The following is a 57,671-nucleotide window of genomic DNA, read 5'->3' on the forward strand; positions in this document are numbered from 1 at the left end:
GTCTTTCGACATAGATGATTTTCTTAATGGAAAAGAATGGCAATAGGAGTGAAGTGAACAATCCTGTGATTAAAAACCAGCGGTTGCTGTTGAAGAAAGTTTCTTTGCGTACCAGAAAATGGTAAGCCAAATAAAACAGGGCAATTAAGCCGCTTGATTTTAAAAGATAGATGAACAATGTTTCCATATTACTGTTTTTTCTCGATGATGGCTAAAATCTCTCTTAATTCCTCAGCCGAAATCTTCTCTTCTTCGGCAAAAAAGGAAACCAAATTTTTATACGAGCTGTTGAAATAGTTATCAATGGCCGTATTCATAAAGCGTTTTCTGTAATCTTCCATTTTAACGATAGGAAAGTACTGGTGCGTGTTTCCAAAAGCATTGTGTCCCACAAAACCCTTTTCCTCCAGGTTTCTGATGATGGTGGAAAGCGTATTATAGTGTGGTTGTTCTTCCGTGATCTCTGCTAAAACTTCTTTTACGAAAGCTTTTTTAAGCTTCCATAAAATTTGCATAATCTCTTCTTCCTTGTTGGTTAACTTTTGCATGATTATATCGTTTAAAAAGGTTTATTTAAATTGACTAAACAAACGTATAACTATTTTTCTAGTTACGCAACTATTTTTATAGTTATTTAACTATTTTTTAAGATTTGAAATTAAAAGGAGGAAGCCCAGTGGGCTTCAGGTAGATAAATTTTAGTTGGTAAGCTATAGAATAAACGATATAAAAAAGCCTTAAACCATACTAATAGATTTGTTTTCTTTTTGAATCAGGCGGTAAACCCAAATCCCTGAAAATGCGCCCATCAAACCAAGGATTCCCATAAACAGCCAATTCATTTGATAGCCAAATTGGAAACCATACTCAAGACTATAATAGGCGATGATTCCCATACCGATTTTAGCACTGAGAATATGGGCCAAACTGTAGCTCATTGTATAAATGGCCATATAACGACCTTCATGTCCTTTAGGTGCTCGACTCAAAGCCACCGAATTGGAGAACGGGAACGCAAACATTTCAGCAAAGGTCATAAACAGCATCATGATAACCAGGATGCCTGCCCAGGTATTGACCAGCATCAGGAACAAACTAACCGCCATTAGCAAACAGCCAAAAGAAACAACTTTCACTTTGCTGATTTTCTTTCGCTCCACATAACTCACAATCGCCATCTCGCATAAAAATACCAAGACACCATTCATGGTGAGCAGCAAACCGGTCTGTAATTCAGTCAAATGGAACTGTTCCCTGTGGTATAACGGAATCGTAGTGAACACCTGAAAGAATAAAACGCCTGAAACCAAACAGGTAAAAAGGAATATCCAAAAAGGCTTGTCTTTAAAAACCGAATGGGTTAACACCTCACCAGGATGTTCTTTATCCCTGAAAGCAGACTTTTTCTTTTCCTTTACTTTGATCCAAAAAATCAGAATGGCAACGATGCAGGTAATTCCGTCTGCCCAGAATAAGCCTCGGTAACCAATATTCATGATAATCAAACCACCCATGGCCGGACCTGCAGCAAAGCCAAGGTTTATGGCCAATCGGACTAAAGTCAGCGCGCGTGTTCTATTTTCGGGTTTGGCATAAGCACCAATAGACACAAACATTGCTGGCCGATACATATCAGCAACCGTCATAATCAGAAACATACTGACGCAAAGACCAACAAAACTAGTAACAAACTGAATCACAAAAAACATCAAACCGCTGGTCAGTAGGCTGAAAATCATGATTCTGTAGAACCCGATTTTATCCGACAATTTGCCGCCCAGCCAGGAACCGAGCATCGAACCAACTCCAAAGCAAACCATAATGGTTCCAATTTCATCGTAGTGAAAACCCAAATCTTCCTTTAAATATTTGGACAGGAAAGGCAATACCATGGTACCGGCACGATTGATAAAGGTGATGATGGTTAGTATCCAAATCTCTCTGGAAAAGCCTTTAAAGTTATTGATGTAGCGTTGGAAAGCAGTTTTGAGCATGGTTGATGATTACTTCGTCTGTTCGAGCTTACACTCTCGAGTGATTTTGTAAAGTTACGAAGTTACGGAGTCACTGAGAAGCTAAGTTTCTAAGTTTTCAAACATTTTTTACCCTATTTTTGTTGAAAACAAGCCCGATGAAAAAATTACTTTGCTTTTTGTTATTCCTAAATGGTTTTACGCTTTTGGCACAAGTATCTTCCAAAGAGTACCAGGAAAAGCTGAATAAGGAGTATGGCAATAAAGAAGAAAGCCCACTGACCGATGAAGATTTTAAAAACTTCAAAAGCCTTGATTTTTATCCTATTGATGAAAAATTCATTGTAGAAGCCAAGTTTACGCGAACGCCTGATGAGAAAGTCTTTAAGATGAAAACTACCGGTACGCGTTTGCCTGAATACGTGAAATATGGCGAATTGGCTTTTACGCTCGATGGGAAATCATTTCAATTGAATCTGTATCAGAACATCGAATTGATTAAGAAAGAAGGTTATGCCGATTATCTTTTCCTGCCGTTTTCTGATTTGACCTGTGGAAAGGAAAGCTATATTGGCGGGCGTTATATTGATATGAGAATCCCAAAAGGAGAAACCATAACCATCGACTTTAACAAAGCTTACAATCCTTATTGCGCTTATAACCACAAATATTCCTGTCCGATTGTGCCACTCGATAATGATTTGGACATCGAAATCTTAGCCGGAGTAAAGAAGTTTCACGACTAATGCCTTTTTACAACTTACATACACACCAATTTACCAATGATGCCAATACCGTTGAATTGGTCAACCAATATCCATGGGAATTCATCGATGGCATTCCTCAATATTCCATTGGCATTCATCCCTGGTATATCAATGAAGATAGATTATTTTCGGATTTGCAAATCATAGAAGAGAAACTGCAATTACCCGAATGCCTGGCGTTAGGTGAATGTGGTTTGGACAAACGCATCGAAATCCCAATGAATCTGCAGATTGAAGTCTTTGAAAAGCAAATTTTCTTAGCCGAAAAGTACCAAAAGCCATTGGTATTGCACTTGGTCGCGGCGTATCAGGAATTGGTGGAAATCAAAAACCGATTGAATATTTCGGTGCCGATCATACTCCACGGATTCTCAAAAAATGAGCAAATCGCCAAACAAATGCTTGATAATGGTTTCTATCTGTCTTTTGGCAAATATTTATTGCGCAATCCCGAATTGAAGCAAACTTTCCTTTCCGTGCCCGATGACCGATTTTTTCTGGAAACCGATACCATTGAAGAAACTTTAGCTGAAGTTTACACCGTGGTAGCTCAATACAAAAACATTTCGATAGAAGCGCTGCAAACACAGGTAGAAGAGAATTGGAAGAAGGTTTTTAAAAAATAAAAAGACCGCAAACCTGAGCCTGCAGTCTTTCTCAAGATCGAAATTTACTTTTCTAATTGAATTGTTTTGCAATAAAACGCGTGAGGTTTTCTTCACTCATTCTGTTGGAAGTGCTTTCGGTGGAAATCGCATTTTTATACTGTGGCGTGTCTGCCAGGAATTTCATGAACTGCTCCTGAACCTGTCCGGTTCCCGTGATGTGAATTTCATCAATATTGGGCATCGTATGGACAATTTCCTTAAAGTACTTTTGCGTTAGGCTTATCTCCTGATTGTTGGTGGTTTTTTCACTCGAATGACGCTCAGGGCCAATGTTCTTTACGTGACCAATGATTATAAAATCTCCGTTTTCAAGATCTTCTTTCCCTACGATGGTTGCGGTGTGGGAATCCATCCAAACACCAAACTGCTTTTTGTTTTTCTCTGACATAATTTACTTTTTCTTAAAGGTAAGCCCTTTATAAAGTAAAGATTTTATTTTGGGTTAAGATTGTGATATCTTCAGCTTTTGCATTTGAAAATAAATGACCCTTATTCAAGCGTTGTAATGTGTATGTTGTTGCTGTAATAAACGTTGGATCCCACTATAGCATACACTCGTGCATAGTAATGGGTATTACTTGTTAATCCGGTTAAAGTGGTCGTAAACTGCCCGGTTGGGCTGGCGTTGAGTATTTTCTCATCCTCAATTGTAGGATTGGCAGTTGTACGGTAGCAAATGCCGCTTTGGGCAACCGTAGTGTTTGCAGCAGCGGTAATTTCACCAATTATCGTGGTACTGGTGCTTGTTGTGTTAGTCGCTAATACAGAATTGATTTGAGGTGCATTGGGATTAGTTGGTTCATCATTGGAAGAACAAGAATAAAAAGTGGCTACTGCAAAAAGTGCCAGCATGCTTTTTTTAATTTTTTGAGAAATAATCATAGCTGTGATTTTTTGGTTTAACAAGTGCAAATATAATAGATTGTTACATTTTTTACTTATTGAAAACAGTAGTTTGCATTTGCTTCAAAGACAAAATGTTTTTAACAGTTAAACCTTAACAAATCCATTTGTGATTTTTACTTATTTTTGCGCTTTCAAAATTCGTATTTCAAATGGCACAGTGGCAGGAAAGAGCAGAACTTTTATTCAAAACTGAAGGGTTAAACAATTTAAAAAATGCCAACGTATTGGTCGTTGGACTTGGTGGTGTAGGTTCGTTTGCCGCAGAGTTTCTGGCTCGTGCAGGCGTGGGCAACATGACCATTGTCGATGGTGATGTTGTCGATATTACCAATGTAAACCGTCAATTACCGGCGTTGCATTCTACCGTTGGGATGCCCAAAGTGCACATAGTAGGCGACAGGCTGATGGATATCAACCCGGAGCTCAACTTAACCCGTTTGGAGGAATTCCTTTCTCCGGAACGTGCCTTTGAATTGGTTACACCCGACTTTGATTATGTGTTGGATTGCATTGACAGTGTAACACCCAAACTGAACTTATTGATTGCTTCCAAACGTAAAAAAGTAAAAGTCATCAGCAGTATGGGCGCCGGCGGAAAGTACGAAGCCAGCAAAGTAAAAGTGCGCGACATCAGCCGTACAGAATATTGCCCATTGGCCAAAAACATGCGCAGGCGTTTGAAAGAACATAAAATATCAAAAGGAATCAAGGCAGTTTTCTCAACTGAAATGCCAGATGAAACCAGCGTAAAGCTAACCGATGGGAAAAACTATAAAAAGTCGTTTTACGGAACCAACAGTTGGATGCCTTGCCTTTTCGGATTACACGCCGCTGAAACGGTAGTGAAATACCTGCTTAAAAAAGAAAAACACTAAGATGTCAACTGCCGAAAGACCTCTGATAAAGCTACAGCTAACCATTACCGATAAGATTCTGGAAGTTGTTGGTTTATTAGTACTGCTGGGCTTTTGGTTTTTTATGTTATCCCATTATACTCAATTGCCGGATATTATTCCAACGCACTTTGGCGGTGGAGGAAAACCCGATGGTTACGGCAGTAAATGGACCATTATTATGTTGCCGATTGTAGGTACTTTGCTTTACACGGGGTTGACCATAGTTTCGAGATTTCCACATAAATTCAATTATACCGCTACCATTACCCAAGCCAATGCCGAAAAGCAATACAGCATCATGGTTCGCATGATCCGCGTAATGAAAACAATGGTGCTTTTGACATTTTTCGTACTGGATTATCAAACCACACAAATTGCTTTGGGTTTGCCTGATATATTTGGCAACTGGTTTTTGTTTTTGCTTTTTGCCATGATATTTGTCCCATTATTCTATTTTCTTATTCAATCCTCAAAAAACTCATAAATTGATACAAACTGTAATCTTCGATATGGATGGTGTAATTGTAGATACCGAACCGGTACACCATTTTGCCTACAACGAGCAATTCAAACAACTGGGCATTGATATTTCTCCCGAAATGTATGCGTCCTTTACAGGGAATTCTACCAAGAACATCTTTGAACGACTGAAGGCCGAATTTAATTTGGAACAGGAAGTAGAAGCTTTGGTACAAACCAAGCGCAATCTGTTCAATGATGCTTTTGATAAAAAAGAAGATTTATTTTTATTGGATGGCGTAGAAGATTTAATCAAGGAATTGCACAGCAAAGGCATGCAGTTGGTTTTGGCTTCGTCTTCGGCTAAAGTGACCATCAACAGGATTTTCAATCGTTTTAATCTGCACCAATACTTTTCACATATCGTTTCGGGAGAAGACTTTCCGAAGTCCAAACCACATCCGGCTATTTTTGAACATGCCGCTTTTTTAGCACAAACTCCGGTAAACAATTGCATCGTTATTGAAGACAGTACCAATGGTGTTTTAGCAGCTAAAGCTGCCGGTATTTACTGTGTAGGCTATGACAGCTTTCATTCAAAGATGCAGGATTATTCTAAAGCAGATAAAGTGATTACCGATTTTAACCAACTGAACTATGACATCATCAGGAACATAAAAAATCAGTAGCTTTAGGAAATAAAAAAGCCGGTTTAAATGCCGGCTTTTTTTATTATTTTTTGATTTCTACATCAACGTCTTTACTGTCAACGTCAACTCCATCATTACTTATTTTTACTGAAGTACCGTCTTTTTCTTCAACAGTATCTTTTACTACTACTGTATCAGTAGTGACTGTATTTGTTTCAATAGTTTCAGTAGTTTTCTCTACTTTTTTTTCACAGGAAGACAAGGCAAAAAATAACGTCAATCCTACAATCAAACTGAGCTTTTTACTCATGGTTTTAAAATTGTTTTTCGGGTATTCGTGACCCGAGCCTAAAAGGCGAACGGATGAAATAATCTTCGATTTCATAATATATGGTTTTAAAGTTTAAGTAAAGGTAAACCACTGCTTCAATTCGTATGTTACATTATTCCAATGCTTTCTTATAGATTTTCAGGCAATTATCACGTGCTGTTGCATGATCCACAATTGGCTCGGGATAGTCAGAAGTATTCAATTCAGGGATCCATTTTTTGATGTAAGCTAAATCTTTGTCAAATTTCTTAATCTGCTCAGTTGGATTAAAGATCCTGAAATAGGGCGCAGCATCCACACCGCTTCCGGCAGCCCATTGCCAGTTGCCCACATTGCTGGCTTGTTCGTAATCCAAGAGTTTTGAGGCAAAATAAGTTTCGCCCCAGCGCCAGTCAATTAATAAATGTTTGCATAAAAAACTCGCCACTATCATGCGCACCCGATTGTGCATATGACCGGTTGTGTTTAGTTCGCGCATTCCAGCATCTACAAAAGGATATCCAGTTTGGCCATCACACCATTTTTGGAACAACGTTTCATCATTACGCCATTGGATTTCGTCATATTTGGGCCTGAAGCTTTTATGGATGGTATGAGGGAAATGCCAAAGAATCTGCATAAAGAACTCACGCCAAATGAGTTCCTTGAGAAAAGTTTCGTTTTTACTTTCCGCTGCTTTGATTACCATCTGCCGAATGGAAACCACTCCAAAACGCAGATAGATTCCAAGATGCGACGTTTTATCGATAGCCGGAAAGTTGCGTGTGGCTTCATAATTATCGATTAAATCATTAGAGATGTCATAAGGTGGTACTTTGATTTCTGAAGGTTTGAATCCGATGGCAGACAAAGTCAGAAAAGGATAGGAGTGAACCGTTATTTTTTCTAAGTAATCTTCTGAATTGTAATTGACTAACTTAAGTTTGTTAAAGTGTTCTTTCCACTTATTTGAATACGGAGTATAAACCACATAAGGTGTTCCATCCTCTTTGACCACTTCACTTTTTTCAAAAATGACCTGGTCTTTGCTCGTCTTGAATTCAATATCGTATTCGCTGAACAAATGGTACAATTCCAAATCGCGTTTGCGGGCATAAGGTTCGTAATCGTGATTGGTGTAAACGGTTGTGATTTGGTTCTCGGTTAGTATTTTATTGAAGACTTCAAAAGGATCACCATAGAAAACCGCCAATGATTTGCCAACGCTTTTCAGTTGATTTTGAATCTTGCTCAGTTGCTGATGGATAAAAGTAACACGGGCATCATCTTTGGGCAATTGTGAAAGAATGTTTTCGTCAAAAATAAAAATAGGCAAGACTTCATCACCACTTTTCAGCGCATGAAAAAATCCAACATTGTCTTCTAATCGCAAATCGCGTCTAAACCAAAAAATATTCATATCGTAAATTTAGGCATTAACCAATAAAGTTGACATTCCGCCGTCAACATGAAATACCTGTCCGGAAACCCAACTGCTATTATCTCCCAATAGAAACACGGCCATTTGTGCCATGTCATTGGGTGTGCCGACACGTTTTAAAGGGTGCCGCTGTGCTGACTTTTCTTTTTTCTCCTCATTGCTCAAAAACTTTTCTGCTAATGGCGTATCGGTTAGTGATGGTGCAATTACATTCACTCTTATTTTTGGAGCATATTCAGCGGCTAATGCTTTGGCAAAACCTTCAATCGCGCCTTTGGAAGCAGCCACACTGGTGTGAAAAGGCATTCCCATACTGGCGGCAACCGAACTAAATAATACAATACTAGATTGTTCAGCAGCAGTCAGATTGGGTAAAACTGTTTGAATGACTTTGATCAAACTGATAAAATTGATTTGCAAATCGCTTTCAAAAGCTTCGGGCTTTAAGCCACGAAACGGTCGCAGGTTAATACTGCCGGGGCAATACACCAAACCATGAATCACTTCAGGTAATTTTGAAGTGTCTAATATGTCTGTAGTAGCATCAAATAGGATGGAAGTAACATTCATTCCAGATAACCCTTCATTGGTTCTTGATGCAACATAAATGTTGTTTTCGGATTGCAATGTTTTGGCTAAGGCTAAACCAATACCGTAGGAACCGCCAATTAATAGTATGTTTTTCATTTATTCTGCTTTATATTCCCCAAAAATTTCGATAAGTTTCATTTTTCGGAAGTAGAAGATTTCCTTAAGTTTTGGTTTGACCAAAAAAGGATGCACCAATTGTCCTAGGATTCCCATTGGGACTTTATAATCAACTATATCTTCCATTTCCACACCACCGGGAATTTCTTTTAGAAAATGCTTGTGGTGCCAAAGCGCATAAGGTCCGAACCGTTGTTCGTCAACAAAATATTTCTTGTCCTGAACATGGGTTATTTCGGTCACCCATTTTATTGGAATGCCCAAAACCGGTGTGACGATGTATTGAATGATTTGCCCCGCAAACATTGGTTTATCATCACCTGAAAGCGTTTTAAATCCCATATAATCCGGAGTAATGGTCTTGAGATTTTTTGGATTTGATAAAAATTCCCAAGCTTCTTCCAATGACACAGGAAGATTTTGTTTGGTGTGTAAGGTGTAAATCTTCATTCTATTTTCTTGTAAAGATACGAATTGTTTAATATATATTAAAAAATGTTAAACAGTTTGATTTTTCATTTAAGTTTATATTAACATTTGAAAGCCGAACAATTTGTAATTTTGGACAAACTAAAACAAACATTATGAGAAAAATTATTTTTGCTTTGGCAGTATTGATTGCCAATTTTACGATTGAAGCTCAAGTAAAAACACCGGCACCAAGTCCGAAATCAACTTTGAATCAAGTCGTTGGTTTGACTGATGTGACCATAGAATACTCAAGACCAAGTGCCAAAGGCAGAGCAGTTTTTGGTGATTTAGTTCCTTTTGGGAAATTATGGAGAACCGGTGCCAACCAAAATTCCATGATTAGTTTCAGCGAAGATGTTGTGATTAAAGGCGCTACTTTGAAAAAAGGTAAATATGCTATTTTTACTACGCCAAAAGCAGACATGTGGGAAGTAATTTTTTATTCAGATACAGAGAATTGGGGTACTCCGGAAAACTGGGATGAGAATAAAGTCGCCTACAAAACCAACGTAGATCCGATTCTTTTAAACAACCATGTTGAAACTTTTACCTTAGGTATCAACAATGTAACCAATGACAGTGCGACGCTAGATATTTCATGGGAAAAAACAATGGTTTCTGTAAAGTTTGAAGTACCAACTCAAAAAGCGGCTATGGCAAGCATCAATAAAGTATTGGCCGGTCCAACCGCCGGAGATTATTTTGCTTCGGCTCAATATTTCTATCAATCAGAAGGTGATATGAACAAAGCTCTGGAATATGCAAATAAAGCTATTGCTTTAGCCAAAGAAGAAGTTCCTTTCTGGCATTTGAGATTGAAGTCTTTAATCCAGGCAAAATTGGGCGATAAAACAGGAGCGGTAGCTACTGCAAAATTATCATTAGCCGGTGCTGAAAAAGCTAAAAATGGCGATTACATTAAAATGAACAACGACAGCATCAAGGAATGGAGTAAAAAATAATTTACTACAACAATATACAAAGCCACGAATTCAACAGAGTTCGTGGTTTTTTTATGCCATCACTTTTTGTTTGCCTTTCATCCCCAATTGCCATAGAATAGACAATACAACGGTTAATGAAGCACCTATGAAATTCAACCACAAGTAGCCCAGTTTTTCCTGTCCGGTCGGGTAGATGTGAATGAAATTATAATAAATCAAGATGATGGTCGTCTGGCTGATGACTGCACTGTAGAAAATTGCATTGGCTCTGACGAACTTGACATAGAATCCAACGAGGAAAACCCCCAGAACCGTTCCGTAGAAAATAGAACCAACAATGTTTACCAACTGAATCAGGTTTTCAAAAAGCGTTCCTACACAGGCAAAAAGTATGGCAATTACACCCCAAAGCAGGGTAAAAGCTTTGGTCGCATTTACAAAATGTCTTTCCGATTTGTTGCCGGTAACATTTCGCTTGTAGATATCAATCGCTGTGGTTGAAGCTAATGCGGTCAATCCCGAAGCGGAAGATGACATCGCAGCCGATAGGATTACGGCCAGCAATAATCCGATTAAACCGGAAGGCAGATAGTTCAGGATAAAATAAATAAACACATAATCCTTATCATTGGTTTCTGCCTTGCTGTCTACTTTGGCGATGATTTCTTTTGCCTGATCGTGTAAATCTTTTTCTTTTCCTGAAAGCGATATCAATTTTTGACGGAGAATTGGATTGTCATAATTCTGATTCAAATGGTCAATATACAACAGGTTAAACTCTTTTTTTTCTTCGGACAATTGCGTTAGCTGTTTCTCCAAAGAATTGTATTGTTCGGCATAAACTGACTTTTCAACAGCTACTTTATTGATTGGATTAAAATGCAGCGGCACCGGATTGAATTGGAAAAAGACAAAAACCATTACACCGGTCAATAGGATAAAGAACTGCATTGGCACTTTTAAAAAGCCGTTCATGATTAATCCCATTTGGCTTTCCCGGTCTGATTTTCCGGATAAATAGCGCCCAACCTGCGACTGATCGGTTCCAAAGTAAGATAACATCAGAAAGAAACCACCAGTAATGCCACTCCAAAAGGTATAACGATTTTCGGGATCAACCGAAAAATCAAGAATATTCATTTTGTCATTGGCACCCGCAATATGCATCGCATTGGAGAATGTCATATCATTGGGCAACAAATGAAGAATCAGGAAGAACGTGATAAACATACCGCTCATGATGATAAACATCTGCTGTTTTTGCGTCACGTTAACCGCTTTGGTTCCACCGACAAAAGTGTAGATGATAACCAATATTCCGATGATAACGTTGAGCAATGTCAGGTTCCAACCTAAGATGGAAGATAATATAATCGCCGGAGCATAAATCGTCAAACCGGTTCCTAATCCACGCTGGATTAAGAATAAAACGGCGGTAAACGAACGTGTTTTTAAATCAAATCGCTGCTCTAAATATTCATAAGCGGTAAAGACTTTGAGTCGGTGATAAATGGGAATAAAAGTCATGGAAATCACGACCATGGCTATCGGTAAACCAAAATAGAACTGTACAAATCCCATTCCGTCATGATAGGCCTGACCCGGAGTTGAAAGGAAAGTAATCGCGCTGGCTTGCGTCGCCATGACAGAAAGACCAACAGTCCACCAAGGCGTTTCTTTGTTGCCTAAAATGTATTCTTCCACATTGGCGCTTCCTTTGGTTTTATACACCCCGTAGAAAACAATAAATAGCAGCGTTACCGATAATACAATCCAGTCGAGTTGTTGCATGTTAGAAGAATAATTGCATTAGTATGAAAAAGACAATGATATAAATAGCATTGACGATCAATACCCAAGTATAACTATTTTTCCACGTTGATTTTTTTTCTGATTCCATATTATTTTCCAATTGCTAGTAGGTTTGCTAATAATCTAAAGGCACCGGGAACTCCTTCGGGCAATTCCCTGAAAAAACTCAATCCGGTATAGATGTAATTTCCTTTGCCGTATTTTGCGACAAGCAGCGCTCCGTTTTTGGGTTTTTCTCCTTTGTCATTGGCCGAAAGGACAGGAGTGAAGTTGGTATCCCATTCTCCGGGATAATACAAACCTTGCTCTTGTTTCCAGCCTTTGAAATCGTCGATAGTGATTTTATTGGGGTAATTCAGGACTTGATGATTTGGTGCTAAAAAACGAACTTCGGCATCTTCTTCAGTTACTCTGTCACGCGATATTTTCAAGCTGTATGGCGCCATTTCTTTGGTTACCAAATCATCGGTGGTGTTGTATTGCACGATCATGGTTTTGCCGTTTTTGACAAAATCCAATAAGATGTTTTGTTTGAAAGCCAAAGCATTGACCACATTGTAAGCTCTGATTCCGGTCATGACTACATCGAATTCTTCCAGTTTTTCAGTGGTGATTTCTTCGGGTTTGAGGATTTGCACTTCGTAACCCATTTGGGCCAAACTCTTTGGCACTTCATCACCGGCGCCCATGATATAAGCGATTTTTTCGTTTTTGGTTTTGATTTTCAGACGAATTCCTTTGGCTTCAGCCGTCTTCAATACCATTTGTTTGTAGATGTGGGAATAGTTGATATCGACTTTTTCTTTGTCGAAGGTTTGTCCGTTTACCGTAACCACGCTTTTGATATCAATTTCACTGGCTTCTTCCGATGGAGAAACAGTGAAAACGGCCAAAACATCTTGTCCTTTTTTATCAATCGCAAACGGAATTTCAGCAGGAGAAACTCCCCAGTACTGAGGCACTTCCAATTTTACAGTCCCATTGATATTGTCTCTTCCTGCTTTGACTTTTATCGTAACCGTTTTGCTTCGGTCATTGTTGAAAATATACACCTTCTCGGCAATAGAAGAAGTCGCTACCGGAACAATGTCTAAAGGTTGGTACACTTCACCTTTAACATCATCATTGTATTTGTAAATTACATTGCGTTCAAAAGGAATCTCAACATTATTGATTACAATCCAAAAGCCCACTTTCACCTGGCGCAATACATCGGGAACACCGATGTTTTCTTGCTTGTCTACACGGTACATTCCAATGGTTCCTTTTTGGTTCAACCAATAAGCATTGGTATAATCAAGGCTATTTGGAAGTTGGAAAGTATTACTTTCCGTAAAAGGAATATTTCTTTTTAGTTCAACATTGACTGTTTTATCTGAAACATAAGCCGGTACAGCTCCGATTCCGGTCAGCCTCATAGCAACATCACTTCGGTTTATCGCTTCAATTTTAACTTTTAAAGGACTTCCGGGTGTAGCTTCCTGGGTTTCGGCAACGGCTTCCAAGTATAAACCGGCACAGGCGGAGATAATTTCCTTGATTTCCTCTGATTTGATTGTTTTCCAATGTTTGTCTTCTAAATTTTCGATTAACTTATAAGCTTCAACCAATTGAGGAATGCTTGCCGAAGGGTTTTTGAAATCGAAATTTTTCTCCACAGCATATAAAATATCACCAATAGCTTTTCCGCCTTCAACGCGATTCCAGCTAGTGTCAATTCCTTCGAACAGATTGGTCTTATCTTTTGGCATATCACCTTTTAAGAATTCCAAATATTCATCTTCTTCACCTCGGGTTCCGGTTGATCCAAAACCTTGTGATTGATGGCGGCTTCTGCTTAATGCAGCAATTTCCTGATTGGATTTACCAATCGATTGGTAATAGGTGCCGATTTTAAGATTGACTAAGTTGGTTTTATCTGCGGCATCAAATTTTTCTTTACTGCCATAAAACCACCAGGAAGTATTGAAGAATAATCGTCTTGGTTCCCAAATACTTACATATTCCAATTGTTCCGGATAAACCAGAGCATTACTGGCTTTGTCAAAAGCTTCAAAACTCAGCATCGCAGAAGAAGTATGATGGCCATGCGTCGTTCCGGGAGAACGATGGTCAAAACGGTTGATGACTACATCGGGTTGGAATTTTCGAATGGCCCAAACCACATCGCTCAAAACTTGGTCTTTGTCCCATATTTTTAAGGTTTCGTCAGGGTTTTTGGAAAAACCAAAATCATTGGCACGGGAAAAGAATTGTTTACCTCCGTCAATTTTTCGGGCTTCGATTAATTCCTGTGTTCGGATAACACCCAGCAATTCCCTTAATTCAGGTCCGATAAGATTCTGACCGCCATCACCACGGGTTAAGGATAAATAACCAGTTCTTGCTTTTTTATCATTAGACAACCAGGAAATCAAACGGGTATTTTCGTCATCGGGATGTGCAGCTATATAAAGCACCGAACCCAAAAAGTTTAGTTTCTGAATTTGGTTGTATATCTCAACAGCATTAGGTTTTACGGGCTGTTGCGCCCATAAGGCCTGCGATATAAAAAAAAGGAAAATAAAAGGTAATGAATAAAGCTTCTGCATTGTGATGACTTTAATGGCAATAGCTTCAAATATAAACATTAAATAAAAAGCAGCGTTTTATTTAATTTGTTTTTAACAAATGCAAAAATGTCGGCTCTATTCTGTTGAAGCTGTTGTGTTTGTGAATCTCCCTTTTGAATTGTATGGGTACATTTTTCGGTGCGCCTTTAAAAACTGATAGGGCATTTCATCATCAAAATCGGTAATTGTTACCCGGGCTTTATTGTAAAGTGAATAACCTCCGTATCCTTTTGGTAGTTCCGGTGCAGTCATCCATTCTCCTTTTTCTTTGAAATAATAAACCATTTTAAGGTTGTCAAAATAGGCTTCAATATTCGGGAAATAGTAATAACGGATATAGCAATTGGTTTTCTTATCAATAGGTAGCTTCTCCATTTTGGCCTTAGTTTGCTTCTCCAGTTCGCTTACGCTCAAGTCTTGTGAGTAAGCACAATTAAAAGCCAAAACAACAACAAATGTGAGCAATACTTTTAGTGTTTTCATGTTTTGTAGATTTGGGGTTAACAAAAAATCATTCAACTATTTGACAATCTGTAACAAATGTATGATTATTTATCCTTTAAAAGCAAATTTTAACGCTGAAATGCATAAATAGGATTTAAAATTAAGAATAATACTATTTTAATGTGCTGATAATTAAGTGATTAAATAAAAAAGGGTAAAGAAATTAATCCTTACCCTTTATAATATTATAGAAGTATTCTTCTATTTATTGCCTTTTCCTTTTCCCTTGCCATTTCCGCCTCCATGACCATTGCCATGCCCTTTTCCGGGATGGCCTGCAGCTTTGTAATTGCCATTTCCTTTGCTTTTCCAGTTACCGTTTCCTTTGTATTTTACTTTGTGGGTTTTGTAATAGGCATAAGGTCTGTCGCCTCTATAATCTCTTAAGTAAATGGTTTGTCCGCGACGTAAATCATAACCTCTGTAATAAGAAGGAAGTGCAGCGGAACGATGCCAACTACCATTTCTTAGATAAATATATCTTCTGGCCGGAACATCATAATACACTTCGATATCCGGAAGATAATAATACCTAACTTCAACCGGAGCTGCCGGTGCCCAAACCGGTGGCGTACCTACATTTACATTTACTGAGACTTGTCCTTGACTGCTTATTGTAACCATCAACATGGTTGCCAATAAAAATAATAACTTACTTGTTTTCATAACTTTCAATTTTGGTTCTTAAATTTTTGTTCTTTTTATTACTTACACTGAAGTATAAGTTTAGATTTTGGCATAAAGGGTAAATATTAATTACACATATATTACTTGGTAAGTAACATCCCAAAATTAGTGCCATAAAGTACAAAGCTTGTTATATGATTTTTGTTAAAATTTACAGAATTTCTTGTTAATCCGTGAATTCTTTATCCTCAAACTTAGGTTTTACGATGGAAATTCCCTTTTGAAGCAAGAGATTGTTGGGATAAACAATTCTTTCCCCATCTTTATTAATTAAGTCTGTATGAAAGGCGTTGATGTCGATTATTTCACCTTCAACCTGGAAATCTTTGTCGTGTACTTTAATGACATCCCCAATTTTAAAAGGAAATGAGAAGAATAAAATGATACCCGAAGTAATGTTACTCAGAATTGACCATTGGGCAAACATCGCCACACCAACCACAGTTGCAATGGAAGAAAGCGTTATCAAGATATCTTTCTTTTGTACACCCCAAATGACAATCAGGGAAATAACGGCCAAAATACTAATCAGTAAATGAATGTATTTGATTACCAGATTGGTTCTCTTTTCAAGTCCGGTGTGTGATCTTGAATATCTCTTTACTGCTTTGGTAACAATGATTCTAAGAAAAAATACCACAAGGACTACCAGTCCGGTAGCAATCGCTTCTTTAACATAGGTATCAAAAAAAGTCATGTTCTTATAAATTAGTTAGATAAGCATACACTTTATCGGTTGGCATGCCAACCACATTAGTATAGGAGCCATCAATTCTGGCAATGGCAACCAATCCAATCCATTCCTGAATGCCATAAGCACCAGCTTTGTCAAATGGTTTATAATTATCCAGATAATAACGGATATCATCATCCGAAATTTTGTTGAAAGCCACTTTAGTTGCTTCAAAAATGGTTTCGGTCTTAGCAGTGGTTTTAAAACAAACGGAAGTAATCACTTCATGCGTTTTGCCCGACATTGATTTCAGCATCTGAAAGGCATCATTATAATCTTTGGGTTTTCCTAAGGCTTTATTCTCAAACCAAACTATGGTATCGCTGGTGATTAAAATTTCATTTTCAGCAATTTCACCTTCAAAAGCATTGGCTTTCAAAATGGCTAAAAAATTGGTGATTTCAACACCCTGAAGGTCTTCAGGATAAATCTCTGCAATATCTTTAAGCCTGATTTCAAAGTCTAAATCCAGGTCTTTCAAAAACTGTTGTCTTCGTGGAGAACCCGAAGCCAGAATTATTTTGTAGTTTTTATTAAGGGAATTAAGCATTATTTTTAACATTCAGATTGATGACTAAAATAGACAATATTCCGAAGAAAATCACCCACTTTAACACGGTGCTTAACATATGGAAATCCTTTTTGCTTTTGGCGTTCCAAATTTTAACCAAAAAGAAAATCATTGGGCCTACGACAAATATAAGTCCGTAAATCACCGCATAATAAAGCTGATTGTTCATCAAATAAGTATTGATGTACAAAAGCAAAATTAAGGTAGCCATAATAGCTAATCCAAAGACAACCTTAGCCGTTCGGCTCACACCGAGAACGATTGGTAAAGTATTCATTCCTTGATTGTAATCACCATTAACATCTTCCATATCTTTAACAATTTCCCTGATAAAATTAATGATAAAAGCAAATAGGGCATAGTCCAAAAGCAAGGAGAAATAAACACCCATTTCTTTTCGGTTGCTTTCAAAAGTAAGTGGCGATAAATCGTAAAGGCCTATGATTAAAATACTGATTCCTAAAAGAAAGGCAACTATAAGATTTCCAACCAGCAACATTCTCTTAAATGTTGTGGCGTATAAATACAACAAAGTCACAATGATGATGAAAATCCCGGCAAATGTTGGCTTCTGAATGGTGTTTGATAAATAAAAACCAATTCCAACTCCGGTTACATTCAGCGCAAAATAAATATTATAGCCCATGGCTTCAGAGATGCGTTTGCCAATCACAACATTATTGGGTTTGTTATCGTTGTCAGTTTCCTGATCCATAATATCGTTGATGATATAACCGGCTGCGGCAATCATTACGGTAGCTAAAACCAGCAATACATATTGAAAATCACTCAGAAACAAATAAATAGCTTCATGTTTTAAGAAACCATATCTAAAGACCAACTGCATAAAAGCGAGTAATAATAAATTTTGGTAGCGTATTAATTTTAAAAAGTTCATTTCTTTAGTTGATTCGGTTATTTGTTAATTTTTTCCGCTGCGCTCCATACAATTCGGCTACGCCTCGGGTTGGTTATCTGTAAAATCAATCGTGTTTTCCGTTGTAGTACATATGCCATTTTCCTTGTACTTTCATCACTTGTTCAATTACTTCACGAACGGCACCACGGCCACCGTTTTTATGGGAGATGTATTTGGAAATGGCTTTGATTTCGGCCACTGCATCTTGCGGACAGGTAGGCAAACCCGACAATTGCATTACATGAAAATCGGGAATATCATCACCCATATACAAAACTTGTTCGGGTTTGATATTGTACAATTCAATATATTCTTTAAAAGTGGCCACTTTATCCGGCGAAGCCAAATGAATATCGGTAATGCCTAAATTTCTTAGTCTGATTCGAACACCTTCATTGCTGCCACCCGAAATAATACAGACATGATAACCGCTTTCTACTGCTGCTTTCATCGCAAAACCATCCCTGATATTCATAATACGAAGCATTTCGCCTGTTGGTGTTACGTGAACCGAACTATCAGTCAAAACGCCGTCTACATCAAAAATAAATGTAGTAATATCATTCATGACTTCTTTATAACTTTTTCCCATTATCAATAATAGATTTTGTTAGCAATTTATAGATTTCTTTTTGGTTATCATCGGTTAAAAATGCCAGATGTGCATTGATGGTTTGTGTGTCTTTTCTTTGTGCCGGACCGGTTTGCGCCTCGTTGGGTGAAAGTGTCAAAATTTTATTGGCAGTTTCCTGAATCAGCGGTTTTAAGATGTCGAAAGACAACTGGTTTTCGGTACAAATTTGGTTCCCTATTTGGTACAAATGATTGACAAAATTAGACACAAAAACGGCTGCAATGTGCAACGCCTTTCTCTGTTCCGAATTGACCGGGTAAATTACTTCAGAGATTGATTCTGCAACGGTTTCAAGCGTTTTGTAATCGTCTACATTTTGAGCTTCCAGGCAAATCGGAATGATTTTAAAATCGATTGCTTTCGATTTAGAGAATGTTTGCAACGGATAAAAAACACCTTTGCGATTGGTATCACTTAAAGCCGCCATGTTGACACTTCCCGAAGTATGGGCAACCAATTGATTCTTTAGAGGAATTTGATTCGAAACATTTTCAATAGCATCATCGGAAACCGCTATGATGATTAAATCTGCCGGTTGGAGTAGGTCGTAATCCGAAATGATTTTATTGGCATCGAGTAGGTGAGCAACACTACTTTTTTGACGGGTCAGCACTTGAATTAACTCAATTTCAGGAGCTTCTGTAAAAGCTGCAATCAAGTGATGTGCCACATTTCCGGAACCAATTATACTGACTGATATCATTCCGTAAAAGTAGTAAAAAATGAGGGAAACAAGCAAATGTTATCCTAATGCAAAATAGCAGAACTATTTGTTTATTTTTTCTTCTAAAACTTTTAGCCGCTCTTCCAGGGATTGGATTTTGGCTTCCTGTGACTCTATGATTTTTTGTTGTTCCTGAATGGCTTTGGTCATTGGTGCAATGAAATCATTGTAACGAAGGCTATAAAAGCCTTCATCGTCTTTGGTTAAAATTCCGGAATTAGCTATGCCGAAAGAAGTCAAAGTCTCTTCTATTTCCTGAGCAATAAAGCCGTATTCTAATCTTTTGAACTCATCATTCTTGCGAAAATAAGAAACCGGTTTTAGTTTTTTTATAAAATCCAATCCCAAATCAGAAGGTAAGATGTTGTCTTTCCATCGGCTGTCTGAAGTGATTGAAAGCCCAACCTGACAACCCAAATAGCCAATAAAAATATTACCTAAACGAATTTGGTTATTTCCCGTGGCACTTGGCACTTGAGCCGTGTCTCCTAGGCCAAGGTTATTACTGCCTGTCGTTACATTGGTTAAAGCGCCTTTACCGACAGCGGTATTGTAACTTCCGGTGGTATTATTTAAAGCATAATAACCCACGGCAGTATTTTCCCATCCCGAAACATTGCTGTACAGGCTATTGTATCCAACAGCTATATTGTTAAACCCGTTTTGATTTGAATACATCGCATTGTAGCCAAATGCTGAATTATAAGTCCCCGTTGTATTTGAAATGTTGGCATTTATTCCGAAAGCTATATTGGTAGGGCTTATTCTGCCGGCTGTAGTGTTTGATCTTTTAAAAACAACGTCAGCATTATCGGCAGTGCCAATAAAATGCGTTCCGGGTATAGTTCCTGAATTCCCTGTTAGACTCCACCATGTAGTAGGAGGAGAAGCAGGGTTTTGCCATTGCGGGCCATAAGTAGACATGGTCAGAACTTGTCCGCTTAGTCCTCCACTTATTGGTAAAATATTTCCATTTTCATCTCCTATCAAAGCATAGGAAAATGAAGGTCCTGCGGCCAATACACTAGAACGAATGGTTCCCACTACATGCAAACGTTCTTGAGGATCGTATGTTCCTATTCCAACTTTTACTGTACTACTGGCGGTATTAACTCCCGCGATACTACCCAATATCAGTGTGTTGTTGTTTTGAGCAAACGAAAAAGCTCCAATTGCCGAAGCATTATTGATATTATCCGAAACTGAAGCATAATACCCGAATGCAGTATTGTAATTGCCAGAGAAATTTCCTGGCAAAGTTTGATACCCTACAGCTGTGTTGTAACTGCCGTTGACAATACTTGAAGCAGCATTATGACCATTAGCTGTATTCCCATAACCATCATAACAATCTCGAAGAGCATTGATACCTATTGCCGAATTATAATGACCTAAAGAATTACTAAATAATGACTGATATCCAATAGCCGTGTTATTGGATCCGAATGTGTTACTAAATAATGACTCTTTTCCAACGGCAGTGTTTTGGCTACCTTCGGTATTCGATGATAAGGAATTGAAGCCTATTCCTGTATTGTTATCTCCATAAGAATTACTTTGTAATGCAGCAGCACCAAGAGCAGTATTGTACTCTCCATTATAACTGTATTGCAACGTATTATAGCCAATTGCAGTATTGCCCCAACCATAGTTTTCAGCAAAAGAATTTAATCCAAAGGAAGTATTGTTATATCCTATTTGTCCTGAAAAGATATTGTTCCGTTTAAAAATGACATTGTTGTTGTCTGTGGTGCCAATAAAATTGGTGGTTGGATTTGTACCTGCATTGCCCGATAAACTCCAACCTGAACCACCCAATGTTTTCCATGTTGTGGAGCCATTGTCCCAATAATAAAATCCCGGAGAAAACAATCCTGAAGTTGTTGTTAAATACAGCATCATTCCGTTTTGTGCAGCCGTTGGATTACTGATTGGTAAGGCATTTACTCTTGGAATAATCATACCGTCTGTAATGTCAGGAGCATTTGCATTTGAGGGTGAAATTTGAAGTTTGGCGCTTGGCGTAGTTTCACCTATACCAATTTTACCCAAAGCAATGTTGCTCATATCTTTACCGTAAATAACATTAGCTATTGACAATTGGTCACTGCCTGTATTCAAAGGAACCTGCGCAGCTGAACCAATGGCAATATTGTTATAGCCAGTTGTTAGATTGCTCATTGCATCGCCTCCAATCGCTGTATTGCTGTTGCCAACCGTTAAGCTGCTCAATGAATAGGCACCTAATCCGGTATTGCCTGAACCGGTGGTTAAATTTAGGGTATAGCGACCAACAGCCACATTATTTAAACCGACAGTGTTGCTACTAAGCGTTTGACTTCCGAGTGCTGTATTGCCATTGCCTGTGCTATTGAAATAACCGGCATTGAAACCAATGATGGTATTATGACTGCCGATGGTATTCATGTTTAAAGATTGGGCGCCGACGGCTGTATTTCTGTTTCCTGTTGTATTTTCCCGAAGAGAAGCCATACCTAATCCACTATTGAATTCTCCGGTAGAGTTAAATAACGACTGATAACCAACACCGGTGTTGAAAGAGCCCGACAAGTTGTTTTTAAGACTTTCTTTCCCAACGGAAGTATTATATGAGCCACTTAGATTATTGAATAACGACTCTGACCCCAAAGCTGTATTGTCGATTCCATTCACATTCGATCCTAAAGAACTTAGACCAATTCCGGTATTATTAGCGCCTACTGTATTTTGATTTAAAGCTCCAAATCCTGCACCGGTATTGGACGAACCTGATGTGTTTGCGGTTAGAACATTACTACCAAGGGCTGTTATGTAATTTCCGGAAGTAATTGCCGATAAAGAATTATTTCCAAAAACGGCGTTTTGTAAACCCGTGCCGCTATTGTTAAAACTGTTATATCCGAAAACGGTGTTGTAAAGGGCAATTTTACCCGAAAGTATATTATTTCTCTTGATAGTGAAATCAATGTTATCGGTTGTTCCTATAAAATTAGTGTTCGCGTTGGTGCCTGAATTTCCTAATAAACCCCACGCCGAAGGTACCGCTGGGTTTTGCCAAGTGGCTTTGCCACTGGCATCAGAAGTAAGGACTTTTCCATTACCCTGATTGCCGTCAACCATACGGATATTGCCTACCACATGCAATTTGTCGAGTGGGGTTGTAGTTCCTATTCCAACATTCACAGAGGAAGTGGCACCATTAACTCCGGAAATACTGCCTAATACCATACTGTCATCAGCGTTTACTGAAGCATAGGCTCCGATAGCAGTAGCATTAGTATACCCTTGACCGCCTGTATTGGAGAAGGCCCCAACGGTTGTATTGTAAGTACCGTAATAATTTGTATACAGGGAACGATACCCTAAAGCGGTATTATAGTCTCCATCGTTATTAAATAAAGATTCGTTTCCAATACCTACATTGCCATCGCCTAAATTATTGTTTTTAATAGCATTGAAGCCCAAAGCAGTGTTGTAATTACCAAAATAGTTAGTGGAAAGAGAATAATTCCCTACTGCATTATTTTCGTTTCCGTAGAAATTAGAATTCAAAGCAAATTTACCAACACCAACGTTGGAATTCCCTGAATAGTTTTGAATTAATGCATGATATCCCAAAGCCGTATTGCTTGTGCCTGAATTGTTGCTATACAAAGCTCCGACACCAAAAGCGCTATTTTCAATTCCCGTGCCGGAAGATTGCAAAGAATTTTGTCCAAATGAGGTATTGGTTTCTCCAATTATACCGGAAGTAGAAAAGTTTCTTTTAAAAATCACATCCACATTATCTCGTGTGCCAATAAAATTATTTAAAGGATTGGTACCGGTATTTCCTGAAAGACTCCAGCCTTTGTCACCACCAACCCTTTTCCAGGAAGTACTTGAGGACTCCCAATAATAGAAACCGGGTTCATAGCTGCCATAATTTGTAGCCAAATAAACCAACATTCCATCTTGTGCAGCAGACGGGTTAAGCGAAGAAAAGACATTTACTCGTGGAATGAGTAACCCATCATTAGTTGACGGGGAATAGGGACTGTAGCAATTTATATCTAATGTGGCATTAGGTGTTTCGGTATTGATACCCACTTGGGAATAGACTATGTTGAGGCAAACAAGATATAGAATAAGAAAGTAAAGTTTTTTCATAACTACCGTCGTAAAGTAATGTGTACCCAACGAAGTTATGATATTCCATCAATCGCTTCAATCAACCTTTCGGTTGATTTTTAATATGGAATTTTGAATATGATAGTGGTGCCTTTCTCGGTTAAAATGGTCAATTGGGCCTTTATTTTTTCCATTCGCTTCGCGATATTTTTCAACCCGTTCCCGCTAATTCTTTTTTCAGAATGGCTCATGCCTATACCGTCGTCTTTGATACAGACGTTAATGGTACTGTTTTTTTCAATTTGGATGAGAACGTTTTGCGCAGCAGCGTGCTTAACAATATTGTGCAAACATTCTTTGATTGACAGGAATATATGCCTTCTGTTTTCTCCCAAAACTTTAAAGTTCATATCTTCTTCAGGGAAACTAAAAGCCACATTCAAATTATTATTTTGACAATACTCTTGGGCGTAAATTTTGATATAAGAAAGTAGCTCTTCCCAAGTGTTGTTTTCCTCTTTCATCGCCCAAATGATCTCGCTCATGCTTTCAACCAATTGGGTAGAGGTGCTTTTGATTGAGTTTATAAAATCATTATTGGTTTCTTTCTGCAAAGCCATCTGACTCAAATAGGTAATTTTGGTTAAGCCACTGCCTAAATCATCATGCATATCCGCTGCGATGCGGTTTCGCTCTTCGTCAACTGCCTTTTGTTTTTCGAGTTTCTTTTTAAAATTGTACCAAAACAACAACCAAACTAAAAAAGCAAATGCCGCCAACATCAGCACCATAAACCACCAGGTTTCATAAAAATAATTGGCAATGCTGAACGTATAAGGTTGTGGTAAATAAATCCATTGCTGGCTGCCCTTGGTTCTCACGCGAGCATTAAATGTATAAGTACCGGCTTTGAGTTTTTGAAAGGAGACCGTTCTATTGTTGGCCAAATCAATCCATTGTTTGCTCAACCCTTGTAATTGATAACTGTATTCCAAATTTTTACCAGTTTCGATATCTACTGCTACCAATCGGAATTCCATGCTGTTTTGGTTGGGCTTGAATTCAAAATGATGCTGGCTAATATCCACAGCGGATTGGTTTACTTTCAGGAATTCTAAATAAATTTTAGTAGATACTTTTTTGTTCTGTAAAACCTCATCTGGATTAAAGTAATACAGCTTACTCATAGCCCCAATCCACATGGTATTGCGTTGCAAATCCATTTTAAGGGCTATGTAATTCGACGAAACATCCGTAAATCCATCCCAAATGTCCATAGGGTAGAAGGTGTTGGTTTTGGTATCCAAACAACCCACGCCTTTATTGGAAAGCAGCCAAAGTCGTTCGCGTTTGTCAAACTCAATTTCAGTGATGTAATTGCTAGTTAAACCATTGTCCAAATTATAGCTGATTACTTCTTGACTTCTGGGGTTGAATTTAATCAATCCGCCACCTTCAAAAGCAATCCACATCCAATTCTTCTTATCTATTTTTATACCTGTGATGCCACCAAAAAAATGATCTTTAGTTGCTTTAAAATCATTGAAATTGAATTCTTTAAAACGTTGTGTTGCGTAATTAAACTGTAAAAGTTTTGAGGAGCGATTCATTCCAAACCATAAGTTGTGATCGGCATCTTCACAAACATTTGAATAATAAGAAGAAGAAAACATCGGTTCTCCGTTTTGGTCTTTGTAATACGTAACTATCTTTCCGGTCTTGGCATCTCTTTTGGCTAAACCACCACCGGCATTGCCACTAAACCAAAAATCTCCATTAGAGTGTTTGAATACCATGGTAATAATATCCGAAGAAGGAAAAACTGTTTTTAATTGGAACGGATAATAAAATTGATTTTTTACAGTGTTGAATGCTTCAATTTTGGTTTCGGTATGAGCGCCCGAAAGATAAATAGTGTTGTTGTAGGTATATATGCCCCAAATTGCCGTCGTATTTTTAAGACTTTCAATTTGCTTGGAATCTTGATTGAATCGGTACAACTTTCCCAAATAACTACCGGCATAAATATAGTCATTGGTTGTAGTCAAGGTATTTATCGGTGATTCTTCACTTGTTGGAATCGCAATACTTTTTATTTTTTGATTCAGTTTGCTTTTGTAAACACTCAATCCTTGATTGGTACCAATCCACAAGTTGTTGTTCTTGTCAAGTAAAAAGGAAGATATGATATTACTTTTTACGGACAAATCGTTTTCGTCGCGGTGCAAAATAGCCGATACTTTGTCCGATTTGAGAAGGTTTATGCCTCTATGTGTGCCAATCCAAATATTGTTTTCCTTGTCTTTGAGATAGGTGATAAAATTTGAGGACGTTAGTTCGTTGGGTTTTACTTGAAGATGTTGAAGCAATTGTCCTTTGTAGTCAAAAATATAAAGCCCGGAAAAGTAATCACCGATATAGATTTTTTGAGCTCCTATATCAATGAATTTTAATTCAAATTGCCCAAAATTTCCTTTCATGTATTGGCGCACGTTCAGAGGGAACGGAGTAAGCTTTTTAGAAGCCAAATCATATTGATAGTAATCAAAACAATTCCCAACCAAATACTTGTTTTCAGCCATTTTTCGAATAAAAAGAAAGCTATACACCCTTCCTTTGGGCTTGATGACATCAATAGTCCTAAACTGAGAATCCACAATGATAAGGCTGTCCAAAGCATTTAACGCAAATTTTCCTGGTGAGAGCTGATTGATTTCAACTATGGTTTGATTTTTAAACTTTGGAACGAGTTGTAACGATTGTTTGGTGGTGTTTAAAACAGCCATCTTAGTGTTGTCCAACAACAGTATTTTATCGTTACTTAAATTATGTAAACTTGAATAACTTCCGGCGTTACCACTATTGGAAGTAAAGTAAAAATTGTGAAATTCTGCTCCGTCAAACCTACTCAAACCTTCTTTGGTGCCTAACCAAATAAAACCTTTGCTGTCTTCGATGATTGAATTGATATTGTTATCACACAAACCATCTTGGATGTCGTAGTTTTTAAAAATGTAATCGCCAGCCTGACTTTGTACCGATAGGGTACAGCCAAACAGTAACGCTATGAGGAAACATTTTTGCAGCATTTTAACGACCATACATTTTGTTGATGGCTTCGGTTTTGTTTTGCACTTGCAGCTTTTGGTAAATATGATTCAAATGTCTTTTGACAGTACTAAAGGAAATATTGAGTTTATCGGCAATTTCTTTGTATAAAAATCCTTTGCTCAACAATTCCAACACTTCTTTTTCTCGTGCAGAGATTAAAGTGTCAACCGAGTTTTTACTGCTGTTAAAAGTACTCAGTACCTTACGGGCAATTTTTGGCGACATCGGGCTGCCGCCTTCGTGTAACTCCAATAAGGATTCGATGATTTTTTCGGGCGTTGTATTCTTTAGTATATAACCATTAGCGCCCGCTTTCAGCGCTTCAAAAACCTGATCGTTATCTTCGTAAATCGTAAACATAATGAATTGCATTTCCGGGCATTTGGCTTTTACCTGATGGATACAGTCGATACCGCTCTGTTGTGGTAAGTTAATGTCGGTAATGACCACGTCGGGTTGCAATTTGGGCAACTTACGAATGGCATCTTCTGCATTATCAAAACATCGCACCAGGGAGAAACGGGCGTCATTGTCAATCACGGCTTTCAAACCGTGCTGTATTTCGGGTATGTCTTCTATGATACAAACAGCAATCATAATTTATTTTAAAATGTTTCTAAGCAAAATAAGTCAACATATTTATCTTCCGCAATGGTACTTTAGGTTGATTTGTGTTTAAAATACTTATAAAAATAGTAATTCTTTTGATGGCTTGAAAAAAAACCCGATTTTGAGCAATTAATCAATTGTTAAACCCTAATTACAATCAACATTTTTGCCTACTTTTGTACGACTTTTTTAAAAATTAATTCCAACTCATGGAAAAAAAAATATACTCGATTTTATTCTCTACACGTTTAATGGCTGTTTTGTTTCTGGGTTTTGCTATAGCCATGGCAACCGGAACATTCATTGAAAGCAAATACAACACGGATACCGCAAGAATTTTAGTTTACAACGCCTGGTGGTTTGAAGGGATTATGTTGTTTTTTATGATTAATTTCTTAGGAAATATCAAGCGTTACCAATTGTACAAAAAAGAAAAATGGGCGACACTTTTGCTGCATTTGTCTTTTATCTTCATTATCGTAGGAGCATTTATCACACGCTATATCAGCTATGAAGGCATGATGCCTATTCGGGAAGGTGCCAGTTCCAATCAAATTTATTCAGACAAATGTTATCTGACCGTTTATGTGGATGGCATTTACCAGGGCAAAATGATGCGCCGGACATTTGAAAAGCCAATGCTGCTTTCACCGGTAACCAATAATCATTTTTCCATCGACGAGAAGTTTGCCGAAATCCCTTTTGAAATAGAATACAAAAACTTTGTGCTTGATGCCAAGGAAACCATCAAAGCGGATGACAAAGGAGAAACCTATCTAAAACTGGTAGAGTCCGGTGATGGAACGCGTCACGAACACATGCTAAAAGCCGGTGAAGTTCAAAATATCCACAACGTTTTATTTGCTTTGGACAAACCAACCAAAGGCGCGATTAACATTGATACCAAAAATAACACAGTAACCTCACCTTTTGATGGTCAGTTTATGCGAATGGCCGATAAAATGCAGGGCAAAGTAACCAAAGATTCGGTTCAGGCCTTGATGTATCGTTCGTTGTATAACGTGGGCGGAAGCCAGTTTGTAATTCCGGAATTGCCTAAAAAAGGGGTAAAGTCATTCGAACCAAGCGGCGATTTTAAAGCTAAAACTGGTGAAGATGCTTTGACCGTAACCGTTAAGACCGGAGGAAAAGAAGAAGAAATAACCTTAGTTGGTGCCAGAGGAAAACAAGGTGAGCCAAAATCATTTAAATTGGGTCAACTGGAATTCACTCTTAGCTATGGAAGCAAAGTATATACATTGCCGTTCAACATTCAGTTGAATGATTTTATTGCCGAGAAATATCCGGGAACGGAAAAGAGTTTCTCTGCTTTTGAAAGTAAAGTAACCGTAAAAGATGGTGCTGAGACTTTTGACGCCCGTATCTTTATGAATAACATCTTGGATTATAAAGGCTTTAGATTTTTTCAGGCGTCATTTGATCCTGATGAAAAAGGAACCGTGCTTTCAGTAAACCATGATTTCTGGGGAACGACGATAACTTATATTGGTTATTTTTTGTTGTTTTTCTGTATGATGGCCATCTTGTTTGTCAAAAATACCCGTTTTGCCGATTTGAAACGAAAGCTGGAGAATGTAAAAAAGAAGAAAGCCAAGCTAATGACTATCTTGCTATTGTTGGGTTCATTTAGTGGTTTTGCCCAAGACCATGCACATGAAGCGCCAAAAGGCAAAATGAACTTTCTGGATTCTATTTTATACTATAAGGTTCCCGAAAAACAAGCGGCACAATTTGGCCGATTAATCATTCAGGATGCCGGTGGTAGAATGAAGCCCATCAATACTTTTGCTTCTGAATTGTTGCGAAAAGTGAGCCACAGCGATACTTACGAAGGAATGAATTCCGACCAGGTTTTCCTTTCGATGAAGCAGTATCCGTTTGCCTGGATAGAACTTCCGATTGTTTATGTAAAAGCCGGAAATGACAGCATCCGAAAAATAATAGGAGTAGAGCCAGGAATGAAGCTGATTCCGTTTAAAAAGTTTTTTGATGAGAAAGGCAATTATAAATTATCGCCTTACTTAGATGCCGCTTATAAAACAGCCAATCCCAATCAGTTTGAGAAAGATTTTGTAGAAACCGATAAGAAAATCAATCTGATGAACAGTGCCCTTTTTGGCAGCATCCTAAAGATTTATCCGGTACCAAATGACAAAAACAACAAATGGGTTTCCAATCTGGAAATCAGTCACGCCACCGGAACCGTTTTAGACACGATTAAAGGTGCATTCCCTTATTATCTCGAATCATTGACCATGGCTACCAAATCGAAAGATTACACCATGGCCAATACCATGTTGAATGGCATTGAAACTTATCAGAAAAAATTTGGGAAAGCCGTTTATCCTGATGAAAACAAAATCGAGTCAGAGATTTTATACAACAAATACAACGTCTTCAAAAAACTGCCTTATTGGTATATTACCGTTGCGGCATTGATGTTTTTATTGGTCATTATTCAAATCTTCAAAGACCGGAAATGGTTGAGAATAACGATTAATGTCTGCCATGTTTTAATAGGATTATTGTTTGCTTTGCATACGCTCGGTTTAATTGCCCGTTGGTATATTTCAGGGCACGCGCCATGGAGTAATGCTTATGAAGCCATTGTTTATGTAGCCTGGGCGACGATGTTTTTTGGATTAGCTTTCGACAGAAAATCAAAACTGACCGTAGCTTCTTCTGCCTTTGTAACAGCAATGATATTAACCGCGGCTTATGCCAACTGGATTGACCCGGAAATAGCCAATTTACAACCGGTACTGAATTCGTATTGGTTGATGATTCACGTTGCGGTAATCGTGGCGAGTTATGGTCCGTTTGCATTGGGTGCGATTTTAGGATTTGTTTCCTTGCTATTGATTGCTTTTACTACCAAAGAGAACAAAGCTATAATGGAACTCAACATCAAGGAAATCACTTATATCAATGAAATGGCTTTGACCGTTGGATTAGTCATGTTAACCATTGGTAACTTCCTTGGTGGACAATGGGCGAATGAGAGTTGGGGAAGATATTGGGGTTGGGATCCAAAAGAAACCTGGGCTTTAATCAGTATTATGGTTTATGCTTTTGTGATTCACGCTCGTTTTGTTCCTGCTTTGAGAAACAAATGGATATTCAACTTAATGGCGATGTATGCTTTTGTATCAATTCTGTTTACGTATTACGGAGTGAATTTCCACTTGGTTGGGCTACATTCTTATGCCAGCGGTGAAGCAAAATCCTTGAGTTGGATTTGGATGAGTTTAGGCGGTATGTCCTTAATGGGTGCGATTGCTTATCCTGGTTATCGAAAATATTATAAAAAGAAATAAAAAAAAGTCCCGAGTATATCGGGACTTTTTACTTTTAGTGATTATCGTTATACTTTTCCTAAAGTATATAGTTTCTCAAGCGTTGGCGATTTGCTTCCGCCGGCTGGTTCCAAGGTAATTCCGAAAGCTTCAGCTCCGGCATTATTATCCACTTTAAACATAGAGTTTTCTGCAGTAAAGTTTTCCAGCAAACCAATGCTTGTTGGCGTTAAAGGCTCCAGTTTCAAAGCCCAAACCTGATACACCATGCCTTCCGGTGGTTCCGGTAAGCCTGCGGCATCTACATAAACCACTTGTTGTTCTTTATTCCAATATACTTTAGCCGAAGCTGTTGGATCAATGGCTTGTCCGCCCAATTGGATTATGGTAGTATTGGCATCTCTAACGACATTTAACACTGTTGTAGTTTCTTTGTTTTTCAATTCCAAACCAACTACAGTTTCCTGTAATTTGTTTTTCTCTACTTTGATTGTTTCAATTTGTTTATTGCTTTCACTCAATTTTGAATATTGAAAGCCGATACCGATTAGCAAGGCAATAGAAGCTGCCCATCCAATATAAGTCGCCATATTGTTTCGAGGCTTAAAGTCGACAACTCTTCCGTGTTTCAGTTCGAGTTGGGCCTTAATTTTCTCAAATTGGCTATGCGAAATAAAAGGAGAGAAGCTGCTCGAAAGATTAATGATTGCTTTTTCTATCGAAAGAATTTCAGCTTTCACTTCGGGGTTCTTATTGGCCATAGCATTTACTTCATCGTTCTCCGATTCGGTAAGTAAACCATAGACATACAGTTCTAGTATGCCTGATTCTATATAGTCTTTAGTTTCCATTATACATTTAAAAATTTACGCAGGTCGTTCATACACATTCGATTTTGGGTCTTGACAGTACCTAGCGGGATTTCCAATTCCTCGGAAGCTTCCTGTTGGGTATAGCCTTTAAAAAACAGTAGGTCAATGATCTGAATACATTTTGGTTTTAGTTTTTTTACAAAATCTAAAATTCCGATAGTATCAATCCTATTGGTTAGTTTGTTACTGTCATCCAACAGATGTACGAAATTATCAGAGGATAGGTTTTTTTGGCTATTGTTATAACCTTTGGAACGCAGCTTATCGATAGAAGTATTCCGGGTGATATTGAGCATCCAGGTATACAGCCTTCCTTTGCTTTGATTATAGGTTTCAATGTTTTTCCAAATTTTCACAAATACTTCCTGAAGCACATCTTCGGCTTCTTCGCGATCTTTAATCAAATTGGTGATAATGCTGAAAAGGCTTTTAGAATACATGTCATATAGTATTGTAAAAGCTCTTTCTTCTTTCCTCAGCAGCAACGGTAATAATTCTTCTTGTGTCATACCTGATCTTTTAATTATTGTAAAAATAACGAAAGTTTGTCTAACATAATAAAATATTTTTTAAACAAATCCAAATCTCGTTTATTCTCGTAAGTAAATTTAGGGAAAAATCAGCTATGATTTTGTTTCGGTTTTTTGTTTTGTAACAGAATTTTTTTTCTGTTATGTTTGTTGGAAGCACAATGACCTCACATTCATTGTGCTTTTTTTAATTAACTAAAACTTTAGTAATTGTATAACATCATATTATTGAATAATGATTAATTTTATAAAAAAAATAACGATGAGAAAATTAATCCTACTGAGTTGCGGCGTATTGTTACTTTGTAATTTTCACAGTAATGCGCAATCAAAATCAGTTACAAAATCTTCAGAAAAAATTAAAACAATGGACACAGCGATTAAAGCAGAAAACATTTACCAGTTTAAGGTAAAAGATTTATATGGACATGAATTTGACTTTGCCTCCTTAAAAGGCAAGAAAATATTAATTGTCAATACCGCTTCCGAATGTGGATTAACGCCACAGTACAAAGACCTGGAAGCGATTTATGAAAAGTACAAAGACAAAAACTTTGTTATCGTTGGTTTTCCTGCCAACAATTTTGGCGCACAGGAACCGGGAAGCAATGAGCAAATCGCTAAGTTTTGTGAAATGAATTACGGCGTTACGTTTCCAATGATGAGCAAGATTTCGGTTAAAGGTGAAGATATGGATAAAGTGTACCAATTCTTAACCCAGAAAAGCAAAAACGGATTGCAGGACAGCGAAGTGGAATGGAACTTCCAAAAATACCTAATCAACGAACAGGGCGAATTGGTAAAAGTATTGTCACCGAGAATATTGCCAACAGATACTGCTATTGTAGGCTGGATTAACGAAAAATAAATCAGCTTTTATTTAAACTTTCTAAAACCTGACAAAGAAATTTGTCAGGTTTTTGTGCAAATACTATCGACAAACGTAACACAACTCGTGGTTTAAAGAGTTTTTTATCCGTTTAACGATTTTTGAATTGTAGCTGAAGTATTGTTCTTAGCTTTGAATTACAATATCAACTACCACAATGATTATTATATGAAAAATATTTTCAATCCAGTATACCGGGAAGATTACCTAGAAGGCTATTCACTCGGACTCAATCCATACATGAAAATTGCAGATAATAAAAGTGAAGCCTATAATTTTGGTTTCAAACAAGGAAGGTTAGATTATGAGAGGATGAACGGAAAAGTAGCCTATGGCATTCCGCAATTGATCGTCACCAACAAGGTTTTAGAAGATTTTCTGTTAGCCGGAATGTTGGGAATGGATATAGATTCTGAAGGTTATACCGCTTTCCAAATTGATGTAATCCAGAAATGGTATCAAAGCGGAGTAGAGAAATACAACGCAACACAGAGTAGTTATCTGCTCTCCATATTAGAACAAAACGGCATTGAAATTGCCTGACAAATACCCCTGACTTTTACAAAATTCTGATGCTCTCTCATCAGAATTTTTTATTTTGTTTCATAACGGTAACCTCGATTTCAATTTTCATGCGGCTATCGGCTAAACCGGCAGCAATCATTGTCGCTGCAGGTTTGCTTTCTCCAAAATATTTGCGGAGAATCGGCCAGCATTTCTTAAAATCATTGGCGTTTGGAACAATATAAAGCACCCGAACCACATCGGTGATGTCAGCATCAGCTTTGGCTAATGCAGATATGATGTTCTTAAAACATTGCTCCGTTTGTTCTTCAATATGTTCCGAAATACTCATGGTGTCATAATCAAAACCAGTCGTTCCCGATACAAAAACCCAATCGCCCTGAACCACTGCACGCGAATAGCCTATTTCGCTTTCAAAGGTTGAACCTGAACTGATGAGTTGTCTTTTCATAACTTTAATTTTTGGTTTATTCGAGCATCAACTGCATGATTTGGGAATGCAGCCAGCGGTCGAATTTAAATCCGGTTTCTTTAATCACCGCAACGGTTTTAAAACCAAATTGCTCGTGAAAAGTAACACTACTTTGGTTTTCGGAGTCAATCACCGCAATCATCGTGTGCAGTTTTTGCTTTTTGGCCAAAACAATCAAATTACTCATGATCACTTTTCCGATGCCTTTCCCATGAAAATCATTGGACACATAAACCGAATGTTCTACGGTAAACCGATACGCATCACGAAAACGAAATTCGCTGTAATAGCCAAAACCAACTACTTGATGGTGTACGGTTGCCACAATTATTGGAAAGCCTTTCTTCAATTTATCCTCAAAAATGGCTTCCTGTTGTTCCAAAGTACGCGGATGATAATCGTATAAAGCCGTGGAGTTTAAAATGTTGTAATTTAGAATCTCCACAATGGCTTGTGCGTCTTCTTTTCGGTAAGGTCTGATACTGATTTCCATCGGATAAAAAAGTGAACTCAAAAGTAATAAAACTATTCAATAGTATTGAAAAACAGGCACAACTTTGTACATTTGTAATCCATAACAAACAACAATGATTTATCCCAAAATACCCTTGGCACAGAGCATTATTGAAATATGCAATGCCAAAGGAGTTCACGATATTATTATTTCGCCCGGTTCGAGAAATGCGCCGTTAACCATTGGCTTTACCAACAATCCCAAATTTAATTGTTACAGTATTGCTGATGAGCGTTGTGCCGCATTCTTTGCCTTGGGAATTGCCCAGCAAAAAAGAAAACCGGTAGCGGTAGTTTGTACATCCGGCTCGGCTTTGCTCAACTATTATCCGGCTTTGGCAGAAGCTTTTTACAGCCAGATTCCGTTTATTGTGATTTCAGCTGACAGGCCATTTGACAAAATCGACATTGGTGACGGACAAACCATTCGCCAGGAAAATGTCTTTATCAATCATTCCTTATACAATGCCAATTTACTCGAAGAAGCTTCGGAAGAAAACGATGTGTTTATCAATGAAGCCATTAACGTAGCCATAGCGCACAAAGGTCCGGTGCATATCAATGTTCCTTTTGAGGAACCACTGTACCAAACCACCGGCAAATTGTCTGTTGATGTTAATGTCACCGGTTTGTTTAGAGTACACCGCTTGGTAAGGGTTGAGGATATTATCGCTTTTTCCACTTTGTGGAACCACAGCCAGAAAATTTTAGTTTTGGTAGGTGAGTGCGCACCCAATTCGATTGAACAAAAATGGATTGATCAATTGGCGTCCTTTCCATCGGTGGTTGTGATGACAGAAACTACTTCCAACTTACATCATCCGTCATTTATCAATAATATTGATACTTTGATTACACCGTTTACCGAAAAGGAATTCACAGAATTACAGCCGAGAATACTCGTTACTTTTGGTGGTATGATTGTGTCTAAAAGGGTAAAGGCATTTTTGAGAAAATACAAACCAAGGCACCATTGGCACATTGATGAATTGAGAGCTTACAATACTTTTGGCATATTGACCAAACATTTTGTGGTAAGCCCAAATCAGTTTTTTGCCCAATTCTTTCCTCATTTGAAAAAAATCGAAAGCGATTATAAAACCACTTTTGAAACCATACACAAAGACCGAAAAGAAAAGCACAACGAATACCTTTCTAAAGTTAAATTCTCAGATTTGAAGGTTTTCGAAAGTGTGATATCGTCTTTGCCAAAAAATATTCAATTGCAAATCAGCAACAGTGCAGCAATTCGTTACGCACAGTTATTTGATATAGATACTTCGATACAGGTATTCTGTAACCGCGGAACCAGTGGCATTGACGGAAGTACATCCACGGCCATCGGCGCAGCGGTTGCCAGCGACAGGCCAACTGTTTTAATCACCGGAGATGTTGGATTCTTATATGACAGCAATGCACTTTGGAACAATTATATCCCAAAGAATTTCAAAATCATATTGGTCAATAATGGCGGCGGCGGTATTTTCAGGATACTTCCCGGTCATCAGGAAACGGAAACATTCAATACCTATTTTGAAACTTCACATTGCCTGACAGCAGAGCATTTGGCCAAAATGTTCCAATTTGATTATAGCATTGCCAGTAATGAAGAAACTTTATCCAAAGGGTTGAAACAATTGTTCAGCAATAACGACAAACCTGCAATATTAGAAGTATTTACGCCAACAAAGGACAACAACAAACTGTTATTGAACTATTTTAAAGCATTGGTCTAAATTTATATCTTTACTAAATGAGCCAAACCAATAAACTAAAAATATTCAACGATCCGATTTATGGGTTTATAACTATTCCCAATTCATTGGTGTATGATTTAATCCAGCATCCTTATTTTCAGCGTTTGCGTCGTATTTCCCAAATGGGAATGTCATATTTGGTTTATCCGGGCGCGCATCATACGCGTTTTCACCATGCGCTTGGTGCGATGCACATGATGCAAAGAGCTATTGAAGTACTCCGATTTAAAGAGGTTGCCATTTCAAAAGAAGAAGAAAATGCCTTATTGATTGCTATTTTGTTGCACGATATTGGGCACGGGCCGTTTTCACATGCCATGGAACACAGCATTGTGGAAGAAGTCAATCACGAAGCCATCTCGCTTTTGTTTATGAACAAGCTAAACGAAGAGTTTGAAGGTCAGTTGAGTCTGGCGATCCAGGTTTTTAAAGGTGAATACCACAGGAAGTTCATGCTGCAGTTAATTTCAAGCCAGCTCGATATGGACCGGATGGATTATCTGAAACGCGACAGTTTTTATTCAGGCGTTGCGGAAGGAAACATCAATTCCGATCGTTTGATCCAAATGATGAATGTGGTTGATGATGTTTTGGTGATGGAAGAAAAAGGGATTTATTCGATTGAAAAATTCCTGATGGCACGCCGATTAATGTATTGGCAAGCCTATTTGCACAAAACAAGTTTGGTCGCCGAACTGACATTGACCAAGACTTTGCAAAGAGCCAAAGAACTACTCAATAAAGGAATCGATGTGGAATGCAGCCGTCCGTTGAAGTATTTTATGGAGCATAAAGTTACCCTTGAAAAATTTTCAACTCATGATTTAGATACTTTTTCTCAATTAGATGATTTTGATATTGTTAGCGCTTTAAAAGTTTGGCAGTTTCACTCCGATTTTATCCTGAGTAGCCTTAGCAAAATGATCATCAACAGAGATCTTTCTAAAATCAAACTCAACAGCGAAAAATTCCCTGTTGAAGTGTTACAGGAGATGACAGCCCGATTTGCGAAAGAGAACAATATCACCATTCAGGAAGCCAAATACTTTATCTTTAAAGGGAAGATTAAAAATCAGGCCTATAGTAAAGACGCCGAGCCAATCCGTATTTTGAAGAAAGATAGAACGATAGAAGATGTTGTTGAGGCTTCGGACCAATTGAATTTGAAAGCGTTATCCAAACCGGTAACGAAGTATTTTATCTGTTTTCCAAAACTACTTGCGGAAATTTAACATTAAAATTGTTTTTTTTATACTTTTGTCGGGATGAAACGAGCTAATAATATTTTGATACAATCATTAAAAATTGCCTCTGGCGAGTTCCATCTTATACCTATTAAAAATATTATAGCATAAGATGAAATTTACAGCAGCTCAAATAGCAGGAATTCTTGAAGGCGAAGTGGTAGGAAACCCGGAAGCCGAAGTATTCAAATTGTCAAAAATCGAAGAAGGAACTGAAGGTTCGCTAACATTTTTAGCCAATCCGAAATACCTTAATTATATCTACTCAACCGAAGCTACCATTACGATTGTCAATGCTACTTTTGAACCCGAAAGCGAGATAAAAACCACCTTGATAAAAGTGGAAGATGCCTATCAGTCATTTTCTAAACTCCTTGAATATTACAATCAGGTAAAGCTAATGAAATCAGGGATTGAACAACCTTCTGTGATTTCGGAAGATGTGACTTACGGAGAGAATCTATACTTGGGCAGTTTCAGTTATATCGGAAAGAACACCATCATTGGAGCCAATGTAAAGATTTACCCCAATTCATTCATAGGCGACAATGTTACCATTGGTGACAATACCATTCTTTTTGCCGGAGTTAAAGTCTATTCAGAATCAGTAATTGGAGCCAATTGTACGCTTCATTCCGGAGTCATTATAGGTTCAGACGGTTTTGGTTTCGCCCCAACAGAAGACGGAACTTACAACAAAATTCCACAAATCGGAAATGTCATCCTTGAAGATTATGTTGACATTGGTGCCTGTACGACTATAGACAGAGCTACTTTGGGTTCAACCGTTATCCGAAAAGGCGTAAAGCTCGATAATCATATTCAGATTGCACATAATGTTGAAATAGGAGAGAACACCGTTATCGCCGCACAAACCGGCATTGCAGGATCAACCAAAATAGGAAGCAATTGCATGATTGGCGGACAGGTTGGGATTGCAGGTCATTTGACCATCGGCAATAACGTTCGCGTTCAGGCGCAATCAGGCATTGGAAAAAATATAGCTGACGGTGAAACGATACAAGGTTCACCAGCATTTAATTATGGTGACTACAGCAAATCGTATGTTCATTTCAGGAATTTGCCAAAGATTGTAGCCGACCTTGAAGAATTGAAAAAAACAAACAAATAAACTAAACTTAAATAAGCATACCAATGGTTAAACAGAGAACCATCCAAAACGAAATTTCCCTTACTGGTGTTGGACTACACACAGGAAAAGAAGTAAAGATGACTTTTAAACCCGCGCCGGTTAACAATGGCTATACTTTTGTCAGAGTTGATTTAGAAGGAAGCCCGATTATTGAAGCGGACGCTAATTATGTGGTGAATACCCAAAGAGGAACCAACCTTGAAAAATTAGGCGTAAAAATCCAAACATCCGAACACGTACTTGCCGCTTTTGTTGGCTGCGATGTGGATAATGTCATTATTGAGTTGAACGAGTCTGAGCCACCAATTATGGATGGTTCTTCGAAGTTCTTTGTTGAAGCTATAGAAAAAGCAGGTATTGTTGAGCAAGATGCGGAAAGAAACTATTATGTCGTAAAAGAAGTAATTTCTTTTATGGATGAAGCTACCGGAAGCGAAATCCTTGTGATGCCTTCTGATGACTATCAAGTGACTACGATGGTTGATTTCGGGACCAAAGTTTTGGGCACCCAAAATGCTACCTTGAAAAATATTTCAGATTTTAAAACTGAAATTTCAGACGCAAGAACCTTTAGTTTCCTTCACGAATTAGAGACTTTGCTGGATAATGGACTGATCAAAGGCGGTGATTTGAATAACGCCATTGTATATGTTGACAAAGAGATTTCTGAAAAAACAATGAACAACCTGAAAGTGGCTTTCGGGAAAGACAATATCTCCGTTAAACCAAATGGTATCCTGGATAATTTGACTTTGCATTATCCTAATGAAGCCGCACGTCATAAATTGCTTGATGTCATTGGTGATTTGGCCTTAATCGGAACCCGAATCAAAGGTAAAGTTATTGCCAACAAACCAGGGCATTATGTGAATACGCAGTTTGCCAAAAAATTATCCAAAATTATTAAGATTGAGCAAAAGAATCAGGTTCCTGTTTATGATCTGAATGCGGAGCCATTGATGGATATTCACCAAATTATGAATACCTTGCCACACCGTCCGCCATTTTTATTCGTTGACCGAATTATTGAAATGTCAGACAGTCATGTGGTTGGTTTGAAAAATGTAACAATGAATGAGACATTTTTCGTAGGCCATTTCCCTGGAGCACCGGTTATGCCGGGCGTTATCATTGTGGAAGCCATGGCTCAGACTGGTGGGATATTGATCCTGAGTTCGGTTCCCGATCCGGAAAATTACCTGACATTCTTTATGAAAATAGACAATGTGAAGTTCAAGCACAAAGTACTTCCGGGTGATACTTTAATTTTTAAATGTGATTTGATTACGCCAATAAGAAGAGGAATTTGCCATATGGCAGCGAAGGCTTATGCTAACGGAAAGTTAGTGGCCGAAGCTGAACTAATGGCGCAAATAGCCAAAAAACAATAATATATGAACCAACCGTTAGCTTATGTACATCCTGGTGCGAAAATCGCTAAGAATGTCGTTATAGAACCTTTTACAACCATTCACAATAATGTCGTTATTGGCGAAGGAACTTGGATAGGTTCCAATGTGACTATCATGGAAGGCGCACGAATCGGAAAGAATTGTAACATCTTTCCTGGTGCCGTTATCGCTGCTGTGCCACAGGATTTAAAATTTGGTGGAGAAGACTCACTGGCCATTATTGGCGACAATTCCACTATCAGGGAATGTGTGACCATCAACCGTGGAACCATTGCTTCAGGACAAACCGTAATCGGAAAGAACTGTTTGGTTATGGCAACGGCTCACATTGCGCACGATTGTCATATCGGTGACAACGCTATCATTGTAAATGGTGTTGCTTTAGCCGGTCACGTAATCGTGGGGAATTATGCCATTATTGGTGGTTTAGCCGCGATTCATCAGTTTATCCACATTGGTGATCACGCGATGATTTCAGGTGGTTCATTGGTGCGTAAAGACGTTCCGCCTTATACCAAAGCGGCAAAAGAACCGCTTTCGTATGTTGGAATCAATTCAGTTGGATTGAGAAGAAGAGGATTTACTTCAGAAAAAATCAGGGAAGTACAGGATATTTACAGAATATTGTACCAAAAAAACTATAACACTTCACAGGCCATGGCCATCATTGAAGGTGAAATGGAAGCAACACCTGAACGTGACGAGATTCTTGATTTCATCAGAAACTCCTCAAGAGGAATTATGAAAGGATATTCAGGATCTTATTAAAATCCCAATTTTTTAAACAAATAAAACGAATTACCAAATTAACAAATACACATTACAATGGCATCTACATCAGATATTAGAAACGGATTATGCATTAAGTTCAATCACGATATTTATAAAATCATCGAATTTCTTCACGTTAAGCCTGGTAAAGGTCCGGCTTTCGTAAGAACCAAATTGAAATCTTTAACCAACGGTAAGGTATTGGACAATACTTTCTCTGCAGGTCACAAAATTGACACGGTTAGAGTGGAAACCCAGAATTTCCAGTATTTATATGCTGAAGGAAATCAGTTTCACTTTATGAATACCGAAACTTATGAGCAAATTACCTTGGATAAAAATATCCTTGATGCACCTGATTTATTGAAAGAAGGAACAAACGTAATGGTTCAGATCAATACTGAAACCGATTTGCCACTTTCTGTTGATATGCCGGCCTCTATTGTTTTGGAAGTAACTTATGCCGAACCTGGTGTAAAAGGAAATACAGCTACCAATGCGACTAAACCTGCAAAAGTTGAAACCGGTGCTTCTGTAAACGTGCCTTTGTTTATCAATGAAGGTGATAAAATCAAAATTGATACGGCTACAGGTTCATACATGGAGCGTGTAAAAGAATAATTAATTTGAAGATCAATCGATTTGAAGATTTGAGGATTGTTAAGTTTTCATTTTCAAATTACCAAATTTTCAAATTTTCAAATTCAATAAATGAAGTTTCCAAGAATACATACACTAAAAGAAATCGCAACCATCATCGGATGTCAATATGTTGGCAGCGATGATTTTGCTGTTCATGGCATGAACGAAATTCACGTAGTTGAACCGGGTGATATCGTTTTTGTGGATCATCCAAAATACTATGACAAAGCCCTGCAATCGGCAGCGACCATTGTTTTAATCAACAAAGAAGTCGATTGTCCTGAAGGTAAAGCCTTGTTGATTTCAGATGATCCGTTTAGGGATTTCAACAAACTGACCACACATTTCCGACCATTTATCGCTGCGAATGCCAGTATTTCGGCTTCTGCCAAAATAGGGGAAGGAACAGTGATTCAGCCTAATTGCTTTATCGGGCACAATGTAACCATTGGCAAAAACTGTTTGCTTCACGCCAATGTCATTGTGTATGACAATACCGTAATTGGCGATAATGTAATTATACATTCTGGAACGATTTTGGGTGCCGATGCTTTTTATTATAAAAAACGTCCGGAAGGTTTTGACCAATTAATTTCCGGCGGAAGAGTAGTCATTGAAGATAATGTTGGATTAGGCGCTTTATGTACGATTGACAAAGGCGTTACAGGAGATACAACCATCGGAGCCGGAACTAAAATTGATAACCAAGTGCATGTTGGGCATGATACCCTTATTGGAAAAAAATGCCTGATTGCAGCCCAAACCGGAATTGCCGGTTGTGTTGTCATTGAAGATGAAGTTACCCTTTGGGGACAAGTTGGTACAACGAGTGGTATAACCATCGGAAGCAAAGCGGTTGTTTTGGGACAAACCGGCGTTAGCAAATCCATTGAAGGCGGAAAAACTTATTATGGAACGCCAATTGACGAAGCGAGAGAGAAAATGAAGCAGTTTGCCAACCTCAAAAAAATACCAGAAATTTTAAATAAACTAAAATAAATATGAGCGCTAAAGATATCGTTCAGGAATTTTACAAATCAGATGTATTGTTAGACGCTGATAAAGTCAAAGCTTTATTGCATCCGGATGTTGTTTTGGAATGGCACAGTAGCAAAGGTTTTTTGAAACTCAAAAAAAACCAGATCGTCGACTTAAGCATTGAATTTGGCAAAGCCTATCTTCGTTCCAAAAGCAGGATTTCACACATCCTTGTAGATGGGAAGACGGTTTCCATTCGCTATTCCCATTATGTAAAAACCATTGAAAACCCAAGAGAAGAAATGCTTTTGGCTCATTTCATGGTGATCTGGGAAGTTAAAGACGATAAATTATACCGAGGCTATCAGATGAGCCAACTATAATTAGTAAAAAAACTGAGCACTAATTACTCAACACTGAACACTATTTTATACTTTTGCAACACAAAAAATAAACACAAATAAACAAACACAAACATGAGCGTTTTAGTTAATAAAAATTCAAAAATAATAGTACAAGGATTTACAGGAAGTGAAGGAACTTTCCATGCTTCTCAAATGATTGAATACGGTACCAATGTTGTTGGTGGTGTAACACCGGGAAAAGGTGGTTCAACCCATTTAGATCGTCCGGTTTTTAATACCGTAAAAGATGCTGTAGACCAAGCCGGAGCTGATACTTCAATCATTTTCGTTCCGCCGGCTTTTGCTGCCGATGCTATTATGGAAGCTGCTGACGCGGGAATCAAAGTAATCATTGCCATTACTGAAGGTATTCCTGTGGCAGATATGATTAAGGCTTATGATTTTATAAAAGGTAAAAACTGCAGATTAATCGGTCCAAACTGTCCCGGAGTAATCACTCCTGAAGAAGCAAAAGTAGGTATCATGCCGGGCTTTGTTTTCAAAAAAGGAAAAGTTGGGATTGTATCTAAATCGGGTACATTAACTTATGAAGCAGCTGATCAGGTGGTAAAGCAAGGATTGGGAATTACAACCGCCATCGGTATTGGTGGTGATCCAATCATTGGAACAACGACTAAAGAAGCGGTTGAATTGTTAATGAACGATCCTGAAACCGAATGTATCATCATGATTGGTGAAATTGGTGGTCAATTGGAAGCAGATGCAGCTCATTGGATTAAAGCTGACGGAAACCGCAAACCGGTAGTTGGGTTTATTGCTGGTGAAACGGCTCCAAAAGGAAGAACAATGGGTCACGCCGGTGCTATCGTTGGTGGTTCTGATGATACTGCGGAAGCTAAAAAGAGAATCATGAGAGAATGTGGCATCCACGTGGTAGATTCTCCTGCTGAGATTGGGAAAAAAGTAAAAGAAGTGGTGGGTTAATCATCATCATCATCAATATTTTAAATTTAAAACCTTACGTTCGTGAGGTTTTTTTTATATTTACACGCAACTATTTTTGCAGATTTGCATCATACAATAAACCTTTAACTATGAGAAAACTATTCTTTTTAATTGCTTTATTTTCCCTTGACCATTCTTCCTTTGCCCAAATCATCAATATTCCTGATCCTGTCTTTAAAAGTAAGCTACTTAATAGCACGGGAGAATTTTCAGATGCAAATCACAATAATATTGTTGTTGACGCCAATCAAGATGGTGAAATCCAACTCAGTGAAGCGCTTCAGGTGCATACCATATATTTTAATAATTATCAGCCTTATGTTACTAATATGACTGGAATAGAATATTTTGCCAATTTAGAAAGATTGTTTTTAGAGAGCGCAAATTTAACCACGCTTGATCTATCAGGTATGAGTAATTTGATTCAGGTGTCCTATTACAATAACAATGGTCAGAACGACTTGGCAAGTATTAATTTAACCGGGCTTACAAGTCTTGAGAACTTGCAAGTTGAAAATTGTATGTTGACCTCATTAGACCTTAGTGGTTTGACTAATCTTAAATACCTTTATTGTGATGATAATTTATTGACTACTCTTAATCTACAGGGTTTACCTAATCTTGAGATTTTGGAATGTCGCAATAATCAGTTGACCAATTTAAATCTCTCCAATCTTACCCATTTGAGAATAGTGCATTGTTGGTATAATAACCTGACCCAAATGCAATTAAATAATCTGCCTGCTCTGGAAACCCTTTATGTAACAGGAAATGAATTGAATACCTTAGATTTGTCAGACTGTAATACCATAACATTCCTTGAATGCAGCGATAACCTTTTGACAAGTTTAGATGTAACTAATTTAACCCAGTTGACCGGTGTTTATTGTAGCGATAATTTACTAACAACCATCGATGTAACTACAAATTCCCTTTTAAACTATCTTCGGTGTGAGAATAACCAATTGGTTTCGTTATTTTTAAAAAACGGACACGATTTTGTTCAGATTCAATTAGAAAACAATCCAACATTAACGTATATCTGTACTAATGATAATCAAGTCGCCGGATTCCAAAACTATGTTACTAATATTTTAGGTTATACCAATTGTCATGTAAACTCTTATTGTTCTTTTACTCCGGGTGGCACATTTTATACCATTCAAGGAAATAATAGATATGATATGGAAGGAAATGGTTGTGGCATTAATGATATCAACTATCCTAATTTAAAATTCTCAATTGCAATTGGAACCAACATCGTAGGAATGGGAATTTCAAATAATTTAGGTTCCTATTCCATACCGCTTCAGGAAGGCACTTATACAATAGCGCCAATATTTGAAACTTCAAATTATTTTAGTGTAACTCCAACAGCAGTAACCGTTGATTTTCCAACAGATGCCAGCCCATTTATAGAGAACTTTTGTATAACACCAAATGGAATCCATAATGATTTGGAGGTTACTTTATTACCACTGGGAGTTGCCAGACCTGGTTTTGATGCTGAGTATAAAATCATTTACAAAAACAAAGGTACACAGGCACAAAGTGGTTCTGTAAACTTAACATTTAATGACGCAGTTTTAGATTTAGTTACTTCAAATCCAATTGTAAACAGCCAATCCACAGATAATTTATCTTGGGATTTCAGCAATTTGCTTCCTTTTGAAACCAGAGAAATCCTGGTGACACTAAATATAAATTCACCTATGGAAATCCCGGCAGTAAATAGTGGTGATATTTTAAATTATACTACTGCAATAACTGCAGCAACTGACGAAACACCGAATGACAATACATCAGTATTGAACCAAACTGTATTTAATTCGTTTGACCCGAATGACAAAACCTGTTTGGAAGGCACAACGATTACACCAAGTATGGTTGGCGAATATGTTCATTATGTTATCCGTTTTGAAAATACCGGAACTTTCCCCGCTGAAAATATCGTAGTAAAAGATATGATTGACACAACCAGATTTGATATCACTTCTTTGATTCCTCAAAGTGGCAGCCATCAGTTTGTAACGAGAATTACCAATACCAATCAGGTGGAATTCATTTTTGAAAATATCAATCTGCCATTTGACGATGCCACTAATGATGGTTACGTAGCGTTTAAGATCAAAACCAAACCAACATTAGTCATTGGTGATACTTTCAGCAATAGTGCCAACATTTATTTTGATTATAATTTCCCGATTGTAACCAATACAGCCACAACAACTGTTCAGGCATTGGCCACACAGGATTTTGATTTCAGCGTTTATTTTAGTGTTTATCCTAATCCGGCTGATACGGTTTTAAACCTGAAAGCACAATCTGAAATAGGAGTGAAGTCTATCAATATTTACAATGCACTTGGGCAAATTGTAATGGCAATACCAAATGCAGAAAGTGTTTCTACTATTGATGTTTCCGATATTCAATCCGGAACTTACTTTATCAAAGTCAACACCGATAAAGGAACAGCCAATACCAAGTTTATTAAGAAATAAAAAAAACTCCCGATAATCTCGGGAGTTTTTGTTTTAATTCGGAAAAGGATTCGACCATTTCGTATCGGCATATACATTGGTTCCTGATAAGGTTCTTATAAAAGCGATGACTGCGTTGACTTCCGGAGCGGTTAAATGAAGTTGCTGCCCAAAACCATTTGGCCGCAATCGCTGGTCAAGATTGGTATTTCCGGGTGCTAAATTTATCGTTCCATAATGACCAATCGCGGCTTGTAAAGTAGCAATGACTCCGGTATGCATCATCGGTCCATTTGGCGTGCCATCAACTTTAACCAAATCACGCAACGATGGTGCTCTGGTATTGGTAATGTCAATTCCGGTGCCGTTTAAAACACCGATGATGCCATTGTTTCCGGTATTGGGATTGATGTCAAATTCCGGCGGCGCATGGCAACCGGCACAGCCTAATCCGCCTGAGGTTCGATTACCCGTCGCATCAAAAACAGGTGGCATTAAAAACAGGTTTTTACCTTGGTTTTCCTGAGCCGTAAAATTGGCAAATGGTTGGCCATCATTAGCGGCTTGTGCTCTTCCGATATCGTATTTACTGTCAAAAGACTGAATACTTCGGATGAATTGTGCCAAAGCCAATTGGATTTTATTTTCGGTAATTTCCTCGCTGCCATAAACAAATTGGAACAATTCTCTGTAATATCCAATAGCACTTAGTTTGGTGATCAAACCGCTAAAAGGTTCGTCTCCGTTAGTACCGCTAAAACCCATTTCACCATGGTCTTTTATCGGCATCGTGGTTTGGGTTTCCAAATTAATCGCGCGTTCATCCCAAAAGAATTTACTCTCGTTGGCAAAACGGGTATTGATCAAACGCATTGAATGTCTGCCGGTAGTGCCATTAACACCGTTACTGGCCATATTGGTATCGCTGAAAGCATTGGCTTGTTGATGGCAACTCGAGCAGGAAATGGTATTGTTGGCCGAAAGATTTTTGTCATAAAACAAAACCCTTCCCAAAGTGGCGCCTTTATCGGTGATTGGATTTCCGGCTGTGTTGTCTTTGGTAATATAGGCCGGAACAAACTGATTGGCATAATTTTGAAGGCTTTCCGGATTGATGTTGCTTCCGAAAGTTGCTCTTATATTGGCATAAGGATCGATTTCAACATATTCTGTGTCATCACTGCCGCAAGAATAGGTGAGCGCGATGAGGAATAAGGCACTGATTTTTTTATACATAAGTCGGCTTTATTTTTTTACTACAATTTTAAAAGTCTTATCGTCTTTTCCGCTGGATACTTTAACAAAATAAATGCCGTTATAAACAGTAGACAAATCCAAGATGCAAAGTGTACTTCCCTGTAGAATTTCATTGGTTTGAATAATTTTTCCCAATTCATCAATCAAAGTCACTTTCAGATTGTCTTCGGGCATATCCGTTTGAATGGCAATAAAATCCTGCGCCGGATTTGGATACATTTTAATATTCAAATTGGATAAATTAAAATCGGCATTGTCCAAAGTGTATTGCGTTGTAGATTCGGTTATTGAAGTGACTTTCACAGCCGTTTTGTTGCCATAGAACGTTGGTCCGACAGCATAAGGATAAGCCGAATTGTGATTGGCATCTACCGTGGCAAAATAACAATAGATTCCCAAAGGATATTCCGGTGTTACACAAAAACGTCCGTTGTGGACATCCAAATAACTCGCATCAGAAGGATGTGCTACATATTCATAATCTTCCCTGAAATAGCCCAAAGGATAAGTGGCACTAACGGCAGGACCATCAGTTACATTGGTACCATCGGCATAATGCGTTCTGGTTGTGATATTTCTCAATTGGTAACTTGATTTAATTCTGACAATTCCTCCGGTTCCATCGGCATTGGCATAACCATAGGCACCATAAATAGGGAAACCATCATACGCAAAACCAATCAATGGTGAATGTTGAGCTGTATTGATGACATACAAACCATCAGATGGATAAGTGTCACAAACGGTTGAAATGACTAACAAATCTAAATTAAAAGCACTCGGATTTTGATGGTGATGGTAATTGCCCATGGCAGGATGCGCTTTGGCACAATCAAAACCAGCACGCTCGGCCGGAATAGCATCACGATTCCAAACCCCATCGCCCATACACATTCCTGTTGGTCCGCCACACATTTGACTGCTCACATTTCTCCATGAAGCGCCATCACGATAGTCAAACAAGGCCACACCGTTTTTGAATAATCCGATGTTTCCTCCGGTGGTTGCCGTTGGCGTTCCTGTATTTTGTGTTGGATTTAATGGCATTTTAAAAATAGCACCGTTCTGAGAAGTGGCAAGTGATGGATTTCCATCTAAAAACGGTCCGGTGATATAAGCCGGAATACCATTGGTAGTCACATAAACCCAATTGGTCGAATATTGCACCGTCTGTACATTCGCCAAAACTGCATCAGTAATCGGTGTTGGATTACCCGAAACATAATGACGACCGGTTATTCCTATGGTGTTACGTAACCATTGTGTAATGATTGGATTAGTTTGCGCAGAGACAATACTTTGCACCATCAGTAATGAAAATAATAATACGCTTTTCATAAGAAGTGAATTGGTTGGTTATAGTTTTAGACGACAGAACATTTTTATTCTTGCGGCACTTTTTAAATTTATTTTTTTGGAAAGCTAAATCGTTGATCAAAAAGGAATTCCATATCGCTTAAGGTCTTTAAAAAAGCCTCCAAATCCACACGGTCATTATCTGATAGATTCATAGGTTTGACTAATTCATTAAGCAGATTTTCACCGTGGCCTAGGGAATTGTAATGCTTTATGACTTCGTTTAAGGATTTGAATCGACCATCGTGCATATAAGGAAAAGTGAATTGGATGTTTCTTAAAGTTGGAATTTTAAACTTCAATTTGTCTTCTTCTTTATTGGTGATTTTCATTCGTCCAAAATCTTTTAAATCCTTATCAATAGCCAATCCGTTGTTTTCAAACCGGTCACTGCTGAATAACGGTTCGGTATGACACGAAGCGCAATTCGTTTTGAATAATTCATAACCGTTTTGTTCCTGAGCAGTGAATGCTGCTTCATTGCGCATTACTTTGTCATACTTCGAATTCGTTGATTTGAGTAATACTGTAAATTGTGCTAAGGCTTTTAGCAATCGTTGACTGGTGATTTTATCATCCCCAAAAGCTTTGGCAAATAAACCTCTGTATTTTTGGCTTTGCTGTAATTTGGCAATCACAGTTGTAAGCTTTTCATCCATTTCGTTGGGGTTTTCTATAGGATTAATCGGTTGCACTTCAAGGTTATTGACACCGCCATCCCAATGAAAACTTTTGGCCCAGGCCAAGTTGATTAAGGCCAAAGAGTTTCTGGTTCCGACTTTTCCATCAATGCCATGACTTAAATCATGGTCAACATGAGTGAAACCGGTCGCTTGTGCGTGGCAACTCGAACAGGAAATAGTGTTGTCACGGGAAAGAATAGGGTCGTAGAATAAATGCCTACCCAATTGAAAACCTTCTTCGGTTAATGGATTTTTGCTAAAATCGTATTTGGGTTGTGGCCAATTTTTGGGCACTTCAAAATAAACTGGTGTGGTCAATTGGTTGGAAAAAGCCAAGCAAATTAAGACAATCAGTCCTAATAACGAATAGTATTTCCAGTGTTTTCTCATTCCAAATAAAACATTTTAGTGCTGATATCTGCCAATTCCATAGCCATTTTTCCGGGAATCATGACCGAATTGGTTTGAGCCAAATTCATTTCCGCTAAAAAAACGGCTAAATCAATTCCTATAGTAACATTGCCACTTTGATTGACCGTGATAACTTTTTTCCTCATCGAATAATAGGGCTGGAGATAACCGCCCAAATGAAACTGGAACTGGTTTTTCCTTGTTTTGCAACTCGGGCTTTTGCCTTCAATTTTTATATTGATATAACCGCTTTGCCACGCCCAATACATGCCTTTTATTGGATCTAAATCTCCGTCTAAGGCTCCGGAAGTATTGGTTGTACTGTCAATACCAATGTTAAAAACAACTTTGGAAATCATTTTATCATTGGCTCTGGCAACAGGTATAAACAACGAATTTGGGTTTTCTGAATCGAGTAGGTGATAGCTGTTCTTTTCTTTAAAAACCGATTTATCTGCATATTGTATTTCGATATTGGAAACATAACATTTGAAAGTGGAAATCGCTACTGTATCTTTATTAGAAGTGATGTATTGTTTATTGAGTTCCAAAGGGAATTGGTCAAAATTGATTTTGAAATTAATGCTCAACGAGTCCTTTTTTTGCCCAAAAGAGGAAAGACACAAGAATAAGAATATGACCCAATTTATTTTAGTCATGTCTTGGTCCGCGTGGTTTTGGCCCAAATATTCTGGACAGTTCTTCGGTCAGTGCCTTGAAATCTTCTTGCTGCTCCGGTTTGCAAAGCTTCTTAATATCCTCAAAATGCTTGAAATGCGTTTCTTCGATTTGCTTCTGATATGAATTCAATAGCGCAATCAAACTGTCTTTTGTTTTTACGTTGATTTCAGTTTCATCCAATCCTGAATACAATTCATTTTTTGTTTGACGAATGCTATCATCTAATCGGTTGATTTCACCACGATGCCAATGAATCAGTTTTTCATAAGCTGTTTTCTGATTGGCATCAAAATGTAATTTTTCGATGATAATCTCTTTAGGCTTGGGTCTTCCTTCATGCGGTAATCTATGGTCTTTCGGACCATTCAAAAACAGAAATCCTAAAGTTCCCAAGTTGAGCAACAATAGCCCAATGACACTGATTGTTAATAATTTTGTTCTTTCCATGACTATTAATAAAGCTGATTGCTTTTGTTTAAAGTATTTTCTAAATAAACCGTAGCGGTATTCTCTTTTGTTTTTACTTCATTGTTTAACAAAGTAATGTTGAGCAACACCAAAACAGCAATGGAAGCGGCTACCAGCCAAACGGTGGTTGGTGGCACACTGTCTTGTTGTTTGATTTTCCTTTGGATTTTGGACAATAAATAGTCACCCGGCGTAACTTGTGTCATTCCGTTAGTACTGTTTAGTACTTTCTGTATCCAATTCTCTTTTTCCATATTTGTTTAGACGAAAGTTATAATTTTTTCTTGCGGTATTGTGTAAATTTTTCTGCTAATGTTGACTGAAGTGATGCTTTTGCCCTGAAAACCAACGATTCCACGGAAGAAATACTGAGTTGCATAATTTCTGCAATCTCAGGATTACTCAAGCCATCAAGCTTAGACAGTAGGAAAGCGGTCTTTTGATTTTCGGTTAAGGTATTGATGACTTCAAATAGTATTTTAGCTTCTTCCTGATTTTCCATCAGGATTCCCGGATGCTCAAAAGTCGCTGTGTTTAGGTATTCCTGTTCGTTTTGACTCTTTCTGCCAAAAATAAAAAAGCGCTTCCGGCTGTTTTTCTTTTTGGTGAAATCCAGGCATTGGTTTATCGCAATGCGGTAAATCCAGGTTTTATAGGAAGATTTTTGATTGAAATTTTCGAACGAATGATAAACTTTGACAAATACGTCCTGAGTCACTTCTTCCGCATCTTCAATACTTTGCAAATAATTCAATGCCACATTGTACACGAGCGTTTTATACTCGTGATACAACTTTTCGAAAAGGATTTGATTATTTGGCATTTGCAATTTTAAGATTTCTTTAGGACACTCAGAAATAACAAAGGTTTAAATGTAATCTAATTTTTTTCAACGTATAAAATATTCCTATATTTGAACTTTCATAAAACACAAAACTAACTTTTATTACAATGAAATTATTAGAAGGAAAAGTAGCCATCATCACTGGCGCAAGTAGAGGAATCGGAAGCGGGATCGCTAAAGTTTTTGCTCAACACGGAGCCAATGTGGCTTTTACTTATAGTTCTTCTGCCGAAAGTGCTTTGGCATTGGAAAACGAATTATCGGCCTTGGGAATCAAAGCCAAAGGATATAAATCAAATGCAGCCGATTTCAACGAAGCGCAAAAATTAGTGGATGATGTAATGGCAGATTTCGGGAATGTTGACGTATTAATCAACAACGCCGGTATCACCAAAGACAACCTTTTAATGCGTATGAGTGAAGAGGATTTTGATAAAGTAATCGAAATCAACCTGAAGTCGGTATTCAATATGACCAAAGCTGTTCAGAAAATTATGTTGAAAAACCGCAAAGGTTCTATCGTAAACATGAGTTCGGTGGTTGGTGTTAAAGGAAATGCAGGTCAGGCCAACTATGCTGCTTCAAAAGCCGGTATGATTGGGTTTACCAAATCAGTAGCCTTAGAATTAGGATCAAGAAACATCCGTTGCAACGCGATTGCACCAGGATTTATTGAAACTGAAATGACGGCCAAATTAAATGATGACGTAGTACAAGGCTGGAGAGATTCTATTCCGTTAAAACGCGGTGGAACTCCGGAAGACGTGGCAAACGCCTGTTTGTTCTTTGCTTCCGATATGAGTGCTTATGTTTCCGGACAAGTATTGAATGTTTGTGGTGGAATGTTAACCTAATCCAACATTTAAAAACAACCCAAATAAATGACCACAAACACTGTTTTCTTGATATTGCTTTCTTTAGGAATAGCGTTCGCTGTGTCATTTTACCAATATTTATATAGAGTCAAAAGCAGGTCGAAAGTGACTTTGCTTTTGGCTTTTTTGCGTTTCTTCAGTGTGTTCGGATTGCTATTATTGCTGATTAATCCAATCATAACCAGAAAATCGATTGAAACCGTTAAAACGCCATTGCCTATTGTGATTGACAATTCAGCTTCGATGGCGGATTTGAAATCGGATGCACCCGCTTTAGAACTGTTTGACAAACTAAAAGGCAATTCGGCTTTAAACGATAAGTATGAGGTGCAAACCTATCAGTTTGACCAAGACTTTTTACCGGCCGATAACATTGATTTTAAAGGAACACAATCCAATATCGATGTTGTGGCCAAAAGCCTCAAAAACATCTATAAAAACCAAACCTTTCCAACGATTCTGATTTCCGACGGAAACCAGACTTCGGGTGAAGATTACGTCTTTGGATCTAATCCGTTGAATAAGGTTTATCCTTTGGTTGTTGGCGATACGACAACTTATCTGGACCTGAAGGTAACGCAGTTGAACGTCAACAAGTATGCTTTTCACAAGAACAAATATCCGGTTGAAGTTTTCCTGAATTATGCCGGAACCAAAAGCATCAACGCTTCTTTTAAAATTACTCAGGGGAATTCGGTTTTAAACGAGCAAACCGTAGCTTTTTCTCCAACAAAAAAGTCGGCTACGCTTAATGTTTTATTGCCGGCAAACAGCGTAGGAATTCAGATTCTGAAAGCTAGTGTTTCTTCCAAAGAACAAGAAAAGAATACTTACAATAACTCCAAAAATTTTGCCGTTGAAGTCATCGACCAGAAGACAGAAGTGGCTTTGATTTCGGATATAGCCCATCCTGATTTAGGTGCGCTAAAACGCAGTATTGAAACTAATGTACAGCGAAAAGTAACCATTCTTAAACCAAACCAAGTCAGTAGTTTAGAGAATTATAATATTTTAATATTGTACCAGCCAACGAGCGCTTTTAAATCGGTTTTGGAAAAGAATGTAAATGCCAAAATCAACACTTGGATCATCACCGGAAATGATACCGATTTCAATTTCTTAAACCAGAATCAAAATCAGTTTTCTTTTAAAATGAGCTCCCAAAAAGAAGACTATTTAGCTTCATTTGACACTCAGTTTAATTTGTTTGCTTTGGATAATATTGGTTTTGAGCAATTTCCGCCTTTGGAAAATCCTTTTGGAACGATTACAGCCAAAGGAAATACAAATACCTTATTATCCTCGACTATTCGCAATATAGCTACCAATCAGCCTTTGCTGACGTTCAACGAAGAACAGGGCAGGCGTTCGGCTTATTTATTTGGGGAAAACATCTGGAAATGGCGTGCAGATAATTATTTGGTCAAAAAGAACTTTGTTGATTTTGATATCTTCTTAGACAAAACCATTCAGTATTTGGTGTCCAATAATGCCAGAAAGTCTTTGGTGGTGAATCACGAAAGATTTTACAATTCTGGTGAAGGCATTGAAATTACGGCGCAGTATTTCAATAAAAACTACGAACTGGACGAAAAAGCTAGGCTGACCATTGCGGTTACCAATACTAAAACCAAACAGGTTAAGAATTATGATTTACTGAGAACCAGCAATGCTTTCCAGGTGAATCTGGATGGATTGGCTGCCGGAAATTATAAGTTTACCGTAAAGGAACTGAACTCTAATTCTTCATATTCCAGTGGTTTTGAAGTCTTGGATTTTGATATCGAAAAGCAATTTGTCAATCCGGATTGGAATAAGTTGAACCAATTGGCTATGCAAACACAAGGAAAAGCTTATTTGCCAAATCAAGTGGACGCTTTAATCAAGCAATTATCGGAAGACGAGAGTTACAAAGCCATCCAGAAAACCATTACCAAGAAATCGCCTTTGGTGGATTGGGTTTGGTTATTGATCTTATTGGCATTGTCGCTTGCCGCAGAATGGTTTATCAGAAAATATAATGGCTTACTGTAATCGTTTATTACTGGCGAAGAATTTTTCAAACACAATTACAATCACAATTCCGGCAATATAAGCCAGTATATCTCCCCATTCAAAAGAAGTCCCGATGACCGTTCGGGCAATTTTATTCTTTTCGAGTCCTAATTTTTCTACTATAGTTAAATATTGCAACGTTTCAATGCTAAAGGCAAACAGCAAAACTGCGATCGATGCTTTGGTCACCGATACCCTCAAAAACGATTTTACAAAGCAATAAATCAGGATTACTACTAAAACATCACCAAAATAAGGTCTTACAAAGTCATCGTGTACCAATAGCGCAATGCACACTTCAATTGCAAAAAGCAATACGGTGAAGAGAAAATAGTTTCTGTTGAAAGTAAACATAAACTATTGTTTCAGGAAAATAAACTTTCCGCCGCCTTGTTTTAAAGTCATTTGCTTGTCGAATACATTAAACACCAACTTGATTCCGGCCTGAGCAAATTCGAAGGTGTCTTTTCCGGTAGCTTCCAAAGGAAAGGCACCTTGTCCTGTGGCTTGTGCAGAGAGTTTATTGCCATCTCTGCTTACTTTAATGGTCATCATCAACTCCTGACTAGCATAACTTCCGACATATTTATCCAATTCAGCCGCACTTAATTCTAAGACTTTAAAAGTCGGAACCACAAACGGAATTTGATAATAGGCACTCAAAACAGCAATCATGATATCATTATTGGGATAAATATTTCCATTGGAAGTGATGGCAACAGCCAACTTACTATCAGGAAAATAACTCAACATCGAACTGAATCCGTCAATGCCGCCAGTGTGACCGAATCCTTTTTTATCATAAAAAGGTATTTCAAAAATCCCCATCCCATAGTTATCTTGTATGTTTTTCATCTGACCCAGGCTCTTGGCAGTAATAATCTTTCCGGAAAACAGGCCTTCAATAAAAACGGTTAGATCCGTAGGATTGGAAACCACAGCGCCGGCACCCATCGGAATGGACATATCAGTTTCTTTTTCCTGAGTCCAGGTTTCCTGAAAAGAGTAGGAGTAAGATTCATTGTTTTGTAAATTAGTTCTGCTGCCTACATAGGTATTTTTCAACCCTAATGGCGTAACAATCTTTTCGGTTAATATAGTGGCAAATGGTTTTTTATAAACTTTTTCCAAGATATAACTCAGCAGTATATAATTGGAATTGCTGTATTCTGCTTTGCTGTTGGGTTCAAAAACACTTTTGTTTTTGGCAATAATGGCGACCATTTCGGCTTCTGTTTTCGGCTTGGTATAATATGACATATACTCACCGCTGTTGGTGATATTATAAATTCCGCTTCGGTGGTTGAGCAAATTGCCAATAGTGATTTTATTGGCATTGGGAACCGAAGGAAAATAAGCATCAATGGCTTTGTCCAAAGTCAGTTTTTTTTCTTCAATGGCTTTAAAAATCAAACAGGCCGTAAACATTTTTGAAATAGAACCAATTCGGTATTTAGTCGTAATGGTCGCACTTTGTTTTGTAAGCACATTTGCTTTTCCAATGGCTTTACTGTAGATGATTTTGCCATTTTCACTGACCGCAACACTTCCCATAAATTTGTCTTTGGTTTCCAGAATGGAAAACAAACTATCCAGTTTAACGGTATCAAGTTGTTGCGCAAAAGAAGAAGTGATAAAAAGCAGAAAAAGAAAACTAAGGGCTGTGTTTTTAGTCATTGCAAAGTGTTGTTTATTTGAACCGTAAATTTATTGCAAAAGATGGCTTCAGCAAAAGAAGTTTAATAGTTTATTCTAATATAAAATAATAGAGTATTCCCCAAACTGCTATAAAAAACAATCCTGGATAAACTACGCCTGCTAAATTTTGCTTAAGTTGTTTCTTGACAATCATTAAGTACAATACGTAAAATATAAAGAGCAGAATAAAAACAATAGGCATAAAAACTCTCATAATAATTGTATTTCGACTTTAATCAAAGTCGTTTCTATAACATCTAAGATAAGAATAAATGCTAATAACCAAATGGGTTGACTGAGCATTTTTCTTTAGCGAACTCATTTCTGCAGTTTATGATTTTTCAATAAATAAGCAGAAGTTTGGTAATATGCAATGGCTTCATTGATCAAATCTTCGCGCAGATGCGTCATTGGTATTTCATCATAATGCGACTGAAACTCTTCTTTAACATTGGGTTTGGCTCTGGAAATCAATTGAAATTGCTTAACTTCCTTAACCGGAGAAAGAATGGTCAATATATTATTCTTAATCATTCCTAAATCCTGATAAGTAGCCACAAAAGCTCTTGGACGATAGGTAGGTTTGAAAACATCCTGTCCGTAAAATTTACTTTCATAATTAAAATTGAGCAACCCAAATACCGTTGGCATCAGGTCGATTTGGGACATCAAGGTATTGACGTGTTTAGGCTGAATAAATCCGGGAGAGTAAACCAACGCCGGGATTCTGTATTTGTCCAAAGGCAACTCTGTTTTCCCGGAACTCGAAGCACAATGATCGGCTACAATCACAAAAACGGTATTCTTAAACCAAGATTGATTTTGGGCTATTTTGAAGAATTGTTTCAATGCATAATCGGTGTATTTCACACCACCATTTCTTGATTTTGCCGTGCCCGAAATGTCTATTTTGCCCTCAGGAAAAGTAAAAGGCCTGTGGTTGCTTACCGTCATGATATGATTAAAAAATGGTCTGTTTTGCTGAGATTCCTGGTTCATTTCCTTGATGGCTTTGTTGTACATGTCTTCATCACAAACGCCCCAAATATTGGCAAAAGTGATTTCATTTGGCTCAAATGTCTTTTTATCAATAACCTGATAACCATTGCCTCCAAAAAAATCACCCATATTGTCAAAATAGGCATCACCGCCATACAGGTATTTTACGGCATAACCCTTTTGTTTGAAGATATTCCCTG

General features: G+C 37.9%; 56 protein-coding genes (2 of these 56 only partly in view). 21 read left to right on the forward strand and 35 right to left on the reverse strand.

From position 1 onward, the window contains the following. The 3 genes from P1K33_RS06570 to P1K33_RS06580 form a co-directional block, all read right to left on the reverse strand. Nucleotides 1-187: the start of a M56 family metallopeptidase gene (locus P1K33_RS06570; protein WP_284652117.1), read on the reverse strand. 1,694 nt of this gene lie to the left of the window's left edge; only the first 187 of its 1,881 coding nucleotides appear in the window; its start codon is at nucleotides 185-187; its stop codon lies off the left edge, out of view. A gap of 1 nt (nucleotide 188) precedes the next feature. Then, nucleotides 189-548 carry a BlaI/MecI/CopY family transcriptional regulator gene (locus P1K33_RS06575; protein WP_284652118.1) on the reverse strand — a complete coding sequence of 120 codons (360 nt, stop codon included), beginning with the start codon at nucleotides 546-548 and terminating at the stop codon, nucleotides 189-191. Nucleotides 549-737: 189 nt separating this feature from the next. Then, nucleotides 738-1,994, reverse strand: a complete 1,257-nt coding sequence (locus P1K33_RS06580) for an MDR family MFS transporter (RefSeq protein WP_284652119.1) — start codon at nucleotides 1,992-1,994, stop codon at nucleotides 738-740. A 137-nt stretch (nucleotides 1,995-2,131) separates the two neighbouring features. Here P1K33_RS06580 and P1K33_RS06585 point away from each other — a divergent pair, with 137 nt between their 5' ends. Both P1K33_RS06585 and P1K33_RS06590 read left to right on the forward strand, forming a co-directional pair. Further along, the gene (locus P1K33_RS06585) at nucleotides 2,132-2,719 is read left to right on the forward strand and encodes a DUF1684 domain-containing protein (RefSeq protein WP_284652120.1); all 588 of its coding nucleotides are present in this window, start codon (nucleotides 2,132-2,134) and stop codon (nucleotides 2,717-2,719) included. Beyond that, entirely contained in the window at nucleotides 2,719-3,366 is a 648-nt protein-coding gene (locus tag P1K33_RS06590) for a TatD family hydrolase (protein ID WP_284652121.1), read from the forward strand. The genes P1K33_RS06585 and P1K33_RS06590 overlap by 1 nt, the downstream gene beginning before the upstream one ends. A 52-nt stretch (nucleotides 3,367-3,418) precedes the next feature. Here the strand turns inward: P1K33_RS06590 and P1K33_RS06595 are convergent, their stop codons facing one another. After that, entirely contained in the window at nucleotides 3,419-3,796 is a 378-nt protein-coding gene (locus tag P1K33_RS06595) for a hypothetical protein (RefSeq protein WP_284652122.1), read from the reverse strand. Nucleotides 3,797-3,897: 101 nt separating this feature from the next. Further along, nucleotides 3,898-4,290: a hypothetical protein gene (locus P1K33_RS06600; protein WP_284652123.1), complete on the reverse strand. Its 393-nt coding sequence runs from the start codon at nucleotides 4,288-4,290 to the stop codon at nucleotides 3,898-3,900. 173 nt (nucleotides 4,291-4,463) lie between these two features. On the opposite strand from P1K33_RS06600, the gene P1K33_RS06605 reads away from it, so the two are divergent. Genes P1K33_RS06605 through P1K33_RS06615 form a run of 3 tightly spaced genes read left to right on the forward strand, consistent with a single transcriptional unit; the run spans nucleotide 4,464 to nucleotide 6,358 of the window. Beyond that, nucleotides 4,464-5,189, forward strand: a complete 726-nt coding sequence (locus P1K33_RS06605; protein ID WP_284652124.1) for a tRNA threonylcarbamoyladenosine dehydratase — start codon at nucleotides 4,464-4,466, stop codon at nucleotides 5,187-5,189. Nucleotide 5,190: 1 nt separating this feature from the next. After that, the gene (locus P1K33_RS06610) at nucleotides 5,191-5,694 is read left to right on the forward strand and encodes a DUF1648 domain-containing protein (protein ID WP_284652125.1); all 504 of its coding nucleotides are present in this window, start codon (nucleotides 5,191-5,193) and stop codon (nucleotides 5,692-5,694) included. A gap of 1 nt (nucleotide 5,695) precedes the next feature. Next, a complete protein-coding gene (locus tag P1K33_RS06615; RefSeq protein WP_284652126.1) occupies nucleotides 5,696-6,358 on the forward strand; it encodes an HAD family hydrolase in 663 nt (220 codons plus the stop codon). A 43-nt stretch (nucleotides 6,359-6,401) separates the two neighbouring features. On the opposite strand, the gene P1K33_RS06620 is transcribed toward P1K33_RS06615, so the two are convergent. The 4 genes from P1K33_RS06620 to P1K33_RS06635 are packed head-to-tail and all read right to left on the reverse strand — an operon-like array spanning nucleotide 6,402 to nucleotide 9,228. Continuing rightward, nucleotides 6,402-6,704 (reverse strand): hypothetical protein, encoded by a 303-nt coding sequence (locus tag P1K33_RS06620; protein ID WP_284652127.1) that lies wholly within the window; start codon nucleotides 6,702-6,704, stop codon nucleotides 6,402-6,404. Between the two features lie 58 nt (nucleotides 6,705-6,762). Then, nucleotides 6,763-8,049, reverse strand: coding sequence for a cryptochrome/photolyase family protein (locus P1K33_RS06625; protein ID WP_284652128.1), 1,287 nt, complete (start codon nucleotides 8,047-8,049; stop codon nucleotides 6,763-6,765). Between the two features lie 9 nt (nucleotides 8,050-8,058). After that, a complete protein-coding gene (locus tag P1K33_RS06630) occupies nucleotides 8,059-8,757 on the reverse strand; it encodes an SDR family NAD(P)-dependent oxidoreductase (protein WP_284652129.1) in 699 nt (232 codons plus the stop codon). Continuing rightward, entirely contained in the window at nucleotides 8,758-9,228 is a 471-nt protein-coding gene (locus P1K33_RS06635; protein WP_284652130.1) for an SRPBCC family protein, read from the reverse strand. It abuts the gene before it with no gap. Between the two features lie 134 nt (nucleotides 9,229-9,362). Here P1K33_RS06635 and P1K33_RS06640 point away from each other — a divergent pair, with 134 nt between their 5' ends. After that, on the forward strand, nucleotides 9,363-10,211 hold the full coding sequence (locus P1K33_RS06640; protein WP_284652131.1) for a DUF2911 domain-containing protein: 849 nt from the start codon (nucleotides 9,363-9,365) through the stop codon (nucleotides 10,209-10,211). A gap of 51 nt (nucleotides 10,212-10,262) precedes the next feature. Here P1K33_RS06640 and P1K33_RS06645 read toward each other — a convergent pair whose 3' ends face one another. From P1K33_RS06645 to P1K33_RS06700, 12 genes are all read right to left on the reverse strand, one after another. Then, nucleotides 10,263-11,984 (reverse strand): sodium:solute symporter family protein, encoded by a 1,722-nt coding sequence (locus P1K33_RS06645; RefSeq protein ID WP_284652132.1) that lies wholly within the window; start codon nucleotides 11,982-11,984, stop codon nucleotides 10,263-10,265. Between the two features lie 110 nt (nucleotides 11,985-12,094). Then, entirely contained in the window at nucleotides 12,095-14,596 is a 2,502-nt protein-coding gene (locus P1K33_RS06650; protein ID WP_284652133.1) for a PIG-L family deacetylase, read from the reverse strand. A gap of 96 nt (nucleotides 14,597-14,692) precedes the next feature. After that, on the reverse strand, nucleotides 14,693-15,100 hold the full coding sequence (locus tag P1K33_RS06655) for a hypothetical protein (protein ID WP_284652134.1): 408 nt from the start codon (nucleotides 15,098-15,100) through the stop codon (nucleotides 14,693-14,695). Nucleotides 15,101-15,322: 222 nt separating this feature from the next. Then, the gene (locus tag P1K33_RS06660) at nucleotides 15,323-15,787 is read right to left on the reverse strand and encodes a hypothetical protein (protein ID WP_284652135.1); all 465 of its coding nucleotides are present in this window, start codon (nucleotides 15,785-15,787) and stop codon (nucleotides 15,323-15,325) included. 187 nt (nucleotides 15,788-15,974) lie between these two features. Continuing rightward, nucleotides 15,975-16,505: a mechanosensitive ion channel family protein gene (locus tag P1K33_RS06665; protein ID WP_284652136.1), complete on the reverse strand. Its 531-nt coding sequence runs from the start codon at nucleotides 16,503-16,505 to the stop codon at nucleotides 15,975-15,977. Between the two features lie 4 nt (nucleotides 16,506-16,509). Beyond that, nucleotides 16,510-17,091 carry a Maf-like protein gene (locus tag P1K33_RS06670; protein WP_284652137.1) on the reverse strand — a complete coding sequence of 194 codons (582 nt, stop codon included), beginning with the start codon at nucleotides 17,089-17,091 and terminating at the stop codon, nucleotides 16,510-16,512. After that, on the reverse strand, nucleotides 17,084-18,010 hold the full coding sequence (locus P1K33_RS06675; RefSeq protein ID WP_284652138.1) for a geranylgeranylglycerol-phosphate geranylgeranyltransferase: 927 nt from the start codon (nucleotides 18,008-18,010) through the stop codon (nucleotides 17,084-17,086). Before P1K33_RS06675 ends, P1K33_RS06670 begins: the two co-directional genes overlap by 8 nt. A gap of 85 nt (nucleotides 18,011-18,095) precedes the next feature. After that, nucleotides 18,096-18,623, reverse strand: a complete 528-nt coding sequence (locus tag P1K33_RS06680; RefSeq protein WP_284652139.1) for a KdsC family phosphatase — start codon at nucleotides 18,621-18,623, stop codon at nucleotides 18,096-18,098. Then, the gene (locus tag P1K33_RS06685; protein WP_284652140.1) at nucleotides 18,607-19,368 is read right to left on the reverse strand and encodes a Rossmann-like and DUF2520 domain-containing protein; all 762 of its coding nucleotides are present in this window, start codon (nucleotides 19,366-19,368) and stop codon (nucleotides 18,607-18,609) included. The genes P1K33_RS06680 and P1K33_RS06685 overlap by 17 nt, the downstream gene beginning before the upstream one ends. A 63-nt stretch (nucleotides 19,369-19,431) precedes the next feature. Next, entirely contained in the window at nucleotides 19,432-23,538 is a 4,107-nt protein-coding gene (locus tag P1K33_RS06690) for a phage tail-like protein (RefSeq protein ID WP_284652141.1), read from the reverse strand. 80 nt (nucleotides 23,539-23,618) lie between these two features. Then, nucleotides 23,619-26,588: a ligand-binding sensor domain-containing protein gene (locus P1K33_RS06695; protein ID WP_284652142.1), complete on the reverse strand. Its 2,970-nt coding sequence runs from the start codon at nucleotides 26,586-26,588 to the stop codon at nucleotides 23,619-23,621. Between the two features lies 1 nt (nucleotide 26,589). After that, entirely contained in the window at nucleotides 26,590-27,207 is a 618-nt protein-coding gene (locus P1K33_RS06700) for a response regulator (protein WP_284652143.1), read from the reverse strand. A gap of 221 nt (nucleotides 27,208-27,428) precedes the next feature. On the opposite strand from P1K33_RS06700, the gene P1K33_RS06705 reads away from it, so the two are divergent. Beyond that, the gene (locus P1K33_RS06705; RefSeq protein WP_284652144.1) at nucleotides 27,429-30,557 is read left to right on the forward strand and encodes a cytochrome c biogenesis protein CcsA; all 3,129 of its coding nucleotides are present in this window, start codon (nucleotides 27,429-27,431) and stop codon (nucleotides 30,555-30,557) included. A 47-nt stretch (nucleotides 30,558-30,604) separates the two neighbouring features. On the opposite strand, the gene P1K33_RS06710 is transcribed toward P1K33_RS06705, so the two are convergent. After that, on the reverse strand, nucleotides 30,605-31,387 hold the full coding sequence (locus tag P1K33_RS06710) for an anti-sigma factor (protein WP_284652145.1): 783 nt from the start codon (nucleotides 31,385-31,387) through the stop codon (nucleotides 30,605-30,607). Next, nucleotides 31,387-31,917 (reverse strand): RNA polymerase sigma factor, encoded by a 531-nt coding sequence (locus P1K33_RS06715; RefSeq protein ID WP_284652146.1) that lies wholly within the window; start codon nucleotides 31,915-31,917, stop codon nucleotides 31,387-31,389. The genes P1K33_RS06710 and P1K33_RS06715 overlap by 1 nt, the downstream gene beginning before the upstream one ends. Before the next feature lie 388 nt (nucleotides 31,918-32,305). Here P1K33_RS06715 and P1K33_RS06720 point away from each other — a divergent pair, with 388 nt between their 5' ends. Further along, nucleotides 32,306-32,806, forward strand: a complete 501-nt coding sequence (locus P1K33_RS06720) for a glutathione peroxidase (RefSeq protein WP_372508210.1) — start codon at nucleotides 32,306-32,308, stop codon at nucleotides 32,804-32,806. 189 nt (nucleotides 32,807-32,995) lie between these two features. Further along, the gene (locus P1K33_RS06725) at nucleotides 32,996-33,370 is read left to right on the forward strand and encodes a hypothetical protein (RefSeq protein ID WP_284652148.1); all 375 of its coding nucleotides are present in this window, start codon (nucleotides 32,996-32,998) and stop codon (nucleotides 33,368-33,370) included. A 40-nt stretch (nucleotides 33,371-33,410) separates the two neighbouring features. Here the strand turns inward: P1K33_RS06725 and P1K33_RS06730 are convergent, their stop codons facing one another. Beyond that, entirely contained in the window at nucleotides 33,411-33,803 is a 393-nt protein-coding gene (locus tag P1K33_RS06730; protein ID WP_284652149.1) for a RidA family protein, read from the reverse strand. A 16-nt stretch (nucleotides 33,804-33,819) separates the two neighbouring features. Further along, entirely contained in the window at nucleotides 33,820-34,317 is a 498-nt protein-coding gene (locus tag P1K33_RS06735; protein ID WP_284652150.1) for a GNAT family N-acetyltransferase, read from the reverse strand. Nucleotides 34,318-34,411: 94 nt separating this feature from the next. On the opposite strand from P1K33_RS06735, the gene menD reads away from it, so the two are divergent. The 10 genes from menD to P1K33_RS06785 all read left to right on the forward strand — a co-directional run bounded on the left by menD (nucleotide 34,412) and on the right by P1K33_RS06785 (nucleotide 46,165). Beyond that, entirely contained in the window at nucleotides 34,412-36,073 is a 1,662-nt protein-coding gene (gene menD, locus P1K33_RS06740; protein ID WP_284652151.1) for a 2-succinyl-5-enolpyruvyl-6-hydroxy-3-cyclohexene-1-carboxylic-acid synthase, read from the forward strand. 17 nt (nucleotides 36,074-36,090) lie between these two features. Beyond that, nucleotides 36,091-37,326: an HD domain-containing protein gene (locus P1K33_RS06745; protein ID WP_284652152.1), complete on the forward strand. Its 1,236-nt coding sequence runs from the start codon at nucleotides 36,091-36,093 to the stop codon at nucleotides 37,324-37,326. A 124-nt stretch (nucleotides 37,327-37,450) separates the two neighbouring features. After that, on the forward strand, nucleotides 37,451-38,470 hold the full coding sequence (gene lpxD / locus P1K33_RS06750; protein WP_284652153.1) for a UDP-3-O-(3-hydroxymyristoyl)glucosamine N-acyltransferase: 1,020 nt from the start codon (nucleotides 37,451-37,453) through the stop codon (nucleotides 38,468-38,470). A 23-nt stretch (nucleotides 38,471-38,493) separates the two neighbouring features. Beyond that, nucleotides 38,494-39,882 carry a bifunctional UDP-3-O-[3-hydroxymyristoyl] N-acetylglucosamine deacetylase/3-hydroxyacyl-ACP dehydratase gene (locus tag P1K33_RS06755; protein ID WP_284652154.1) on the forward strand — a complete coding sequence of 463 codons (1,389 nt, stop codon included), beginning with the start codon at nucleotides 38,494-38,496 and terminating at the stop codon, nucleotides 39,880-39,882. Nucleotides 39,883-39,885: 3 nt separating this feature from the next. Beyond that, nucleotides 39,886-40,671, forward strand: coding sequence for an acyl-ACP--UDP-N-acetylglucosamine O-acyltransferase (gene lpxA / locus P1K33_RS06760; RefSeq protein WP_284652155.1), 786 nt, complete (start codon nucleotides 39,886-39,888; stop codon nucleotides 40,669-40,671). A 57-nt stretch (nucleotides 40,672-40,728) separates the two neighbouring features. Next, the gene (efp, locus tag P1K33_RS06765) at nucleotides 40,729-41,295 is read left to right on the forward strand and encodes an elongation factor P (protein ID WP_284652156.1); all 567 of its coding nucleotides are present in this window, start codon (nucleotides 40,729-40,731) and stop codon (nucleotides 41,293-41,295) included. Nucleotides 41,296-41,385: 90 nt separating this feature from the next. Beyond that, nucleotides 41,386-42,315 (forward strand): UDP-3-O-(3-hydroxymyristoyl)glucosamine N-acyltransferase, encoded by a 930-nt coding sequence (locus P1K33_RS06770; protein WP_284652157.1) that lies wholly within the window; start codon nucleotides 41,386-41,388, stop codon nucleotides 42,313-42,315. 2 nt (nucleotides 42,316-42,317) lie between these two features. Continuing rightward, complete coding sequence (locus P1K33_RS06775; RefSeq protein ID WP_284652158.1) at nucleotides 42,318-42,677, forward strand: nuclear transport factor 2 family protein; 360 nt, start codon at nucleotides 42,318-42,320, stop codon at nucleotides 42,675-42,677. A 93-nt stretch (nucleotides 42,678-42,770) separates the two neighbouring features. After that, nucleotides 42,771-43,643 (forward strand): succinate--CoA ligase subunit alpha, encoded by an 873-nt coding sequence (gene sucD, locus P1K33_RS06780; protein WP_284652159.1) that lies wholly within the window; start codon nucleotides 42,771-42,773, stop codon nucleotides 43,641-43,643. Nucleotides 43,644-43,753: 110 nt separating this feature from the next. Further along, on the forward strand, nucleotides 43,754-46,165 hold the full coding sequence (locus P1K33_RS06785) for a DUF7619 domain-containing protein (RefSeq protein ID WP_284652160.1): 2,412 nt from the start codon (nucleotides 43,754-43,756) through the stop codon (nucleotides 46,163-46,165). A 33-nt stretch (nucleotides 46,166-46,198) separates the two neighbouring features. Here the strand turns inward: P1K33_RS06785 and P1K33_RS06790 are convergent, their stop codons facing one another. From P1K33_RS06790 to P1K33_RS06820, 7 genes are all read right to left on the reverse strand, one after another. Beyond that, nucleotides 46,199-47,380 (reverse strand): cytochrome-c peroxidase, encoded by a 1,182-nt coding sequence (locus P1K33_RS06790; RefSeq protein WP_284652161.1) that lies wholly within the window; start codon nucleotides 47,378-47,380, stop codon nucleotides 46,199-46,201. Between the two features lie 9 nt (nucleotides 47,381-47,389). Further along, complete coding sequence (locus P1K33_RS06795; protein ID WP_284652163.1) at nucleotides 47,390-48,739, reverse strand: YHYH protein; 1,350 nt, start codon at nucleotides 48,737-48,739, stop codon at nucleotides 47,390-47,392. 68 nt (nucleotides 48,740-48,807) lie between these two features. After that, nucleotides 48,808-49,830 carry a cytochrome-c peroxidase gene (locus P1K33_RS06800; protein ID WP_284652164.1) on the reverse strand — a complete coding sequence of 341 codons (1,023 nt, stop codon included), beginning with the start codon at nucleotides 49,828-49,830 and terminating at the stop codon, nucleotides 48,808-48,810. Further along, nucleotides 49,827-50,441: an MbnP family protein gene (locus P1K33_RS06805; protein WP_284652165.1), complete on the reverse strand. Its 615-nt coding sequence runs from the start codon at nucleotides 50,439-50,441 to the stop codon at nucleotides 49,827-49,829. Before P1K33_RS06805 ends, P1K33_RS06800 begins: the two co-directional genes overlap by 4 nt. Nucleotides 50,442-50,502: 61 nt before the next feature. Then, nucleotides 50,503-50,979 carry a hypothetical protein gene (locus P1K33_RS06810; RefSeq protein WP_284652166.1) on the reverse strand — a complete coding sequence of 159 codons (477 nt, stop codon included), beginning with the start codon at nucleotides 50,977-50,979 and terminating at the stop codon, nucleotides 50,503-50,505. Nucleotides 50,980-50,984: 5 nt separating this feature from the next. Further along, nucleotides 50,985-51,254, reverse strand: coding sequence for a hypothetical protein (locus tag P1K33_RS06815; RefSeq protein WP_284652167.1), 270 nt, complete (start codon nucleotides 51,252-51,254; stop codon nucleotides 50,985-50,987). Nucleotides 51,255-51,271: 17 nt separating this feature from the next. Continuing rightward, complete coding sequence (locus P1K33_RS06820; RefSeq protein WP_284652169.1) at nucleotides 51,272-51,823, reverse strand: RNA polymerase sigma factor; 552 nt, start codon at nucleotides 51,821-51,823, stop codon at nucleotides 51,272-51,274. A 128-nt stretch (nucleotides 51,824-51,951) separates the two neighbouring features. Between P1K33_RS06820 and fabG the strand changes: the two genes are divergently transcribed. Further along, nucleotides 51,952-52,698 carry a 3-oxoacyl-[acyl-carrier-protein] reductase gene (gene fabG, locus P1K33_RS06825; protein ID WP_284652170.1) on the forward strand — a complete coding sequence of 249 codons (747 nt, stop codon included), beginning with the start codon at nucleotides 51,952-51,954 and terminating at the stop codon, nucleotides 52,696-52,698. A 27-nt stretch (nucleotides 52,699-52,725) separates the two neighbouring features. Then, nucleotides 52,726-54,753 carry a hypothetical protein gene (locus P1K33_RS06830; RefSeq protein ID WP_284652171.1) on the forward strand — a complete coding sequence of 676 codons (2,028 nt, stop codon included), beginning with the start codon at nucleotides 52,726-52,728 and terminating at the stop codon, nucleotides 54,751-54,753. Here P1K33_RS06830 and P1K33_RS06835 read toward each other — a convergent pair. The 3 genes from P1K33_RS06835 to P1K33_RS06845 form a co-directional block, all read right to left on the reverse strand. Next, nucleotides 54,745-55,128 carry a ribosomal maturation YjgA family protein gene (locus P1K33_RS06835; RefSeq protein ID WP_284652172.1) on the reverse strand — a complete coding sequence of 128 codons (384 nt, stop codon included), beginning with the start codon at nucleotides 55,126-55,128 and terminating at the stop codon, nucleotides 54,745-54,747. The genes P1K33_RS06830 and P1K33_RS06835 overlap by 9 nt on opposite strands. Nucleotides 55,129-55,131: 3 nt before the next feature. Further along, nucleotides 55,132-56,451, reverse strand: a complete 1,320-nt coding sequence (locus P1K33_RS06840) for a serine hydrolase domain-containing protein (RefSeq protein ID WP_284652173.1) — start codon at nucleotides 56,449-56,451, stop codon at nucleotides 55,132-55,134. Between the two features lie 339 nt (nucleotides 56,452-56,790). Next, nucleotides 56,791-57,671, reverse strand: the 3' portion of a protein-coding gene (locus tag P1K33_RS06845) for an LTA synthase family protein (RefSeq protein WP_284652174.1). It continues 1,213 nt past the right edge of the window; only the last 881 of its 2,094 coding nucleotides appear in the window; its start codon lies off the right edge, out of view; the stop codon is at nucleotides 56,791-56,793.

The sequence above is a fragment of the Flavobacterium terrisoli genome, assembly GCF_030167905.1.
Taxonomy (GTDB): domain Bacteria; phylum Bacteroidota; class Bacteroidia; order Flavobacteriales; family Flavobacteriaceae; genus Flavobacterium; species Flavobacterium terrisoli.

What these genes read in the sequence shown, in the direction of transcription:
- P1K33_RS06840 (WP_284652173.1), bottom strand. Translation starts at nt 56,451, where the DNA reads ATGACTAAAAACACAGCCCTTAGTTTTCTTTTTCTGCTTTTTATCACT.
- P1K33_RS06645 (WP_284652132.1), bottom strand. Translation starts at nt 11,984, where the DNA reads ATGCAACAACTCGACTGGATTGTATTATCGGTAACGCTGCTATTTATT.
- P1K33_RS06815 (WP_284652167.1), bottom strand. Translation starts at nt 51,254, where the DNA reads ATGGAAAAAGAGAATTGGATACAGAAAGTACTAAACAGTACTAACGGA.
- menD (WP_284652151.1), top strand. Translation starts at nt 34,412, where the DNA reads ATGATTTATCCCAAAATACCCTTGGCACAGAGCATTATTGAAATATGC.
- P1K33_RS06835 (WP_284652172.1), bottom strand. Translation starts at nt 55,128, where the DNA reads ATGTTTACTTTCAACAGAAACTATTTTCTCTTCACCGTATTGCTTTTT.
- P1K33_RS06590 (WP_284652121.1), top strand. Translation starts at nt 2,719, where the DNA reads ATGCCTTTTTACAACTTACATACACACCAATTTACCAATGATGCCAAT.
- P1K33_RS06770 (WP_284652157.1), top strand. Translation starts at nt 41,386, where the DNA reads ATGAAGTTTCCAAGAATACATACACTAAAAGAAATCGCAACCATCATC.
- P1K33_RS06810 (WP_284652166.1), bottom strand. Translation starts at nt 50,979, where the DNA reads ATGGAAAGAACAAAATTATTAACAATCAGTGTCATTGGGCTATTGTTG.
- P1K33_RS06745 (WP_284652152.1), top strand. Translation starts at nt 36,091, where the DNA reads ATGAGCCAAACCAATAAACTAAAAATATTCAACGATCCGATTTATGGG.
- P1K33_RS06790 (WP_284652161.1), bottom strand. Translation starts at nt 47,380, where the DNA reads ATGTATAAAAAAATCAGTGCCTTATTCCTCATCGCGCTCACCTATTCT.
- fabG (WP_284652170.1), top strand. Translation starts at nt 51,952, where the DNA reads ATGAAATTATTAGAAGGAAAAGTAGCCATCATCACTGGCGCAAGTAGA.
- P1K33_RS06625 (WP_284652128.1), bottom strand. Translation starts at nt 8,049, where the DNA reads ATGAATATTTTTTGGTTTAGACGCGATTTGCGATTAGAAGACAATGTT.
- P1K33_RS06610 (WP_284652125.1), top strand. Translation starts at nt 5,191, where the DNA reads ATGTCAACTGCCGAAAGACCTCTGATAAAGCTACAGCTAACCATTACC.
- P1K33_RS06605 (WP_284652124.1), top strand. Translation starts at nt 4,464, where the DNA reads ATGGCACAGTGGCAGGAAAGAGCAGAACTTTTATTCAAAACTGAAGGG.
- P1K33_RS06690 (WP_284652141.1), bottom strand. Translation starts at nt 23,538, where the DNA reads ATGAAAAAACTTTACTTTCTTATTCTATATCTTGTTTGCCTCAACATA.
- P1K33_RS06680 (WP_284652139.1), bottom strand. Translation starts at nt 18,623, where the DNA reads ATGGGAAAAAGTTATAAAGAAGTCATGAATGATATTACTACATTTATT.
- P1K33_RS06660 (WP_284652135.1), bottom strand. Translation starts at nt 15,787, where the DNA reads ATGAAAACAAGTAAGTTATTATTTTTATTGGCAACCATGTTGATGGTT.
- P1K33_RS06635 (WP_284652130.1), bottom strand. Translation starts at nt 9,228, where the DNA reads ATGAAGATTTACACCTTACACACCAAACAAAATCTTCCTGTGTCATTG.
- P1K33_RS06700 (WP_284652143.1), bottom strand. Translation starts at nt 27,207, where the DNA reads ATGATTGCTGTTTGTATCATAGAAGACATACCCGAAATACAGCACGGT.
- P1K33_RS06755 (WP_284652154.1), top strand. Translation starts at nt 38,494, where the DNA reads ATGGTTAAACAGAGAACCATCCAAAACGAAATTTCCCTTACTGGTGTT.
- P1K33_RS06775 (WP_284652158.1), top strand. Translation starts at nt 42,318, where the DNA reads ATGAGCGCTAAAGATATCGTTCAGGAATTTTACAAATCAGATGTATTG.
- P1K33_RS06820 (WP_284652169.1), bottom strand. Translation starts at nt 51,823, where the DNA reads ATGCCAAATAATCAAATCCTTTTCGAAAAGTTGTATCACGAGTATAAA.
- P1K33_RS06715 (WP_284652146.1), bottom strand. Translation starts at nt 31,917, where the DNA reads ATGACACAAGAAGAATTATTACCGTTGCTGCTGAGGAAAGAAGAAAGA.
- P1K33_RS06580 (WP_284652119.1), bottom strand. Translation starts at nt 1,994, where the DNA reads ATGCTCAAAACTGCTTTCCAACGCTACATCAATAACTTTAAAGGCTTT.
- P1K33_RS06720 (WP_372508210.1), top strand. Translation starts at nt 32,306, where the DNA reads ATGGACACAGCGATTAAAGCAGAAAACATTTACCAGTTTAAGGTAAAA.
- P1K33_RS06670 (WP_284652137.1), bottom strand. Translation starts at nt 17,091, where the DNA reads ATGCTTAATTCCCTTAATAAAAACTACAAAATAATTCTGGCTTCGGGT.
- P1K33_RS06830 (WP_284652171.1), top strand. Translation starts at nt 52,726, where the DNA reads ATGACCACAAACACTGTTTTCTTGATATTGCTTTCTTTAGGAATAGCG.
- P1K33_RS06650 (WP_284652133.1), bottom strand. Translation starts at nt 14,596, where the DNA reads ATGCAGAAGCTTTATTCATTACCTTTTATTTTCCTTTTTTTTATATCG.
- P1K33_RS06585 (WP_284652120.1), top strand. Translation starts at nt 2,132, where the DNA reads ATGAAAAAATTACTTTGCTTTTTGTTATTCCTAAATGGTTTTACGCTT.
- P1K33_RS06685 (WP_284652140.1), bottom strand. Translation starts at nt 19,368, where the DNA reads ATGATATCAGTCAGTATAATTGGTTCCGGAAATGTGGCACATCACTTG.
- P1K33_RS06705 (WP_284652144.1), top strand. Translation starts at nt 27,429, where the DNA reads ATGGAAAAAAAAATATACTCGATTTTATTCTCTACACGTTTAATGGCT.
- P1K33_RS06695 (WP_284652142.1), bottom strand. Translation starts at nt 26,588, where the DNA reads ATGCTGCAAAAATGTTTCCTCATAGCGTTACTGTTTGGCTGTACCCTA.
- P1K33_RS06795 (WP_284652163.1), bottom strand. Translation starts at nt 48,739, where the DNA reads ATGAAAAGCGTATTATTATTTTCATTACTGATGGTGCAAAGTATTGTC.
- P1K33_RS06785 (WP_284652160.1), top strand. Translation starts at nt 43,754, where the DNA reads ATGAGAAAACTATTCTTTTTAATTGCTTTATTTTCCCTTGACCATTCT.
- P1K33_RS06665 (WP_284652136.1), bottom strand. Translation starts at nt 16,505, where the DNA reads ATGACTTTTTTTGATACCTATGTTAAAGAAGCGATTGCTACCGGACTG.
- P1K33_RS06630 (WP_284652129.1), bottom strand. Translation starts at nt 8,757, where the DNA reads ATGAAAAACATACTATTAATTGGCGGTTCCTACGGTATTGGTTTAGCC.
- P1K33_RS06640 (WP_284652131.1), top strand. Translation starts at nt 9,363, where the DNA reads ATGAGAAAAATTATTTTTGCTTTGGCAGTATTGATTGCCAATTTTACG.
- P1K33_RS06735 (WP_284652150.1), bottom strand. Translation starts at nt 34,317, where the DNA reads ATGGAAATCAGTATCAGACCTTACCGAAAAGAAGACGCACAAGCCATT.
- P1K33_RS06800 (WP_284652164.1), bottom strand. Translation starts at nt 49,830, where the DNA reads ATGAGAAAACACTGGAAATACTATTCGTTATTAGGACTGATTGTCTTA.
- P1K33_RS06600 (WP_284652123.1), bottom strand. Translation starts at nt 4,290, where the DNA reads ATGATTATTTCTCAAAAAATTAAAAAAAGCATGCTGGCACTTTTTGCA.
- sucD (WP_284652159.1), top strand. Translation starts at nt 42,771, where the DNA reads ATGAGCGTTTTAGTTAATAAAAATTCAAAAATAATAGTACAAGGATTT.
- P1K33_RS06725 (WP_284652148.1), top strand. Translation starts at nt 32,996, where the DNA reads ATGAAAAATATTTTCAATCCAGTATACCGGGAAGATTACCTAGAAGGC.
- lpxD (WP_284652153.1), top strand. Translation starts at nt 37,451, where the DNA reads ATGAAATTTACAGCAGCTCAAATAGCAGGAATTCTTGAAGGCGAAGTG.
- P1K33_RS06575 (WP_284652118.1), bottom strand. Translation starts at nt 548, where the DNA reads ATGCAAAAGTTAACCAACAAGGAAGAAGAGATTATGCAAATTTTATGG.
- P1K33_RS06595 (WP_284652122.1), bottom strand. Translation starts at nt 3,796, where the DNA reads ATGTCAGAGAAAAACAAAAAGCAGTTTGGTGTTTGGATGGATTCCCAC.
- P1K33_RS06730 (WP_284652149.1), bottom strand. Translation starts at nt 33,803, where the DNA reads ATGAAAAGACAACTCATCAGTTCAGGTTCAACCTTTGAAAGCGAAATA.
- P1K33_RS06675 (WP_284652138.1), bottom strand. Translation starts at nt 18,010, where the DNA reads ATGAACTTTTTAAAATTAATACGCTACCAAAATTTATTATTACTCGCT.
- P1K33_RS06655 (WP_284652134.1), bottom strand. Translation starts at nt 15,100, where the DNA reads ATGAAAACACTAAAAGTATTGCTCACATTTGTTGTTGTTTTGGCTTTT.
- lpxA (WP_284652155.1), top strand. Translation starts at nt 39,886, where the DNA reads ATGAACCAACCGTTAGCTTATGTACATCCTGGTGCGAAAATCGCTAAG.
- P1K33_RS06620 (WP_284652127.1), bottom strand. Translation starts at nt 6,704, where the DNA reads ATGAAATCGAAGATTATTTCATCCGTTCGCCTTTTAGGCTCGGGTCAC.
- efp (WP_284652156.1), top strand. Translation starts at nt 40,729, where the DNA reads ATGGCATCTACATCAGATATTAGAAACGGATTATGCATTAAGTTCAAT.
- P1K33_RS06710 (WP_284652145.1), bottom strand. Translation starts at nt 31,387, where the DNA reads ATGGAAACTAAAGACTATATAGAATCAGGCATACTAGAACTGTATGTC.